The sequence below is a fragment of the Pseudomonas sp. EA_65y_Pfl1_P113 genome, from assembly GCF_963970525.1.
Classification (GTDB): domain Bacteria; phylum Pseudomonadota; class Gammaproteobacteria; order Pseudomonadales; family Pseudomonadaceae; genus Aquipseudomonas; species Aquipseudomonas tritici.
The window spans coordinates 1-57,671 of record NZ_CAXAQM010000007.1 but is presented as its reverse complement, the minus strand read 5'-3'; the positions used below and the strand labels follow the sequence as shown (position 1 = coordinate 57,671).

Sequence of the window (57,671 nt, the reverse complement as noted above, 5' to 3'; positions counted from 1 at the left end):
CCGCACTGAAGGTCGGCGACGAGTTGCCGGGCACCATGCACCCGTGCGAAGGCATGATCGGTCAACAATTCGGCATCCAGAATCAGAACCGTCCTGCGGACAAGTGGCTCGGTGAAGTGGTGCGCTGGACCTGGAAGGTCAAGCTCTACACCCACCTGGAAACCGACCTGCTGGGCGAACTGCGCGACGGCGCCGAAACCGAGGCGATCAACGTGTTCGCCCACAACCTGCACGACCTGCTACTGGCTGCCCCGGCCGGGCCACGTGCCACTTTGGGCCTCGACCCAGGCCTGCGCACTGGCTGCAAAGTGGCCGTGGTCGATTCCACCGGCAAGCTGCTGGACCACGCGACTGTGTATCCGCACGTACCGCACAACAAATGGGACCAGACCCTCGCGATCCTGGCCGCCTTGTGCGCCAAACACTCGGTCGACTTGATCGCTATCGGCAACGGCACTGCCAGCCGTGAGACCGACAAGCTGGCCGCCGAACTGATCAAGAAATACCCAGCCATGAAGATGACCAAAGTCATGGTCTCCGAGGCTGGCGCCTCGGTGTATTCGGCGTCGGAGTTGGCATCCAAGGAATTCCCGGACCTCGACGTGTCGATCCGTGGCGCGGTGTCGATTGCTCGTCGCCTGCAGGATCCACTGGCCGAACTGGTGAAAATCGACCCTAAATCCATCGGCGTGGGCCAGTATCAGCATGACGTGTCGCAGCTGAAACTGGCGCGTGGCCTGGATGCAGTGGTGGAAGATTGCGTAAACGCCGTCGGCGTAGACGTGAACACCGCTTCCGTCGCGCTGCTTGCACGTATTTCCGGCCTCAACGCCACGTTGGCGCAAAACATCGTGACTCACCGTGACGAAAACGGCGCGTTCAAAACCCGTGCAGCGCTGAAAAAAGTCGCACGCCTGGGTGAAAAAACCTTCGAACAGGCCGCCGGTTTCCTACGCGTAATGAACGGCGATAACCCGTTGGATTCTTCCGCGGTTCACCCGGAAGCCTACCCGCTGGTGCAACGCATCGCCGCCGAAACCGACCGCGACATCCGTTCGCTGATCGGTGACGCTGCATTCCTCAAGCGTCTGGATCCAAAGAAGTACACCGACGAAACATTCGGTGTGCCGACCATCACCGACATCCTGCAAGAGCTGGAAAAGCCGGGCCGCGACCCCCGCCCCGAGTTCAAGACCGCCGAGTTCCAGGACGGTGTCGAAGACCTCAAGGACCTGCAACTGGGCATGATCCTCGAAGGCGTCGTCACCAACGTGACCAACTTCGGTGCCTTTGTGGATATCGGCGTGCATCAGGACGGTTTGGTACATATCTCTGCGCTTTCGGAGAAATTCATCAAGGATCCACGCGAAGCGGTGAAAGCCGGTGACGTGGTCAAGGTCAAGGTCATGGAAATTGACATCCCGCGCAAACGTGTCGGCCTGTCGATGCGCATGAGCGACACCCCCGGTGAGAAAATCGACGGTGCCCGTGGCGCACGTCCAGGCTCCGCACCGCGCCAGTCGCAAAACAGCGCTCCGCGCAAGGACACCGCCACCGCAGCGCCGAGCAACAACGCCATGGCCTCGCTGTTCGCCAACGCTAAACAGTTGAAGAAGCGTTGATGGAAATTCCGGCCGGCTTGACCCAGAGCGCGTTCAGCGAACTGATCGGCTGCCGTCTGCAACGCCTTGAGGAAGGCGTTGCCGAGGTGGCCCTGACCCTGGAGCCGCACTTGCGCAACCGCGCGGGCAAGCTCCATGGCGGGGCGATTTTCAGCCTGGTGGACATTACGATGGGGCTGGCCTGTTCCAGCTCACATGGTTTCGACCAGCAGAGCGCGACCATCGAGTGCAAAATCAACTATATCCGTGCGGTGGAAGGCGGTGACGTGCTGTGCACCAGCCGGGTGATTCATGCCGGGCGCCGCACGCTGGTGGTCGAGGCGGATGTGTACCAAGACGAAAGACTTATCGCAAAAGCGCAGGGTACCTTCGCTGTCCTATAGCTCCCTACCCCCGATTTGAGTTAATTTCGGCGCTGCAATCACAGCGTCGGAATTTTCTTGCCGTGCTGCAGCCAAACTCATGGAGTGAAGTAGGCTTTTTCACAGCGGGTCAAATCGACTCTGAACCAGGCGATCACGCCAGTTTTAACTTCACCCTTGTAGACCGTCCTGCCCACCCCCATATTGGGGCGACTGACGCGTGAAGGAATCCAACTTGAGCGAACTTCTCAACCGCCGCCTGGCTTTGCTCGGCAAGCGCGAACACCTCTCCCTGCTAGAGCAGTGCTTGCACGGCATCGAGCGCGAATGCCTGCGCGTTACGGGTGATGGCCGCCTGGCACACACGCCGCACCCCGAAGCCCTGGGCGCCGCGTTGACCAACGAACTGATCACCACTGACTACTCGGAATCGCTGCTTGAGTTCATCACTCCCGCCCTGCCCAACCCGGCCGATACCCTGAGCAGCCTGGACAAGATCCACCGGTTTGCCTACACCAAGCTCGGCAGCGAATACCTGTGGAGCCCCTCGATGCCGTGCCCGTTGCCGGCCGAGGAAGACATTCCGATTGCCTACTACGGCACGTCCAATATCGGACAGCTCAAGTACGTGTACCGCAAGGGGCTGGCCCTGCGTTACGGCAAGACCATGCAATGCATCGCGGGCATCCACTACAACTTTTCCCTGCCGGAACAGCTATGGCCGTTGCTCAAGGAAACTGAAGGATTTGTCGGCACTGACCGCGACTATCAGTCCAACGCCTATATCGCGCTGATCCGCAATTTCCGTCGCTACAGCTGGCTGCTGATGTACCTGTTCGGGGCCTCGCCGGCGCTGGACGCGGGCTTCCTGCGCGGTCGCTCGCACCAGTTGGAAGTGCTCGACGCTGACACCCTGTACCTGCCCTACGCCACCAGCCTGCGCATGAGCGACCTGGGTTACCAGAGCAACGCCCAGGCCGGCCTCACGCCGTGCTACAACGACCTGGTCAGCTACACCGACAGCCTGCGTGAAGCGGTGGCAACGCCCTACGCGCCGTACGTAGAAGTCGGCACGCACAAGGACGGTGAATGGGTACAGCTCAACACCAACATCCTGCAAATCGAAAACGAGTACTACTCCAACATCCGCCCCAAGCGTGTGACCTACACCGGCGAGCGGCCGATCCAGGCGCTGATGGCACGTGGCATCCAATACATCGAAGTGCGCTGCCTGGACATCAACCCGTTCCTGCCGATGGGCATCGACCTGCCGGAGTCGCGTTTCCTCGACGCATTCCTGCTGTATTGCGCGCTGAACGACAGCCCGCTGTTCGCCAACAACGAATGTGGCAACGCAACCTCCAACTTCCTCAGCGTGGTCAAGGAAGGTCGCCGTCCGGGCCTGCAATTACAACGTCAGGGGCAACCGGTGGACATGAAGGAATGGGCTGCCGAGCTGCTGGAGCAGATTGCACCGTTGGCCGCGTTGCTGGATGAGAGCCACGGCATCACCGAGCACAGCCAGGCGCTGGATGCTCAGTTGGCCAAGGTCAAGGACCCGTCCCTGACGCCGTCGGCCCAGGTGCTGGCGGCGATGGCCGAGCGTAAAGAGAGTTTTGCGCAGTTCTCCCTGCACCAGAGCCAGTTGCACGCTGAGCACTTTCGCAAGGAGCCGTTGCCGGCGGACGAGCAGGCGCGCTTTGAACAGCTGGCACGTACATCGCTGGCGCAACAGGCAGAGCTGGAGCAGAACGAAGTGGGCGACTTTGATGTGTTTGTCGGGTCGTACCAGGCGAGCATTCTGGCCATCAGCAACTAAATCCTTACGCAGCCCCCTGTGGAAACGGGCTTGCTCGCGAAGGCGGTGTATCAGTCAAACATGTATCGACTGACACCCCGCCTTCGCGCGCAAGCCCGCTGCCACAATTTTACCGAGGTGTGTCCGGTTACTCAGCAGTAGATGGCTTTTCCCACAGGTTAATCCCACCTTCCTGCGCAAACCGATCTATCTCCGCCAGCTCCTGCGCACTGAAGCTCAAGTTCTTCAACGCACCGACGTTTTCAATGATCTGCTCCGGCCGGCTCGCACCGATCAGCGCGCTAGTCACCCGTGGATCACGCAACGTCCAAGCCAACGCCAATTGCGCAAGGCTCTGACCACGACGCTGGGCGATTTCATTAAGCGCCCGCACATGAGCGATGTTTTCTTCGGACAGGTGCTTGGCCTGCAACGAACCACCGCCCGGGCGATTGACCCGCGCATCGGCCGGCACGCCGTTGAGGTACTTGTCAGTCAGCAAACCCTGGGCCAACGGCGTGAACGCGATCACCCCGGCGCCGAGTTCTTCGGTGGTGTCCAGCAGGTCTTTTTCGACCCAGCGGTTAAGCAGGTTGTAGGCTGGCTGGTGGATCAGCAGCGGTACTTTCCACTCTTTGAGCAGGGCCGCCATTTCGCGGGTTTTTACCCCGGAGTAGGAGGAAATGCCGATGTACAACGCCTTGCCTTGTTGCACGGCGGTGGCGAGGGCGCTGGCGGTTTCTTCCAATGGGGTGTCGGCGTCAAAACGGTGGGAGTAGAAGATATCCACGTAGTCGACGCCCAGACGTTGCAGGCTCTGGTCGAGGCTGGCCAGCACGTATTTGCGCGAACCGCCGCCCTGGCCGTAGGGGCCAGGCCACATGTCCCAGCCGGCTTTGCTGGAAATGATCAGTTCATCGCGGTAGTGCTTAAAGTCTTCGCGCAGCAAACGGCCGAAGTTGATCTCGGCGCTGCCGTAGGGCGGGCCATAGTTGTTGGCCAGGTCGAAGTGGTTGATCCCCAGGTCGAACGCGGTGCGCAGCAGGGCGCGCTGGGTATCGATCGGAGTGCTGTCGCCAAAGTTGTGCCACAGCCCCAGGGACAGTGCAGGCAGCACCAATCCACTGCGGCCTACGCGGCGGTACGGAATAGATTCATAGCGGTTTTCGGCAGCAATGTAAGTCATCGAATCCTCTCTTGGACGTAGGCAAATAAGGCCTGGGAATAACGATATTCCCAGGTCTTTTAACCAGCTGAATCGCTTAAGTCTGCCCTTTCGTTTTACAGCAAAGTCCTGTGAGAGGGGTACGTTCCAATGGCGTAAATGCGCGGTCTGTCGTCTCAGCGCACCAAATGCAGGAACTGCAGGTGCCGCTCGTACTGGTCGAGAATGTCGTTGATGATCTGCTCCTTGGTGTAGCCGACCAGATCGTAGTCCTGGCTGCCCTCGCTCAAGTGCACTTCCGCCCGGTAGTAGCGACGGTTGTTGAGCTGCTTGGAACCCATTCCACCGCGTGCAAATGACGGCGTGAAATAGCCACGCATCTGCACCTGATAAACGAACGGATGCTCCTCGCCGTGGCCGATTTCCAGGCTGACGCTGTCGTTGGATGGATCAGGCTGGGTGACGATCCTGAGGCCTTTTTCGACGAACACCGCCGTCACCTCTTCAATCGCCGGGCGCACCGTGGTCTCAAGGAACCGATACACCTCATCCCTTGACGGGAAATGCACGGCCTGACTCAAGCGCTGGCGCCAGCCGCCTGTGCCCTTGCGTGAACCCGACACCGGCGCCAACGAATGCAATTGGGCGATCTGCTTTTGCGACTCCAGGTAGAACGCCTTGTGCAGCCCCCACATCATCAGCAGCAGAATCATCGAGAACGGTAACGAGGTCAGCACCACCGCGGATTTAAGCGAGTCGATGCTGCCGGCAAACAGCAAGGCACTGGTGACCAGCCCGGTCATCACGCCCCAGAACACCCGCAGCCATTTCGGCCCGTCTTCGTCAGCGTTGCCGCCCTTGGACGACAGTGTGGACAGCACCACAGTGCCGGAGTCGGCCGAGGTGACGAAGAACACAAAGCTGATAAACACCGTGACCGCAATAACCGTTTTGCTCCACGGGTAGGTTTCCAGCAGCAGGTAGAGGCTCATCGACGGATCATCGATGGCCGACTGACCGAGCGCGGCCATGCCGTGGTTGAGCACCTGGTCAATGGCGCTGTTGCCAAAGATCGACATCCACGCCAGGGTGAACCCCAGCGGGATCAGCAGCACGCCGAATACGAACTCACGAATGGTCCGGCCACGGGAAATCCGCGCGATAAACAGGCCCACGAACGGCGACCATGCAATCCACCAAGCCCAGTAGAACACCGTCCAACCGCCCAGCCAGTCGCTGGGTTTGTCGTAGGCATACACGTCGAAACTCTTGCTCGGCAAGGCGCCCAAATAGTCACCGATGTTCTGGATCAAGGTATTGAGCAAATGCTGGGTGGGCCCGGCGAACAACACGAACAGCAGCAGCGCACAGGCCAGCAGCATGTTGATGTCGGACATCACTCGCACGCCCTTGTCGACGCCGGCTACGGCGACCAAGATCGCGGCACCCATCATCAGGGTGATCAAACCAACCTGGATCCACTGGGTATGGGCAAGGCCAAACAAGTAATCGAGCCCGGAATTGAGGTGCAACACCCCAAAGCCCATGTCAGCACCGAGACCAAACACCGTGGCGATGATGCCAAAACCATCCACCGCGTAACCGATAGGGCCGTTGATGCGCTTGCCTATCAGCGGATACAACGCCGAACGCAACGCCAGCGGCAAGTTATGCCGGTAGGCGAAATACGCCAAGGCCATACCAACAAAGGCGAACACGCCCCAGCCGTGCAGGCCCCAGTGCAGAAACAGCACCTGCATGGCCTGGCGCGCGGCATCGGCGCTCATCGGCTCGCCCTGGGGCGGTTGCACCAAGTGCGTCAGCGGCTCGGACACGCAGAAGAAAAACAACGTGATGCTGATCCCGGCGGCGAACAGCATGCCGGCCCAGGACAGGTAACTGAATTCGGGCTCGTCGTGGTCGGCACCGAGTTTTATCTTGCCGTAGCCCGATAATGCGGTGACCACCACGAAGAGCAGATACAGGGTCATCGCCAGCATGTAGTACCAGCCGACCGTGTTGGCCGCCCAGTTTTGCGCGGCCAGCAGCCAAGCGCCGGCCTGTTGCGGGATAGCAATGACCGTGATGCCAAACAGCAGGATGAAGCTGGCGGCAAAGTAGAAGACCGGCGCATTCATGCGCACCAGGCCGCTTGCGGGGGTGGACGATGCACTCATGAACGATGCACCCCGACGATGAGCGATGTGGCTTTAAATAACGGACTCAGCAAAGGTAAGCCTCCTGTTGTGAGCGGGCAGCGAACCACCGGGTTTAACTTGAACGAGCATTCAAGTTAAACATGGATAGGCGGTCTGGGACTAATTGCAGGGCCGAGCGGCAGACAACTCCTACACTAGCTCAGGGAAAGGTATGACGGGCTGAGATGACAAAACGTTCAGCACATAGCCCGAGGAAAAAACAGAAAACTCCAAGCAATATGTGCCGCCTGTCAGCGCGCAAGCTCAACACAATCGAATGATTCCTGACGCCCCCGAAAGGTCATTCAACGATGCCTGCAACGCCGACAAGCCGATTACTGGCGATCACCGAACACACGCCGACCCATTTTGACCTCGTCAAACACCAACTGCCTGGTTGCGGTACAGGTGGTGGGCCAGACGATGGTGAATCACCGCCAGGATGCCGGGGTAGCACAGCAGCACTTCATCGACGCTGCGGGCGGCCGGGTAGACGTGGTAGGCGGCGAGCACATTAGTGTCCAACAGGCTGCGCAGGGACGGCAATTCGCCCCGCCATGTTTGCCACTCAAGCGGCCATTGCGGGTTCGCCACTGGTCACGGGCGCCGCGCAGTTGACTGACGATGGTCTGTAATTGCCAATGACTGGCGCGCTCGCTCAACGTCGTCACTCCTGAAAATGGGGAGGCGAAGTAACAAGCTTCAAGCGACAAGCTGCAAGTTGAGCGCGATCAACTTGCAGCTTGTCGCTGATGACTTGCCGCTGAAGGGGCCACCACTCTACGTCATGCGGAGCAGCACCTTAATAACCAATTATGCCGAGCAAATAACCAAACCGGTTGCCCGATGAAAAGTGCCTGCCTATAGTCGCCCCATACTCATCAACCGTGCGTAGCCATGATCAAACGACAGCTCGACCGTTTTAACCGCCTGGAATTGCTGGGCGGCGCCACTGCCCTGGAAAAACTCGAGCGGCTGTCGGCCTGGCTGGGCAGGGATGTGTACGTCAAGCGCGACGACACCACGCCGCTGGCCATGGGCGGCAACAAGCTGCGCAAACTTGAATACCTGGCCGCCGATGCCATCGCCCAAGGCGCCGATACCCTGGTGACCGCCGGCGCTATCCAGTCCAACCACGTACGCCAGACCGCTGCGCTGGCCGCCAAGCTGGGCCTGGGCTGCGTGGCCTTGCTGGAAAACCCTACCGGTACCGACGACCCCAACTACCTGGGCAACGGCAACCGCCTGCTGCTGGACCTGTTCGACACCAAAGTAGAGTTGGTGGAAAACCTCGACAACGTCGACGACCAGCTCAATGCCCTCGCCGACCGCCTGCGCAGCAGCGGCAAGAAGCCGTACCTGGTGCCTATCGGCGGCTCCAATGCCCTGGGCGCCCTGGGTTATGTACGCGCCGGGCTTGAGCTGGCCGCGCAGATCGAAGACAGCGGCATCGAATTTGCCGCCGTGGTGCTGGCCTCCGGCAGTGCGGGGACCCACAGCGGCCTCGCCCTGGCCTTGAGCGAAGTGCTGCCAGACCTGCCCGTAATTGGCGTCACCGTGTCGCGTACCGACGAAGCCCAGCGCCCGAAAGTGCAGGACCTGGCCGAACGTACCGCGCAGTTGCTGGGTGTGGATATCCCGCAAGCGTTCAAGGTGATCCTGTGGGACGAATACTTCGGGCCGCGCTATGGCGAACCGAACGCCGGCACCCTTTCTGCGGTCAAGCTATTGGCGAGTCAGGAAGGCCTGTTGCTGGACCCGGTCTACACTGGCAAGGCCATGGCCGGTTTGCTGGATGGCATCGGGCGTCAGCGCTTTGAGGACGGGCCGATCATTTTCCTGCATACCGGCGGGGCACCGGCATTGTTCGCCTATGGTGGCGCATTTAATTGAATGCACACGGATCAAAATAGGGGAGCGGGCTTGCTCGCGAAAGCGGTGTGTCAGTCACCGGATTGGTGAAAGATAGGCCGCATTCGCGAACAAGCCCGCTCCCACATTGGATCTACGGCGTATTCGAAAAACGCATATAAAATTTAATTAATATTATTTTCAAGTCTTAAAAACCCGCTTTATAGTCGCGCCGTAGGCGAAGACGCGCTACGCGCTTTAAGGCAGGATACGACTACCGCGTCACCTGCTTCGCTCAACATAAAAACACAGGGGCTCTTCATGACTATTTCTGTATTCCGTCGCACGTTGCTGGTCGGCACTTTGGGCCTGGCACTCGGGGCTGGCCTGATGGGCCAGGCAATTGCCGGCGAGCAGTTGGACAACATCAAGAAAGCCGGCGTCATCAACGTCGGTCTGGAAGGCACTTACCCACCCTTCAGCTTTGTCGGGGAAGACGGCAAGCTCGCGGGTTTTGAAGTCGAGTTTTCCGAAGCGCTGGCCAAGGAGCTGGGCGTGAAGGTCAAACTGCAGGCCACCAAGTGGGACGGTATCCTGGCCGCACTGGAATCCAAGCGACTGGACGCGGTGATCAACCAAGTCACCATTTCCGAAGAGCGCAAAAAGAAGTACGACTTTTCTGAGCCCTACACCGTTTCCGGGATTCAGGCGTTGGTACTGAAGAAGAACGAAGACAAACTCAATATCAAATCTGCTGCCGACCTGGCCGGTAAAAAGGTCGGGGTGGGCCTGGGCACCAACTACGAGGAGTGGGTGAAAGCCAACGTCAAGAACGCTGATATCCGCACCTACGAAGATGACCCAACCAAGTTCCAGGACCTGCGCATCGGCCGTATCGACGCCATCCTGATCGACCGCCTGGCGGCACTGGAATACGCCAAAAAAGCCCCGGACACCGCCGCTGCCGGTGACGCGTTTTCTCGTCAAGAAGCAGGCGTAGCCCTGCGTAAAGGCGAGCCTGAGTTGCTGGCTGCGGTCAACAAGGCCATCGAAAAACTGCGCGCAGACGGCACGTTGAAAAAACTCTCCGAGAAGTACTTCAACGCTGACGTTACCCAATAATGGAAGAAAAGTTTCAATTGATCCTGAATTCCACGCCCTTCTTGATGCAGGGCGTGTACTTCACCGTGATCTTGAGCCTGGGCGGTTTGTTTTTCGGCTTTGTGCTGGGCTTCGGCCTGGCCTTGATGCGTTTGTCGCGCTTCAAGACGCTGAGTTGGATCGCCCGCATCTACGTGTCGTTCTTTCGCGGTACGCCGTTGCTGGTGCAGCTGTTCATGATGTATTACGGCTTGCCGCAAGTGGGTATCGAACTCGACCCGATTCCCGCCGCGCTGATCGGCCTCTCATTGAACATGGCAGCGTATATCTGTGAAACCTTGCGCGCCGCCATCAGCTCTATCGAGCGTGGCCAGTGGGAAGCCGCTGCCAGTATCGGCATGACCCGTGTGCAAACCCTGCGTCGGGCGATCCTGCCGCAGGCGATGCGTACGGCATTGCCACCGCTGGGTAACAGCTTTACATCGCTGGTGAAGGACACCTCGCTGGCAGCGACCATCCAAGTGCCCGAGCTGCTGCGCCAGGCGCAGTTGGTGTCCGCGCGCACGTTCGAGATTTTCGCGATGTACCTGTCGGCCGCCCTGATCTACTGGGTGCTGGTCAGCATCCTGGCGTATTTCCAAAATCGTCTGGAAGCCCGGGTCAACCGGCATGACCTGGAGTCCTGAAGCATGATCGTGGTTGAAAAACTGACCAAACAATTCAACAGTCAGGTGGTGCTCAACGGCATCGACCTTGAGGTCAAGGAAGGCGAAGTCATCGCCATTATCGGCCCCAGCGGTTCCGGCAAGACCACCTTCCTGCGCTGCCTGAACTTCCTCGAGCAGCCCACCAGTGGCCGCATCAAGGTAGGCGACATCGAAATCGACACCAGCAGGCCGATCAACCAGCAACAAAGCCTGGTGCGGCGCCTGCGCCAGCACGTGGGGTTTGTATTCCAGAGCTTCAACCTGTTCCCGCACCGCACTGCGCTGGAAAACGTCATCGAAGGCCCCACCGTGGTCAAGAAGATGCCGCGCGAAGCCGCTGACGCCCTGGGACGCAAACTGCTGGCCAAGGTGGGCCTGGCAGGTAAGGAAGATGTCTACCCACGGCGCTTGTCCGGTGGCCAGCAACAGCGCGTGGCGATTGCCCGTGCACTGGCCATGGAGCCGGAGGTGATTCTGTTTGACGAACCCACCTCGGCGCTGGACCCGGAGCTGGTGGGCGAAGTGCTGGCGACCATTCGCAGCCTTGCCGAAGAAAACCGCACCATGGTTATCGTCACCCACGAGATGAGCTTTGCCCGTGACGTGGCCAACCGGGTGATCTTCTTCGACAAGGGCGTGATCGTGGAACAAGGCGAATCCAAGGCACTGTTTGCCAACCCCAAGGAAGAACGCACCCGGCAGTTTTTGAGCAAATTCCTGGCTCACTGACACACTTATGTGGGTGCTGGCTTGCCAGCTCCCACATAAGCGCGCTCCTACAGGAAATCGTCATTCCACGCCGTAAAACACCCCGCCACACGGGACTATAAATCCCCCTCCCAGTCAGACCCTTCTGAATATCACAAAACCCGCCGTTTAGCCTTTTGCCGCCATTGACGCCCCTTGGCCAACCCTCTTATCTAGCGCTCAGAGGATTGGATCCTATCCCAGCTGTTTTCTGAATCGTTCATTTCGGTCGCCCCGCGCACCCGCGCCAAAGGTCCGGAACGATTGCTGCTGGCTGTATCAAGGAGATTATTTATGACGCCCCCACTGCTCACTGCACCGACACTGCCCCAGGCCATCGGCAATGGCATCAATGCCCTGGCCGCCACACACCTGCAGGTCGACATTGCGCCGTATCCCGGCATGGATGAAGGCGACCTGATCGAGCTGTTCTGGAACAACTGCTTTGCCGCGTCACGTCGGGTGACCGCGTGCAAGGTCGGCGCATTCACCCACCTGCGGGTGCCGGAAAGTTTCGTGCTGGATGGACCGGCTCAGGTCCATTACCAGGTCATGCAGATCGGCCATGGCCCTGCGCGCTCCGCCGAAACGCGGGTGCGCGTAAAGACCCACTACCCTGGCGGCGAACCCTCGCCCCTGTACCACGACGAAAACCACAACCTCGCCCCCGTGGGCCTGCCCGAGACCATCCGCCGCTGCGGCGTCAACGCCAGCCAGGTACGGCGCGGTATCCCTCTGACCATCGAGCCGTACCTGAACATGACCACCGGCGATGCCATCACCCTGCGCTGGGGCGATGTGCGCCTGGACCTGCCGAAGATCCAGGCCAGGGAAATCGGCCAGGCGGTGCAGGTGTGGGTGCCTTCGACGGTGATTGTCGAAGCCGGCGACGACTGCCGGCTGGAGGTGACCTATTGCATTCTGGATCGCGTCGGCAACAACTCACGCTGGGCACCCGCCCGCACTTTACGCATTGCCGCCGAGGCGCCAACCCACCCGGTCGGGACTGCGCTGATCTATCGTCCCCGCCCTCTCGGGTCGCCCTGCGAACCAGGGTGAAAGACCTTCTATTCATATTCCCAAAAGTTAGTTTATTTAAATATTTAATACGCTTAGGGTATATGTACCGGACCACCGGACATCTCTGAATTTTCTGTTTTTATTTCATTGAATGCGAGGTCGGTATGGTCAGGATTACCCCGGTGGGCAACGCCAGGGCATTACGTGCAGCCAAGGAGCGGCGCTGATGTCTAACTTGGCTCTAACAACTCCCCAGAGTGATCTGGACGTAGCTCCCCTGCTGTTGCCGGCCGCTGTGCTGCGCAACGATGCAGAGGCGTTGAATGCTGCCCAGGAGCTGGCTCAGGCTGCGCGCCTGCAAGCCGCCAAGCGCGACAGGCAACGCCAGCTGCCGTGGGCGCAGATTGAGCAGTTCACCCGCAGTGGGCTGGGCAGTATTTCCATTCCCCGTGAATACGGCGGCCCGCAGGTGTCTTTTGTCACCCTGGCCGACGTGTTCGCGATCATCAGCGCGGCAGACCCGGCCCTCGGGCAGATCCCGCAGAACCATTTCGGCATCCTGCACCTGTTACAGGGTGCGGCCACAGAGCGCCAGAAAAAGCAGCTGTTCCAAAGCGTTCTCGACGGTTGGCGCATCGGCAATGGCGGCCCGGAACGCGGGACCAAGAACACCCTGGAGCTCAAGACGCGCATCACCGCCAAGGGTGACGGTTACGTGATCAGCGGCCAGAAGTTCTATTCCACCGGCGCGCTGTTTGCGCATTGGGTTGCGGTCAAAGCGCTGAACGATGACGGCAAGCAGGTCATGGCGTTCGTGCGCCGTGGCACTGAAGGGCTACGCATTGTCGATGACTGGTCGGGCTTCGGCCAACGCACTACCGCCAGTGGCACGGTGCTGCTGGACCAAGTGCCGGTGGACGCCGAACGGGTCGTGGAAAACTGGCGCATCGGCGAAACCCCGAATATCCAGGGCGCCGTCTCCCAACTGATTCAGGCCGCCATCGACGCCGGCATTGCGCGCAGCGCGCTTGAGGACACCATCGCCTTCGTTCGTGAACGCTCGCGTCCCTGGATCGATGCCAAGGTCGAACGCGCCAGTGATGACCTGTATGTGATCGCCGAGATCGGCAAGCTCAAGATCGAACTGCACGCCGCCGAAGCCCTGCTGCGCAAGGCCGGTCAGGTGCTGGACCAGGTCAGCGCTGCGCCGATCACCGCTCAGTCAGCCGCGCGTGCGTCGATTGCCGTGGCCGAGGCGAAAGTGCTGACCACCGAAGTGTCGTTGCTGGTCAGCGAAAAGCTCTTCGAACTGGCCGGCAGCCGCGCCACCCTTGCCGAGTTCAACCTCGACCGCCACTGGCGCAACGCGCGGGTGCACACCCTGCACGACCCGGTGCGCTGGAAGTACCACGCGGTGGGCGCTTATAGACTGAACGGCACGTTGCCGGCTCGACATTCCTGGATCTGACTGACCAGAACACTTTTTTACGAGCGTCTGGAGAAACCCATGACTTTTCCCCCTAACGTCGCGGTCATTACCAGCGACGAACACGCCCTGATTGTCGCCAGCGACCTGGCTGAAGACTTGCGCCGCGACAGCGCCCAGCGCGACCGCGAGCGTCGCCTGCCCCTGCCCGAGCTGGACGTGTTTTCCCGCTCCGGCCTGTGGGGTATCAGCGTGCCGAAGGCATACGGCGGCGCAGGCGTGTCCAACGTCACCCTGGCCAAGGTGATTGGGCTGATCGCCCAGGCTGACGCCTCGCTGGGCCAGATCCCGCAGAACCATTTCTACGCACTGGAAGTGCTGCGCGTAAACGGCAGCCCTGCGCAGCAAAAGCGTCTGTACGCCGAAGTCCTTTGCGGTCAGCGCTTCGGCAACGCCCTGGCGGAACTGGGCACCAAGACCGCCCATGACCGCGTCACGGCCATCACCCGCGACGGCGACGGCTTGCGTATCAGCGGCCGCAAGTTCTATTCCACCGGTGCGATCTACGCCCAGCGCATCCCCACGTCAGTGGTGGATGAACAGGGCGTGCAGCAACTCGCCTTTGTCCCGCGCGACAGCGACGGCCTGACGGTCATCGACGACTGGAGCGGCTTCGGCCAACGCACCACCGGCAGCGGTTCGGTGGTGTTCGACAAGGTGTGGGTTGCCGCTCATGACGTGATCGCGTTTCAAAGCGCCTTCGAACGCCCGACCACCGTCGGCCCGCTGGCGCAGATCCTCCATGCGGCCATCGACACCGGCATTGCCCGCGCAGCCTTTGAAGATGCGCTGCACTTCGTGCGCACCAAGACCCGCCCGTGGATCGATTCCGGCAGCGACAAGGCGACTGAAGACCCGCTGACCCTGAAAAGCTTCGGCCACCTGAGCATCCGCCTGCACGCCACCGAGGCGCTGTTGGAACGCGCAGGGGAATTTCTCGACCGCGCCCAGGCCGACGGCAACGCCGAGACCGTTGCTGCCGCCTCGATTGCCATCGCCGAAGTGCGTGCCTTGAGCACCGAAATTGCCCTCGCCGCCGCCAGCACGCTGTTTGAACTGGCCGGCAGCCAGGCCACCCTGGCCGAGCACGGCCTTGACCGCCACTGGCGCAACGCCCGCGTGCACACCCTGCACGACCCGGTGCGCTGGAAGTACCACGCGGTGGGCAATTACTACCTCAACAATGAAAACCCGCCACTGCGGGGGACCCTTTGATGGCGAAGAAGAAAATCCTGCTCAATGCCTTCAACATGAACTGCATCGGGCACATCAACCACGGCCTGTGGACCCATCCACGGGACACGTCCACCCAATACAAAACCATCGAGTACTGGACCGACCTGGCGCAAACCCTGGAGCGTGGGCTGTTCGACGGCCTGTTCATTGCCGATATCGTCGGCGTGTACGACGTGTACCAGCACTCGATTGACGTGCCGCTCAAGGAGTCGATCCAACTGCCGGTGAATGACCCGTTGCTGCTGGTCTCGGCCATGGCCGCCGTCACAAAAAACCTCGGCTTCGGCCTCACCGCCAATCTCACCTATGAGCCGCCGTATCTGTTTGCGCGGCGCATGTCCACGCTCGACCACCTGAGCCGTGGCCGGGTCGGTTGGAACATCGTCACCGGCTACCTCGACAGCGCCGCCAAGGCCATGGGGCTTACCGAGCAGGTCGAGCATGACCGCCGTTATGACCAAGCCGATGAATACCTGGAGGTGCTCTACAAACTCTGGGAAGGCAGTTGGGAAGACGACGCAGTGATCAACGATCCACAAGCGCGGGTTTATGCGCAGCCGGGCAAGGTGCACAAGGTCGAGCATCACGGTGAGTTCTATCAGGTGGAGGGTTATCACCTGTGCGAACCGTCGCCGCAACGTACGCCGGTGCTGTTTCAGGCGGGCAGTTCGGAGCAGGGGCTGCTGTTCGCCGGGCGTCATGCCGAATGCGTGTTCATCAGTGGGCAGAACAAGACCGCGACCAAAATCCAGGTGGACAAGGTGCGCGCCAGCGCCGTGGAAGCCGGGCGCAACCCGGATGACATCAAGGTGTTCATGGGCCTCAACGTGATCGTTGGCGCCACTGAAGCGCTGGCCTGGGCCAAGCACGCCGAATACCTGAGCTACGCCAGCGCGGAGGCCGGCGTGGCGCATTTCTCGGCGTCCACCGCGATCGACTTCGCTCAGTACGAACTGGACGAGCCTATCCAGTACGTGAAGAGCAACGCGATCCAATCGGCCACCAAGAACCTGCAGAACAACGACTGGACCCGGCGCAAATTGCTCGAGCAACACGCCCTGGGCGGGCGCTATATCACGTTGGTGGGCTCGTCTGAGCAAGTTGCTGATGAGCTGGAGTCGTGGATCAGCGAGACCGGCCTGGATGGCTTCAACCTGACGCGCATTGTTACGCCGGAAAGCTATGTGGATTTCATTGATCTGGTGGTGCCGCAGTTGCAACGCCGTGGCTCGTACAAGACTGCTTATGACACCGGAACGCTGCGTGAAAAAGTCTTCCATGGCAGCGCCCGGTTACCCGAACAGCACACCGGCTCCACCTACCGACACTGAACCAAAACTGTGGGAGCTGGCTTGCCTGCGATAGCGGTAGGTCAGCGAATACAAATGTGGCTGAAAGACCGCCATCGCAGGCAAGCCAGCTCCCACAGTTGACCGAGTTGTTAATGAATACACCTGATGACTGGAAATCGACCATGAAAAAAATACTGCTCTCCCACCCAGTCAAAGCACTGGCCCTGGCCTTCGGTTTGTTCAGCTCTGCAGTGTTCGCTGCCGATGCGCCGTTGAAAATCGGCACCACCGCCGCCTTCGCCATTCCCCTGGAAGCCGCGGTCGCAGAAGCCGACAAACAAGGCCTGAAGGTCAAGCTGGTGGAGTTCACCGACTGGATCGCGCCCAACGTCAGCCTGGCCGCCGGTGACATCGACGTGAACTACTTCCAGCACATCCCGTTCCTGGAAAACGCCAAGGCCGCCGCCGGCTTTGACCTCGCGCCGTACGCGCCGGGCATCATCAACAACGTCGGGCTGTATTCGAAAAAATACAAAAGCATCAACGACTTGCCCCAGGGCGCCAGCGTGGCGATTGCCAACGACCCGATCAACAGCGGTCGCGGCCTGCAATTGCTGGCCAAGGCTGGCCTGATCACCCTCAAGCCGGGCGTGGGCTACAAGGCCACCGAAGAAGACATTGTGACCAACCCAAAAAAGATCAAGATCCTGCAAGTCGAGGCCGTACAACTGGTGCGCGCTTATGACGATGCAGACTTGGTGCAGGGCTACCCGGCCTATATCCGCCTGTCCAAAACCTTCGATGCTGAGTCGGCGCTGCTGTTCGACGGCCTCGACCACCCGGAATACGTGATCCAGTTCGTGATCCAGCCGAAAAGCAAAGCCGACCCACGGGTGATCAAGTTCGTCGATATCTACCAGCACTCGCCCGTGGTGCGCGCTGCGTTGGATAAATCCCTCGGCAAGCTCTACCAAGTCGGCTGGGAAGATAAAAAATGACCGCCGCCGATGCGCAACTGCGCGACCTCAGCTCAGCGCCCAGGGACGCCGAACAGACAGAACTGCATGCGGACCTGAACCGCGCTCATGTGCGTTTTATCAACCTGGGCAAGACCTATGACGGCACTGTGCACGCCTTGCAAGGCATCGACCTGGCGATACAGCGTGGTGAAGTGTTCGGCATTATCGGCCGCAGCGGCGCCGGCAAGTCGTCGCTGATCCGCACTATCAACCGCCTGGAGCAACCGAGCAGCGGACGGGTGCTGATCGATCAGGTGGACATTGGCGTATTTGACGAAGACCGCCTGGTGGCGCTGCGTCGGCGTATTGGCATGATCTTCCAGCACTTCAATTTGATGTCGGCCAAGACCGTGTGGCAAAACGTCGAATTGCCACTGAAAGTCGCCGGAGTGCCCAAGCCCCAGCGTGAGCAGAAGGTGTGCGAGCTGTTGGAATTGGTCGGCTTGCAGGACAAGCACAAAGCCTACCCGGCGCAGCTTTCCGGCGGGCAAAAACAGCGCGTGGGCATCGCTCGTTCGCTGGTACACGACCCAGAGATTTTGCTCTGCGACGAAGCCACCTCGGCCCTCGACCCGGAGACCACCCAGTCGATCCTCGGCCTGCTGCGCGAGATCAATCGGCGCCTGGGCCTGACCATTGTGTTGATTACCCACGAGATGGCAGTGATCCGCGAAATCTGCGACCGCGTGGTGGTGTTGGAACACGGGCGAATCGTCGAACAAGGCCCGGTGTGGCAAGTGTTTGGCAACCCGCAACATGACGTCAGCACAACCCTGCTGGCACCGCTGCAACATGGGCTGCCGGACGAGTTGCAAAGCCGTTTGCAGGCCACACCGCAATCCACCGATGCCGCTGTGGTGCTGCGCTTGCAGTTTACCGGGAGCGATAGCGAAGCGCCGGACCTAGCCGCGTTGTTCAGCGCGCTTGGCGCGCGTGTACGCCTGCTACAAGGCGGCGTGGAACGTATCCAGGGCCACGCCCTGGGGCAACTGCTGCTGGCGGTGAGTGGCTCGGCCCACAGTGCCGAAGAGCTGCGTAAACGCGCCGGGAATTGGGCACAACAGGTGGAGGTGCTGGGCTATGTGGTTTGAACGTTTAGTACAGGGTGCCATCGACACCTTGTTGATGGTCGGCGTGTCGTCGCTGATCGCCTTGCTGGTGGGAATTCCACTGGCGGTGTTCCTGGTCACCAGCGACAAAGGCGGCATTTACCAGGCGCCTGCGCTCAACCGCATGCTGGGGGCGTTCGTCAATCTGTTCCGCTCCATACCCTTTCTAATCCTGATGGTGGCGCTGATCCCATTCACCCGGCTGATCGTCGGCACCACCTATGGCGTCTGGGCGGCGGTCGTGCCATTGACCATCGCCGCCACGCCGTTTTTTGCACGGATTGCCGAGGTGAGCTTGCGCGAAGTCGACCACGGCTTGGTCGAAGCCGCGCAAGCCATGGGCTGCCGACGCTGGCACATCATCTGGCACGTGCTGTTGCCGGAAGCGTTGCCGGGGATTGTCGGCGGGTTCACCATCACCTTGGTGACCATGATCAACTCGTCCGCCATGGCCGGGGCGATTGGCGCCGGCGGTTTGGGTGACATCGCCTACCGCTACGGTTATCAGCGCTTTGATACGCAGATCATGCTGACGGTGATCGTGCTGCTGGTGATTCTGGTGGCAGTGATCCAGTTGGGTGGGGATCGGTTGGCGCGGGTGTTGAACAAGCGGTGAGGTATAGTCGGGCCCTCTCAGTACCCGGTATTCCCCGTCATGACCCTCAAGCCCGACGACCTCGACCAGATCACCGCCACCACCCTCGGCCACTACAACACAGTGGCCGAGGACTTCCGCGAAGGCACCCGCGATCACGATGTGAGCCAGAACATCGACGCGCTGCTGCGGCATATCCAGGGCTGCGCGCCGTTTACCGTGCTGGATTTCGGCTGTGGGCCGGGGCGCGATTTGCAGACGTTTACGCGCATGGGGCATATCGCCGTGGGGCTCGATGGTTCGGAGCGGTTTGCGCAGATGGCGCGCGAAGACAGTGGTTGTGAAGTGTTGCAGCAGGACTTCCTGAAACTGGACCTACCTGCCGAGCGCTTTGACGGGATTTTTGCCAATGCCGTGCTGTTTCATATTCCCAAGCAGGAATTGCCGCGTGTGCTGGAGCAGCTGCATGGGACGTTGAAACCAGGTGGCGTCTTGTTCAGCTCCAATCCACGCGGTGAGAACCTGGAAGGCTGGAATGGGCCGCGGTATGGGTCTTATCACGACCTGGCGGCGTGGCAGGCGCTGTTGGCGGGGGCGGGGTTTGTGGAGCTGGAGCATTACTACCGGCCTGCTGGTTTACCGAGGGAGCAGCAGCCTTGGTTGGCGAGTGTGTGGAGAAAGAACTAGGTCTGTGTTGCCTGCGCTGGCCTCATCGCAGGCAAGCCACACAGTTGGAATGCATTCCCCTGTGGGAGCCGGGCTTGCCCGCGATAGCGGTTTGGCAGGGTGAGCTAATCGACCTGATACACCACAGGTTTCTCACCCACTACTCGCGCCGTCACGCTACGCCCCGGATATCCCTCTCTCGGTTCAGCAGCAAAATTCGCCACCAACCGCGTCCCATCGGCAAACGTGGTCTCCTGCACCAAACGATCCGCTGTCAGCCACCGAAACCCGGTCATTGCCTGGGTCGCCAGGCGCTGATGCAGCGGCCGGAAAAAACGATCCTGGCGCTGGATCAACGGCAATCGCTGGCTGACCGTCGAAGCGCTCAAGTGATACAGCGGCGGCACGTTGTAGAGCAGTTGGGTCAACTCATTCTCGGCCCGCACATTGCTCAGCTTCAGGCTGTCAAACAGCCAATGATGGGTGGTGATCACCGAGCCGTGGAACACCGCCTGGTACAGCGGCAGGCGCATGTCCGGCTCGAAATACACCGTGCGAAAGGGTTCTTTCAACGGCACCGATTTGAAAAACACTGTCGGTTGTTCCGGCGGGTACCAGTTGCCCACGTAGTAGGGCGATTGCTTGTCTTTGGTCATGGCCTGGTCGCCCCAACCGATCACAGGCGTCTGCATGCCATGGGCGAACAGGATGCCCTGGGCGGTGATGGCATTGCCGTCTTCAGAACCGGCGGGCAACTTGAGTGCAGTATTCAGCCAACGGGAGGCGTCGATGTTGCCTTGCGCGTTTTGCGCCTGGGTCATTGGAGCGCCGTCACGGTAGCTGTCGAAGACCATGCTGGTAGCGTAGGCATCGAGGAACCATGCGTTGAAGCCCGCCTTGGTTTGAACGGCCTTTACTCGTGCTTCCAATAAGGACCGCACGCAGCGCGGGTCGGTGTAGTGACCGGATTGCTGGAAGCCGGTCTTGAGCTTGCCGCCCTTCAACACAATTGCGCAGTCGCGATAGGCCTTGCTGCCCAGGTGGGCGGTGGTCCAATCGGGGTTTTCCGTGGCGGCCAGGGCCGTTTCATAGGAGTCATAGGGCGCCATCAGGTAGCCGGCGTCGACACCGGCGCGGATCGACTCAGGGTGCCACAGGCCGCCTTCCCAGCCTTCGCCCAGGGTCAGCAGCAAGCGTGGGAGCCCTGAGTCGCGCAGCGACTGGATCGCTGTGCTGCCCCAGGTTGCAGGGGTATCACTCAAGGCCCCGGCAAAGTCCACCGCCAACTCGCTGCGCAGCTCGCCGTAGCGCGCCGCGAGCCGTGTCATATCGGGCTCTGCAATCTGCCAACTCTGTCGGGCCTTTTTGTTGATCGCCGCGTTCAGCCCCCGAAGCAGCACTGTCTGCTCGTAACGATTCAACGCCGTGCCCTGGGCCAGGACCTTCGTGGCTTCCTTGTCCAACAAGCCCTTGAGTTCATGACCGCGCAAGCGCTTGAGCAACAAAGGCCAGTGGCGTACATCCTCCGGGGCCAGCAGATCGTTGCCCCACAGGTAGACGTGGCTGGCGCCCAGCAACTTGTCGGCCTCAGGCGTCTGCCGCAGTTTGTCCGCCAACGGCTCATACCGGCCCTGCTCCACCAGCCATTGGCGATAACGCTTGGCCCCGGCCAATGGGTCGGCAGCGCCTAGGTGCAACAGCAGGGTCATCGGCTTAGACGGCTCGAGCGAAGTGAATTCATGGGCCAATGAGAGGGCCATGCCTTCCTGCCAGCGCAGGCGGTTGTTATAGGGGTTGGTCAGCAACCAGTTGAGGGTAAACGTGCCGTGATCGACACCCCACAACGGCAGGCTCAGATCCTGGGTGGTGTTGATGACGCCCTGCTCGAGTAGAAAGGCCTTCCAAACGGCGTTGCCGGCAGGCACGTAATGCCCTTCGGCCAAGGGCCAGATCAGGCCTTGGCCAATCGCTTCGGCGGGTTGGTTCAGCAGCGCCAGCTCACCTGGTTCGCGAGCGGTGACGGTCAGGGTCAGGTCACGCTGTTCAAGGCGCGCAACCAGGCGATACGCGCCGCCGTCCCATTGCCAGCTGGCTTGCTTAGCATTGCCCTGCACATCGCTGACGGTGTGCGCTGGAGTGCCGCTGGAGGCCTGCACCGAGGTTTCACCCACCGGGGTGACGCGCAACGCCAGCGTGGCGGGGTCGATTTCGACCCGCCACAGGCTATTTTCCAGTACGGTGCCCGCAAGCGTCAGGGGCGAAAGCAGGAGGGTACAAACCAGCAGAAAACAGCGCATGACACAGACCGTCCAATCGAAACCAGGCCCGGAGAGTAATGCAATTACCGCCAGGCAAATGTCTCGAAAGTGTTTCCAGGAACCTTCCCACACCTATGCAGGAAGGCAACGAAAGTCAGCCGTTCTCCTGTTTCGGCTCGCGAATCTTGTACCAGGCCACATACAGCGCCGGCAGGAACAACAGCGTCAGCAACGTGGCGATGATAATCCCACCAATCATCGCGTACGCCATAGGCCCCCAGAACACTTCCCGCGCAATCGGGATCATGCCCAGGCTCGCCGCCGCCGCCGTGAGCAGGATCGGCCGACGCCGGTGCTCGGTGGCTTCCACTACCGCATCCCACGGCGTATAGCCGGCCACCTCGTATTCATGGATTTGCGTCACCAGGATCACCGAGTTGCGGATGATGATGCCGATCAACGCCAAAATACCCAGGATTGCCACAAAGCCCATGGGCGTGCCTGTGGGAATCAGCGCCAGCACCACGCCGATCAGCCCCAGCGGCGCAACACTCGCCACCAGAAACATCTTCTGCACACTGTGCAACTGGATCATCAGGAAGGTCGCCATAAGGAACAACATCAGCGGCACCACGCTGGCAATCGGGCCCTGGGCCTTGCCGCTTTCCTCCACGGTGCCGCCGGTGGCGACCTTGTAACCCGCCGGCAAACCGGCGCTGAACGTGTCGATTTCCGGCTTGAGCTGCTTCACCAGGTCCGTCGGCTGCATCTCATCGCGCACCGAGGCCTTGATGGTGATGGTCGGCTTGCGGTCGCGACGCCACACCAGCGGCTGCTCCAACTCATAGCGTACGGTGGCAAAGGCGAGCAGCGGAATCGAGGTGCCGTTGGGCGTGACGATCTGCAGGTTCTGCAAGGTTTCCGGCGTGCCGCGCTCGGCGTCTTCGGCGCGGCCAACCACGTTGATCAGGTAGATATCATCGTGCACCTGGGTCACCGAGGCGCCGCTGACCACGCTGTTCATCAATTGCGCCACGTCTTCCGACGACAGCCCCAGTTGCCGCGCCTTGTCCTGGGCAATGTCGATGCGCAGCACTTTGCCCGGCTCGTTCCAGTCGTAGATGATCTCGCCCAGGTGGGTGTTCTTATCCAACAACGTCGCCAGTTCGATGGCGTGTTTGCGCACTTGGTCGGTGTCTTTGCCCGACACACGATACTGAATCGGGCGCCCCACCGGCGGGCCCATTTCCAGCGGCTGCACATAGCTGCCAATGCCGACAAAGTCATCGCGCAGGCGCTTTTGCAGACGCTGGATCAACTCGCCGCGCTCCTCCAGGCCCTTACTCACGATGACCAATTGCGCGTAGTAGGGGTTCTCCAACTGCTGGTCGAGCGGCAGGTAGAACCGGATCGCGCCTTGGCCGATGTAGGTGCTCCAGCGCGAAATGTCCGGATCGTCCTTGATGATCGCTTCCAGACGGTCGACGGTTTTACGCGTCTCGTTGATCGAGGCGTTCTGCGGCAGGTTGAGGTCGACGAGGATTTCCGGGCGGTCCGACGAGGGGAAGAACTGGTTCTGCACAAACTGCATGGAGAACACCGACGCTACAAACAGCGCCACGGTGATGCCGATCGCCCACCAGCGGTTACGCATGGCCCACAGCATGCCGCCATTGAAAGCGCGGCCAATCCGCCCCGGCTCGCCATTGTGCGGCTTCACGTTGGCGCTGAGGATATGCACGCCGATCACCGGCGCAAACAGCACCGCCACCACCCACGACACCAGCATCGCCACGGCAATGACCGCGAACAGGGTGAAGGTGTACTCGCCCGCCGAGCTGGCGTTAAGGCCAATTGGCACGAAGCCGGCGACCGTCACCAAAGTACCGGTGAGCATCGGAAACGCCGTCGAGGTGTAGGCGTAGGTTGCCGCCTGCTCCTTGGTTTCGCCTTTTTCCAGACGCGTGATCATCATCTCGACGGTGATCATCGCGTCATCCACCAACAGGCCTAAGGCGATAATCAACGCGCCCAGCGAGACCCGCTGCATGGTGATGCCGCTGTACTCCATGAACACGAACACCAGCGCCAGCACTAACGGAATCGAGCACGCCACCACCAGCCCGGCGCGCATGCCCAGGCTGATAAAACTCACCACCAGCACGATGATCACCGCTTCAAACAGGGCACTGGTAAAGCCGCCGACGGCTTCCTCCACCACTTCCGCCTGGTCGGAGACCTTGTGCACGCCGACGCCCACCGGCAGGTCGGCGGTCAATTCGTCCATGCGTTCATGCAAGGCCTTGCCGAACGACTGGATATTGCCGCCCTTCTGCATGGCGATGGCCAAGCCAATCGCCGCCCTCCCGTTGAAACGGAACATCGGCCGCGCCGGGTCGACGTAGCCACGCGTGATTTCTGCGATATCTGCCAGGCGGTAGAAGCGGTCATTGAGCCGCAGGTTGACGTTGGCCAGGTCTTTCTCCGAGGAAAATTGCCCCGACGTGCGCACGGAAATCCGCTCTGGCCCGGCCTCGATCACCCCGGCCGGCGTCACCGCATTTTGCGATTGCAGGCTCTGCACGACCTGGCGCTGATCAATCCCCAGGGCCGCCAGCTTGCGCGTGGAAAAATTCAGGTAAATCACTTCGTCCTGCTGGCCGATCATCTCGACCTTGCCCAACCCCGGCACCGAACGAATCTCAGCGCGCACCTGTTCCACGTAGTCGCGCAACTGGCGCATCGAAAGGCCATCGCCGGTAAAGGCGTACACCGAGCCGAACACATCACCGAACTCATCGTTGAATGACGGCCCCTGCAAACCTTGAGGGAAGTTGCCGCGAATATCGTCGATCTTCTTGCGGACCTGGTACCAGATGCCCGGGATGTCCTTGGCGCTGGTGGTGTCCTTGAGGAACACGAACACCGTGGACTCGCCCGGCCGCGTGTAGCTTTTCACGTAGTCGAGTGAGTCCAGTTCTTCGAGTTTTTTCTCGATGCGGTCAGTGACCTGCTTAAGGGTTTCTTCCTGGGTCGCGCCCGGCCAGCGGGTCTGGATCACCATGGTCTTGATGGTGAACGAGGGGTCTTCCTCGCGGCCCAGGTTCATGTAGGAGAACACACCCATCAGCAGCGCGACGAACATCAAGTACCAGACGAAAGACTGATGCTTAAGGGCCCAGTCGGATAAGTTGAAACTCCCTTTCATCGCGGGCTGTCCTCGTCGATTTTGACCTTCTGCCCAGGCTTCAGGCTGTTCACGCCAGCGGTGACAATGCGCTCGCCGGGTTTGACGCCGCCATTGAGCAAGGCGCTGTTGGCATCACGGCTGATCACGTTGATGTCGCGCGGTTGCACGGTCTGGCTTTGGGTGTCGAGCAGCCAGATGCGGGTCTTGCCGTCGACATCCTGCAGGGCGCTCAGGGGCACTTCGATGCGCGGCTCGATGGCGGTGCTCAGCGTCACGCTGATCGCCGTGCCGAGGCGGAATGCCGGTGGTGTTTCGGCCAGCGTCAGCCGCGCGCGACGGGTGCGTGTGGCGCTTTGCGCCTGGGGCTCAACCTGGCGCACGATGGCCGTGGTGTTGACGCTCGGGTCGAGTTGCCCGGCGACCAGGAACACCACGTCCTGCGGCAGGCGCTCGGCCAGGCCGGCGGGCAGGTCGATCACTGCTTCCTTGATATCCGGACGGGCCAGGGTCACCACTTGCTGGCCAGCGCTGACCACCTGGCCGGCCTCGGCATTCCAGGCGGTGACGATGCCGGCGTGGTCAGTGCGCAGTTCGGCGTAGTTAAGTTGGTCTTTGGCTTGATTGACTGAGGCCTGCGCTTGGTCGAGGGAAGCCTGGGTGGTTTTCAGGTCGGTCTGGGCGATATCCAGTTGCGCCTGGGCACCGACGCCACGGTTGAACAACGCCTGCTGACGGCGGGCGTTGGCCTGGGCGTTGATGAATTGCGCCTGTACGCGCGCCAGATCGCCCTGGGCAGAACGCAATTGGTTTTGTTGGTCAGTGGGGTCGAGTACGGCGAGCAAGGCGCCCTTCTCCACTTCGGCCCCCACATCCACGGCGCGCCGGGCAATACGGCCAGGCACGCGGAAGCCCAGGTTAGTTTCGTAACGGGCCTGGATGGTGCCGGCGAAACGACCGAGGTTTTCCTGATCTTCCGATTTTACTTCCATGGACAGCACCGGCCGCAGGGGCTCCGGCGGCGGCTCTTCTTTCGAACAGGCAACCAGCAACAGGCTGGCGGCGAGTATCCCCGTCAGGCGCTTCATGGCTGCACCCCTTGCTGGGCGATCTCGACCAGCATGCCGGGGTGCAGCAATTGCCCACCGGCCACCACCACTTTTTCGCCGCCTTTGAGGCCGTCGCCAATGATGACTTTGCCAGTGAGGTAACGCGCCACGGTGACTTTATGCAATTGCGCCTTGCCGTCGCCGTCGATCAACCAAACGGCGGGTTCGCTGAGATCTTTGGTCAGCGCGGACCAGGGTAGTTCGATACTGGCCTTGGCCGGGCCATTGGTGGTAGCGCTCACCACCGAGCCCAGTTGCATGCCTTTGGGCAGGGCTTGCAAGGCGATTTTCACCTGCACGGTGCCGGTATTGGCCGCCACGGCGGGTGTGACTTCACGGACCTTGCCCACGGCCTTGATGCTCGGGTTATCCAACAGGCTGACGGTGATCGGCGCATCTGGCGGCGGCTCTACCAGCAGCGACTCGTACACATTGAATACGGCATCACGCTCGCCATCGCGGGCCAGGCTGAAAATCGGCACAGTGGCCTGTACCACCTGGCCGACCTCGGCCTGACGCGCCGTAATCACACCCGGCGCTTCGGCGATCAGCGCGGTATAACTGAGTTGTTCGCGGGCATTGGCCAACTGGGCTTGGGCGGCCGCCAGTGCGCTTTGGCTGCTGCGCAGCGCGGCCTGGGCGGAATCATATTCGCTGCGGCTGGTGTAACCCTTGGGCAAGAGTTTTTCCTGGCGGACAAAGGCGGCGGCGGTTTGCTTGACCCGCGCCTGCTCGGCCACGACTTGGGCCTGGGCGGAATCGACGTTGGTCTGCAAATCCTTCGGGTCGAGCTTGGCCAGCACTTGCTTGGCGGTTACGCGGTCACCCACATCCACCATGCGCTGGATGATCTTGCCGCCGACGCGGAACGACAGGTCGGTTTGCACACGGGCCTGAATGTCGCCGGTCAGCGTGACAGCCGCGGCGAAGCCCGCCGACTGTACGGTCTGCACAAACACCCGTGAATGCGGCTTGGGTTCAGCCTTATCCTCGCCACAGCCGCTCAACAGCGTCAGTAGGCAGAGACCAAAAATACAGGTGGAAACGCGAGCGCCCATGCAGGCTCCTTTTGCGTGATGCCGACTTGCCAGTGTGTATGCGACTGTGAGCTTAGATCAGGGTTCCTTATCTGCATGGAGGCTCTCATACTCCGAGGGTTCCCAAGCCGACTGAATGCCCATGCTCAAGACCCTCGCGGTGGCCAATTACCGCTCGATCAACACATTGGTGGTGCCCCTGGACCGCCTGAACCTGGTCACCGGGCCCAATGGCAGCGGCAAGTCCAACTTGTACCGCGCCCTGCGCCTGCTGGCGGAAACCGCCCAAGGCGGGGTGATCAATGCGCTGGCCCGTGAAGGCGGTTTGGACTCCACATTCTGGGCCGGGCCGGAAACCATCAGCCGGCGCATGCGCAACGGTGAGGTGCCGATTGAGTCCACCGTGCGCCAGGGCGTCAAACGCTTGCGCCTGGGCTTTGCCGGGGACGACTTCAGCTACGCGATTTCCCTGGGGCTGCCGGAAAAGACTCTGTCGTACTTCTCCCTGGACCCGGAAGTAAAGAAGGAATGCATCTGGGCCGGCCACCTCTACCGCCCGGCCAGCCTGCTGGTGCAACGGTCCGGGCCCATGGTGCGCGCACGCGACGGTCGAAACTGGGATGTCCTCGCCCAGCACACACCCAACTACCACAGTTTGTTTGACCAGGTCGGCAGCCTGCGCGGCTCGCCGGAGGTGTTGTTGCTAAGGGAAAACATCCGTGGCTGGCGCTTTTATGATCACTTTCGCAGCGATGTGGATGCACCGGTACGCCAACCGCAACTGGGTACGCGCACACCGGTTTTGCACCACGATGGGCGCGATCTGGCGGCGGCGTTGCAGACGATTCGCGAGATCGGTGACCCCGAGGCTTTGCAGCGGGCGGTAAGCGATGCGTTCCCCGGTGCGCGCTTGAATATCGAGCCGCTGCAGGGCGGGCGTTTTGCGATTGAGTTTTATCAGGAAGGGTTGCTGCGGCCACTGTCGGCGGCAGAGTTATCCGACGGCACCTTGCGATACTTGCTGCTGATCGCGGCGCTGCTGACACCTAGGCCACCGACCATGATGGTGCTGAACGAGCCGGAGACCAGCCTGCACCCGGATTTGTTACCGGCGTTGGCGCGCTTGATTATCCAGGCTTCGCAGCATTGCCAGGTGTGGGTGGTGTCGCATGCCAGCCGCTTGATTGCGGCGTTGCAGCAGGATGAGGGGTGTAATTCGATTGTGCTGGAGAAGGTGTTGGGGGAGACGCGGATAGTTGGGCAGGGGATCCTGGATGCGCCGGCTTGGCATTGGCCGGAATAGGGGGTGTCTGTACTGGCCTCATCGCGGGCAAGCCCGCTCACACATTTTGATTTGTGAATACCTTCAAATGTGGGAGCTGGCTGCCGGTGGTCACGATGGTGGTGCGGGTGGCCAGGTCATCCAGGCTTTTCACGGCGCTGTTGTTCGGCACCAGGGCCTGTACCGCGACTTTCAGGTTGGGGTTGGTGAAGTCCACCGCCTCCTTGCGCTCCGGGGTCACCGTCATGTTGGCAGGATCAGATCGACCTTGTCGCTTTGCACGCTCAGGCCAAAGAAAATCGGCAGGCCGAAAAACAGCAGGTACAACCACACCAGCACCGGGATCGCACGGAACAGCCCCAGGTAAACCCGCAGCACGCCATGCAGCACGCCTCCGACGGTGCTGAAGGCGATGCTCAAGAATGAAATCGACAGGGTTTGCGCAGCGCCCTTGCTCAGTTGCGGCAACGCCCCGCACAACAACTCAAGCCCCGAACTGGCCATGCTGGAGCCTCCTTTCCAGACGGCTGAGCAGCAGCGACAGCACGGCGAGCATCTCGTAAGTCTTGTAGTACAGGACGATGTAGCTCTTGGGGGTGTAGAGAATCTCCGGCACCGCCACGGCGGAGACCACCGGGGTTTCCTTGAGCAGGAAGATGAAATTGGCGAACAGCGCCGGCAGGGTGCTGAGGATAAAAGCGGAACCGAAGGTCATTTTCAGTCCATGACTGCAGCGAGCGCCATACGATCCTTCGTGGGTAACGCCGGGTAGCGCGAACTTTAAAGGTATAAAAGCAAAAATTTAAATACCCGGACGGCACATTGATATCGATCAAGAAGATAACTGACGGATTCGCGGGTTTGCCGGGTGACGGCTATGGTTGGGGGGTCTGAGACTCGAGGGACTGAACAATGAACGAAGGGAAACCGATTGACCCGCAGGAGTTGGTGAAATGGTTGATGGCGTTGCGCAGGGCGATCAATAGCCAGGCACTGTGACAAAAAACAGCCTCACCATGGTGAGGCTGTTTTTCAGACTTTTAACCTTGCGTCGACGGCCGCCAATCAGCCCCCCCTGCCATGGCTTTGGTGGCACTTTTTTGCTGCTCTTCCGTTTCAAAATTGACGTAGTTGTCCGGGAACTTGAAGTGCGAATCCACCAGGTTCCAATATTCCTTATTCTGTGGTTTTGCCATGTCCCATATACGTTCAGCTGAGGATGCGGCGTCGTTGCGTATCAGGTCCGGTCGCCCCTTGGCCTCTTGTATCACCCTGTCGACATGCCCGCGTAATGCGTTGGGCCCGGTGGTTTCGATCGTGCTTTTGTTCGGGCGGCTGAAATAACGGTCGCCGGCGTACTCATTACCTTTCATCGAGCGGTATTTATCCCCGATGTCATCAATCATGGTCGTCAGCATCGCGCTCTGGGGATGGCTGGCGAACAACGCGTTGGCAAAATAAGGTGTGGCGTTGCCACTCGCTTCACTCTTGCCTGCCGCCATGCCGACCAGCATCAGGTCCGGATGGGCATTCAATGCGCCATCAAGCGGGCGTACGCTTTCCAGATCGATGTCTGTGTAGGTGCCGCCATGTCGATTGACGATTTCATAACGGGCGACGTCAGAGGCTGCGGCATAACCGCCATTGCGCCCGATGATTTCATGTTGATAAACGTCCTGGTTTTTCAACCGTATATCGGCCGGATTGCTCAAATCACGTATCTGTACGTTTTTCAGGTCTGCGAATCGCTCTTGCAAAGCAGCTAGCGCAGTCGTATCACGGGGCGGGTTGCTGACATAGCGGTCCCACGACTTGGTGGTCTGGTCGAGAATGGTGGCTTCTGCTTGATTAAACTTATCATCGGTACGTGAAGCATGACGCGCAAATGCACTTAGCACTTGCGAAGCATTCTCCGGCGTCACTTTCCCACCCTCAGGCAGCAGAGAAGCCCTCAATGCTTTGTTACCTGAGGACGACAGTTCTTTATTAAGTTCTGAGATCACCTGTTCTTGCTCAACCTTATTACGCTGCTCGTTCCCTGGGCTGCTCATCACCGTTTTAAGTTGACTGAACACGCCACGAACAGGCCTTTCCGACTGATAGTTTGGATAGATACTTTCAGCTTTAGCCTGTGCAGTTTTATTCGTTGTATAAGCATCGAATTGAGTAGCGTCCACCCACAACATAATTTTATGGTTGGGGTTCATCTTGGCCCACTGGCGTAAGTAGGCGTCCTGGTTTGAGCCGGGCTTGGAGCCGACCCAGACCATGTGGATATTATTGGGCACCGGCTTGCACTGGTCTTTGGGGTATTGGGTTTCGAAGCTGGCAGCACTTTCTGGCGGGTGAACTCCAATGGCAGGAGCTGCCATAAAGGTCGGCACATGATTGGGGGAAATGGCTTTCAACATAATAATAACGGCTCCAAAAAATTATATAACTCACTGGCGCCTCCATGCGATGACTCCTACAACCTGTGCAAGGTTGCTCTCACACATTCAATCGGGCAAAACTAAAACTGTAAGATAATTTATAAACACACGCAGAATTAATTATTCAAATTAATAAATGAACCAAACAATTCGGTTAAGCCAATAAAGTAGTTGATACGCCTATATTTTCTAACCCTGTTTTCTCAAAAAGACCGCATAAAAAAACGCCGACGCTGTACAAGCCGTCGGCGTTGAAACCTTGAAGGGGGTTTTGGCTTACATCAGAACGCGGGCACGACCGCGCCGTTGTACTTCTTCTCAATGAAGGCTTTGACTTCCGGGCTGGTCAGGGCCTTGGACAGTTTCTGGATAGCGTCGCTGTCCTTGTTGTCCGGGCGCGCCACCAGGAAGTTCACGTAGGGCGACTTGGCGTCTTCGATGATCAGCGCGTCTTTCGCTGGGTTGAGGCCAGCTTCCAGGGCGTAGTTGGTGTTGATGACGTCGAGGTCAACCTGATCCAGCACGCGTGGCAGCAGGGCCGATTCCAGCTCCTTGAATTTCAGGTGCTTGGGGTTGTCCTTGATGTCTTTCGGCGTGGACAGGGCATTGGTCGGGTCTTTCAGCGTGATCAGACCGTTCTTTTGCAGCAGCAACAGGGCACGGCCGCTGTTGGAGCCTTCGTTCGGGATGGCAACGGTCGCGCCATCTTTGAGTTCAGAAATGTTCTTGATCTTTTTCGAGTAACCGCCGATCGGTTCAACGTGTACACCGACGACGGTGACGAGGTTGGTGCCCTTGCCCTTGTTGAAGTTTTCCAGGTACGGCAGGGTCTGGAAGTAGTTGGCATCCAAGCGTTTCTCGGCAACCTGCGTGTTGGGTTGCACGTAGTCGGTGAAGACTTTGATTTCCAGGTCCACGCCTTCTTTGGCCAGGGTCGGCTTGATCAGCTCGAGGATCTCAGCGTGCGGGATCGGAGTGGCAGCAACCACCAGCTTCTCGTTGGCCTGGGCCAAGCTTGCAGTCAGGGCAGCCGCCAGTGCAGTAAACAACAGAACCTTTTTCATGCAGTGTCCTTATCGAAATTCCGGGGCGTCTCTGACGACCGTTCTTATATGGTGTGCCAGCGAAGTGCTATCGAGGCATGGGATGGACAATACCTAGATTTTTTATTCCCGAACAATATCTTTTATTCACGTTGATATTCCATTTTGTTCATACAGGAATTTGCGCAGCGTTTCCTGCTCGGCAAGGCTGGCACTGTTGAAAATTCGCTGTACTTGCTCCAGCGGCGAGCCCGCCACTGGCAGGTTCAAATGCTCGGGCAAAATCTCGTCGCCGCTGCTGACCAGCAACGCAAAGTGAATAACGTTTTCCAGCTCACGGGTGTTTCCCGGCCAGCTGTGGTGTTCCAGCACACGCTGGGCGGCATCACTGATCAGCGGCGCCGGCAGGTCCAAGCGCTGACTGTAGATCCCGAGGAAGTACTCGGCCAGGGACAGGATATCGCCGACGCGCTCGCGCAACGCCGGCAAGTCCAACCGGCCTTCGCTCAAGTAATGGAACAAGCGCTCATGGAACTTGCCGGCAGCCACGGCCTGGGCCAGGTCGATGCTGGTGGCGGCGACCAGGCGCACATCGACCGGGCTAGGCTGATGGGCACCGACGCGGGTGACTTCGTGGTTTTCCAGGGCGGCCAGCAGTTTCACCTGGATCGGCAGCGGCAAGTCGCCGATCTCATCCAAATACAACGTGCCGCCATTCGCCGATCCAAACCAACCGGCCCGGCTGCTGGCCGCGCCACTGTGGGCTCCAGCGGCATAGCCGAACAATTCGGCATCGGCGTAAGTCGGGCTGATGGCGCCGCAGTTGACGCAGACAAACAAGCCGGTGCGGTCGCTGCCACGGTGGATATGCCGCGCCAGCAGCTCTTTACCGCTACCGGTCTCGCCGCGGATCAACACGGGCAAGGCGCGGGGTGCGAGGCTTTCCAGCGCTTCGCGCAGTTGCCGCGAACGGGGATCAACAAACACCAACGCCTTGGCGCGGATACTCAGCGGGCTTTTCTCGGCATCGGGAAAGGTCAGCAAAGGCTGGCCGTAGGTTTCATGCAGACTCATGGCAGGCTCCCGCCCCCAATCCACTCAGGGACGGGACGTTGAAAAATGTTCAGGCGGTACGCCGGGCGTGTTGCTCTAGGCGGCTCTGCAGGCGATAGAGGTAAGCGAAACCCTGCTCCCAGCGTTGGTGGCCGGATTTCACATTGATATGCCCGGCACCGGACAAGATCCCGGCTTCGGCCCCCCAGTTACGCGCGAGCGCCAAGGCTCGTGGAGCACTGACGGCACTGTCGTTATCGGAACTGACCACCTGGCTGGGAAACGGCAGCAGGTGGGTGGGGATCGGCGCAAAGTTGCGCAAGGCAGGCGAGCAGGCAGGACGTTCGACATCGGCCGGGGCCACCAGCAAGGCGCCGCGCACGTGCCGTAGAAACTGCATAGGGGCCGTGGCCGCCCAATGCGCTACGGTGATGCAGCCCAGGCTATGCGCGATCAGGATCACCGGCGTGCTGTCGGCGGCGATGGCTTCGGCCAGCGCGGCTACCCAGTCTTCGCGACGCGGGGTGAGCCAATCGGCCTGTTCCACCCGTGCACTGTTGGGCAGGTGGGTCTGCCAGTGACTTTGCCAATGATCTACTGGCGATCCTTGCCAGCCCGGCACGATCAGATAACGAGTCGACTCGCTGTGCATGGGTGTGCCCTCCTGCGGCGTTTAACGTTGCTGAACAGTATAGGGACGGTGGTTATATCCGTTAAGGAATAAGAAGCTATTTATTAATAACCAAAACCTCAACCCCACAAATCAAAATGTGGGAGCTTGCTCGCTAAGGCGGTGGGTCAGTGTCGTGGCCTGCCCCAGGTGGCGACCGAAAAGACCACCAGCGGCCAGATCACCACGCTTTCAATGGATTCAAGTGACGGCTGGAGAAACGCTTTGGCGTTTTCTGCGTTCGCAGGTGCCCAACGGCGCGCGGTGCGGCCGGCCAAGGGCGACCAAATCGCCAGCCGGTGCCTGGCGCCCTTGCGCCTCGTGTGCACTGGCGGCGGTCTGGACATTGCCCATTGATTCACTCCCTACGGTCTTGAACAAAAACCGACGGGCCTGCATGGAAGGCCGTCGATGGCTGAATCATCGGGGCCAGACGCTTATCTCTTAACGTTATAAATAGATCAAAAAATGAATAAGCGAAGCACCCAGAAACTGGATATCCACGTCCTGCGCGGGCTGGCGTCGAGTCGCTGCTTTTCAATGCATTTGAGGCATAAAAATATTCAGCAAAGGCATCGGTCAGGCAGGGTTGTTCATGCACAAATCAAGCAATTGGCGCTGCAAGCTCTGCCCTGCCGCACCCAGGCCAGCGCGCCCATACAGCGCAAGCCGAACGCCCTGCACCCTGGGCAAACCGCTGTCTGCGCCCAGTACGACATGCCCGGCCTCCACCACTCGACGGGGCAACAAACTGATCCCCAACCCCGCCACGACCGCAGAACACACGCTGGCCAGGCTCGCGCTGGAATAGCCAATACGCCAGCGCCAGCCGCCCACTTCCAGGTGTTGCAGCATTTCATTGCGGTACAGGCCGCCCACCGGGAATGCCACCAACGGCAGGGGATCGCGACCCAGTGACGGTGTGTGACGACTGTCCACCCAGCACAAAGGCTCTGGCCATGAGGCCAGGCAGTCGTCGCTGTCGCCCATCTGCTTGACCAACAACACATCGAACTCACCGCCGCGGTACTGACGCTGCAATTCGGGGCCGAGGCCACTGGTGACCTCCAGACGCACTCGAGGATAGGCCTGCACAAAGGCCGAGAGCAGAGGCATAAGGCGTTCGGCGGCAAAGTCTTCAGGTACACCGAGGCGGAGCACGCCGTCGCTTTGCTGGCTGATCAATACGTCAGCGGCTTCCTCATTCAGCGCGAGGATGCGCCGCGCATAAGCGAGCAGGCGTTCCCCCTCCGCCGTCGCCACCACACGGCGTTGGTCACGATCCAGCAACTGGCACGCCACCCCCTCTTCCAGGCGGCGGATCTGCTGGCTCACGGTGGATTGGGTCAGGTGCAGGCGCTCGGCGGCGCGGGTGAAATTGCCGCAATCCACCACGGCGACAAAGCTGCGCAATAACACGGGATCAAACATGGCGCTCACCATTCCATTTGCCACTGGTTGGCATGGTTATATTTAATTTCAGAATACCCGTGGTGCTGCCCATACTCACGCTTCATTTTTGACCCTTCGGACGCCTGCTGCATGACGCTCAACCCTTCATCTGCCGGCAAATTCGCCGGCTGGGGACTGTTGGTAGTCCTGGGTCTCAATCTGCGACCTATCCTCAGTTCCATCAGCCCTTTGCTCGGCGAAATACGCCTGGCCACCGGCTTGAGTTTCCAGAGCAGCGCCTTGCTCACCAGCCTACCGGTGGTGTGCATGGGCCTGGTGGCGCTGGTGGGCGTGCGCGTTGAAGCGCAGTTGGGTGAGCGGCGCGGCATTGCCCTGGGCCTGATGATGATCCTGCTGGCGTGCCTGGCCCGTTGGCTGATGGGCCAGGGTTCGGCGCTGCTGGTCACGGCCTTGCTCGGCGGTGCCGGTGTGGCGCTGATCCAGGCGTTGGTGCCGGCGATGATCAAGCGTGAATTTCATCACCGTGTGCCGGTGGCGATGGGCGTGTATTCGGCGTCGCTGATGGCCGGTGGCGGCCTGGCAGCGCTGCTTAGCCCGGTGGTGGCCAGCTACTTCCAGCACTGGCAGGCCGGGCTTGGCGTGTGGCTGTTGCCCGCATTGGCGGCGCTGCTGCTGTGGGCCTGGTTGCCGCTCGGCACAGCCAAAAACCCACAGGCAACGCCTGCATTCCAGGGCCTGCGCAACCGTCGCGCGTGGCTGCTGGCGCTGTATTTCGGCTTGGTGAACTGCGGTTACATGAGCATGGTGGCTTGGCTGCCCGCCTATTATCAGCAACTGGGCTGGGGCGTATTGCCCAGTGGTTCGCTGCTGGCATTCATGACCATCTTCCAGGTGATCGCCGCGCTGTTGATGCCGGTGCTGGCGCAACGCGGGATAGACCGTCGGCCACTGCTGTGGGTCAGCCTGCTGGCCCAGACCATCGGCTACCTCGGCCTGTTGCTCGCGCCGCTGCAATGTCCCCACCTGTGGGTTGCCTTGTGCGGTTTCGGCCTGGGCGCGTGTTTTGCCCTGAGCCTGTTGCTGACCCTCGACCACCACCGCGACCCGCGACAGGCCGGTCAACTGGCTGCCTTCGTGCAGGGCGTGGGCTTTTTGATCAATGCGATTTCGCCATGGCTGACCGGCTGGCTGCGCGAACTCACCGGCAGCTTTGTCAGCGCCTGGGCGGTGCTGACCGTAACGGCCGTGGCAATGCTGGTGGTGACCCGCGTGTTCAGCCCCGCCACCTACCGAACGGCACCCGCTCTATAGCTATGCCTTTAAGGTCTATATAAAAAACATGCTTCATTGACGGAATAATCAGCCCCATGCCCTGGACAGCCTGAACAACCGTAGCGGGGTGATCAGCCGCGCTGGGGTTCGCTTGTCGCCTGTGGCGAAGGTGCTGATCGAAACCCTGCAGGCGGTGGAAAACCAAGCCGATTGGCCCGCGCAAACGTCCCGAAATCATTGAAGCGCACACCCATTTGAGCCATGACCTCGTGCGCCACCTTCGCGGTCATCTGGCGGATGTAAAACGGCTCTTTCACCACAAAATGGTGGATGCCGTGGGTGCTGCCGAAGTTGAAGCAGAACGCCTGCAACGGCCACATCCACCAAGGGTTCAACACCTGGGTTTGCTGGATCACATTGCCCAGTTCCACATCACCGTAGTAGTGCATGTTGGAGCTGACAAAGTGCAGGCAAAAGGTACGCAGTACGTTGGGGCCAATGATCACCACGGCGGCGATGTCGATCACCTGCATCACCTGCAAGGTGCCGGCAGACCATTCGATGGGTGCGCCCACCAGGCTGGCGAGGCCGTTGGCGGCATGGAAACCCAGGAACACGTACCACGCGCCCCAATGCAGCAGCGCCAGCGGTGCGTACACCAGCAGCGAGCGCTTGAGGATCGACAGTTTGTGCTTCCAGGTCTTGGCCCGCAGCATGCGGATAAACGCCGACATGACGTTATCACCGACCATCAGCAACCGCGCAAAACCCCAAGGCTCACCGTTGGTGATGGCGCGCTCTTCCATATCGGTCTCAGTGCCGGAGACCTTGTGATGGTTGAGGTGCAAGTGGCGGCGTATCCACGGGTTGATCGTGCTCGGACGCGCCAGCCACACCAGGCCCATCATCAGGTTGTGGGGCAGGCGCTGCTTGCGAAAATACATGCTGTGGATCAGGTCGTGTTCCAGCTCATGGGTCAATGAAGCGAGGAAGGCGTTGAGCAGCAGGCACACCCACCAGGCTATATACCCGGCGACGTAGAGCGCTGCCGAGCCAAGCATGCCGACCAGCGCAAACGCCAGAATGCCCGCGCCCAATGCGTCTTGATGCAGCAACCAGGGGTGCTGCCGGCGCAAGCGCACGCCTTCGGCCAGCACCACATCACGGATATGCGCCGCGCGCTGTTGTGCATTCATCTGCTGGGGGCTTGCAGAAGTACCGTCCATGATCACATCCTCTGGTTATCGATGCGTTCATCCTGCCCCACGCGATCTGGCAGGACGCTAGCCCTGGACGCCAACCTGTTGACCGCAAGCGCCAATCGTCATGACCGAGCCCACCTCCCTCGCCAGCTGGACCCGCGCCCTGCGCAAGCAGCTCGATGCCTTGGGCCTGGACAGCGCCGCGCTTTGCCTGAAAGCCGGGCTCGACCCGCAGCAGATGGACGATCCCAATGCGCGTTATCCGCTGTCAGCCACGACGCGGTTATGGGAATTGGCGGTGCAAGCCAGCGGTGACCCGGCGATTGGCTTGCGGGTGTCGCGGTTTGTCAGCCCCACCACCTTCCATGCGCTGGGGTATGCGCTGGTAGCCAGCGGCAGCCTGCGGGAGGTGTTCGAGCGCATCGTGCGTTATCACCAGGTGGTCAGTGATGCGCTGACGCTGGCGCTTAGCAGAGACGGCGAGCGCTACCGCTTTCGCCTGCTGCAACCCCCGGGCAGCCCGGCGCCGGCATTCGAGGCCATTGATGCGTTTGCGGCGATTTATGTGCGCACCTGCCGCAATCGCCTGGGCCGTGCGTATGCACCGCTGACGGTGCACCTGCGACGGCCAGAGCCTGCCGATCCCAATCCGTGGCACACCGTGTTTCGTGCGCCCGTGTTCTTCGGCGCCGAAGAAGACTGCCTGGAGTTTGCCGCCCACGACTTCGACAGCCACTTGGACGACGCCAACCCTGAACTGGCCGAGCACAACGAAACCGTGCTCAAGCGCACTCTCGCCCAGCTGCAACCGCTGACCTGGGAACGTAAGGTGCGTGCGGCTATTGAAGCGCAATTGCCGGACGGCGAGCCAAGTGCTGAGCGCATTGCCCAGGCCCTGCACCTGAGCTTGCGCAGTTTGCAGCGGCACCTGGCGGATGAAGGGTGTCGGTTTGATGCGTTGCTCAATGAATGCCGGGAGAATTTGGCGTTGCTGCATCTACGGGATCCGCAGTGCTCATTGGCAGAGATCAGCCATTTGCTGGGGTTTGCCGATACCAGCAGCTTCAACCGGGCGTTCAAGCGCTGGACGGGGATGACGCCGGGGCAGTTCAGGGACGGCTTGCAGTAGGTGAGTGTGTTATGTTTTTGAAGGCCTCTTCGCGATGGCTCAGGCGCTAGACATGCCGGATCAATCAACGCCCGCGATCACGCCGCAACAGCTTCTTCACCCGCGCCACCAAAGCCTTGGCCTCAAACGGCTTGAGCAAGTAATCATCCTCATGCAGCTCCAACCCGCGCAGGCGGTCCTCAATCCCTTCCGGGGTCGTCAAGAACAACACCGGCGTCTCGCCCTTCTTGCGAATCGCCTGCTGCAACTTCCAGGCATTCAAACCCGGCAACATCACATCCAGGATCACCAAGTCATATTCAGCGCTTTCCACGAACCGCTGAGCCGCCATGCCATTGGCGGCGACTTCCACTGCGAAGCCGGCCTCACTCAAGCCCTGGGCCATGAGTTGGGCTAATTTCGGCTGGTCTTCCACTAACAATACCTGCATGCCTACCTCTTGGTTCATTACAAACCTGTAATCGAATTGTTCGGCTTTTGACCGAGATCACTGGCTAAGGTAGCGGCCTGCTTTCTGGAGCCGTTCCCATGTATCGCAATGCCTTGTTCTTGAGCTTCGCCATCAGCGCCACCGCCCTGGCAGCACCACCGCTGCCGCGCCACGCCGACCTGGATTTGCACACCGCACGCCAACTGGCAGACGCCGGCCTGGCGCAGTGCACGGCGGCACTTACCGTACTCGACCGGGGCGGCAATCCATTGCTCAGCCTGCGGGCCGACGGCGTAGGTCCGCACAACAGCATCGCCAGCCAACGCAAAGCGTACACGGCGCTGTCGACGAAAACCCCCACCCGCCTGTTTGCCGAGCGTGCGCGCAACAACCCCGAGGCCGCCAACCTTAACAGCTTGCCCGAATTGCTGTTGCTCGGGGGCGGCATCCCGCTGTTTGCCGACGCTGAACTGGTGGGCGCGTTGGGCATTGCCGGTGCCGGCGGTGCCGAGCAGGACGAAGCGTGCGCGGTAAAGGCAGCCACTCAACTTGGCCTGACAATCACCCCTTGAGGAAACCTCGATGAAAACCCTGACTAAGACCCTCGCCGCCCTCAGCCTGAGCGGCCTGAGCAGCCTGGCCCTGGCGGCCGGCAACCCCCTGAGCGTGCATGTCCTGAACCTGGAAAACGGCCTGCCGTCTGCCGGTGTCAGCGTCACCCTGGAGCAGCACGTAGGCGATCACTGGCAATCGCTGTCCGAAGGTGTCACCAACCAGCAGGGGCGCATCGCCGAACTGTTCCCGGCCAACCAAGCCATGAAACCGGGCGAGTATCGCGTGGTATTCAAGACCGGCGACTACTACAAGAAAGCCAATCGCGAGACGTTTTTCCCGCAAGTCCCGGTGATATTCGAGGTCAAGCAGGCCGACCAGCACTACCACATCCCGCTGCTGCTGAGCCCTTACGGCTTTTCGACGTATCGCGGTTCCTAGTCGGCCCCAGCGGCCTGCCGCAAGCGCGGCAGGTCGAGGACTTCAATCGCGCCGTAACTCAGCTTGATGATCCCTTGCTGCTCTAAGGCCTTGAGCAAACTGTTGGTGGTCTGGCGCGACAGGCTCAACATCGCGGCCAAATCCTCCTGAGGCAGCTGCAAGACGCGACGGGAGTGCTCTATCTCGCCGTACCCGCCGGCAATCATCAGCAGCCGGTGAGCGATACGCGTCGACGCCGGCATCAGGCTCATCTGTTCGATATTGATCAGCGACAGGCGCAACTTCTGGCTCATCAACAACGCCATGTCGCGCCAGTACGTCGGGTTTTGGTCAAGCATCTCGAGCATCGCCGATTGCGGCACCTGCAACAGCGTGCACGGCCCAACCGACAAGGCGTCGTGGGTACGCGGCAAACCGTCGAACAGGCAGATCTCGCCAAACCAGAAAGGTGTTTCAATCAGGCTCAACACCGCTTCCTTGCCCTGTGCATTGACCGCACTGACACGCACGGCCCCCTCCAATACCGCATACACCCCACAGGGCGGATCACCGCGCCTGAACAGGTATTGCCCCGCCGTCAGCTGACGCAGCCGAGCCGCCGCCAGCACACTATCCTGTAGCTGCACAGGCAGGTGGCTGAACCACTGACCGGTGGCCAATCGGGCATGCCAGGTTGCCGCAATCATGAGAACTCCAGAGATTGTCGCCCAGTTGACAGTCAGTCGCCGGCTGACGGGAGATGATCAAACATCCTACAGGAGGAATAACAATGAAAAGCCTCGTCGACCACCTCAGTCAATACGCTGCCTACCACCGCGACCCGCGCAATATCGCCAGCCACTTTATCGGCATTCCACTGATTGTCGTCGCGGTGGCCGTGCTGCTGTCACGCCCGGAATGGGCGATCGGTGGGGTGTGGATTTCGCCGGCAGTGATCGTCGCACTGCTGTCAGCGTGGTTTTACCTGCGCCTGGAACTGGCGCTGGGTGTGTTGATGACGCTGCTGATGGGCCTGTCGGTGTGGGCCGGGCATGTGCTGGCGGCACAGAGCACGATGGTGTGGCTCAGCGGCGGCATCGGGATGTTTGTGGTGGGCTGGGTGATTCAGTTCGTCGGGCATTACTACGAAGGCAAGAAGCCGGCGTTTGTGGATGATGTGTCGGGGCTGATCGTGGGGCCGTTGTTTGTGGTGGCGGAGTTGGCGTTTTTGCTGGGGTTGCGAGATGACCTCAAGCAACAGATAGAGCAGCGCTCGGGGCCGGTCCTGCTGCGCACGGTCTAAATGTGTGAGCGGGCTTGCTCGCGAAGGCGCAGTGTCAGTCAATACATCATCAACTGACAGACTGCATTCGCGAGCAAGCCCGCTCACACATTGGTATTGCGGTGTTGTCAGGCTTTTTGCCAGACCTTGGGTTTGAAGAAAAGCGTCTCACCCCGCGCCAGCCCGGTCAGGCTGTCGTGGTCTTTCACCACTTCTGCCTCAATCAGTTCGCTCTGGCCTTCGACCTTCAGGGTTACCCGCGTGGTGGCGCCCAATGGACGAATGTCGCGCACTTGAGCCGCATGGTGATCTTCCAGCTCATGCCGCGACAGCGACACTTCGTGAGGGCGGAACAGCACGTGCTTGTCTTCACCCAGGTGCAGACGGTTGGAATCCCCGAGGAAGTGATAGACGAAATCGCTGGCCGGGTTTTCGTAGACTTCCCCCGGTGAACCGATCTGCTCGATCACACCCTTGTTCATCACTACGATGCGGTCGGCGACTTCCATGGCCTCCTCCTGGTCGTGGGTCACAAACACGGACGTCAAGTTGATGTCTTCGTGCAGGCGCGCCAGCCAGCGGCGCAGCTCTTTACGCACTTTGGCGTCGAGGGCGCCGAAGGGTTCGTCGAGCAACAGCACTTTGGGTTCTACCGCCAGGGCGCGGGCCAGGGCGATACGCTGGCGTTGGCCGCCGGAGAGCTGTTCCGGGTAGCGATCCGATAGCCAGTCCAGCTGCACCATGTTCAGCAGTTCATGCACCTTGACCGCGATCTGGCTTTCATTCGGGCGCTGGTTCTTTGGCTTCATGCGCAGGCCGAAAGCCACGTTGTCGAACACGGTCATGTGGCGGAACAGCGCGTAGTGCTGGAACACAAAGCCGACGTTGCGATCGCGTACGTCGTGGCCGGACACGTCTTCACCATGGAACACAATGCTGCCGTCATCCGGTGTTTCGAGCCCTGCGATGATGCGCAGCAAGGTGGTCTTGCCGCAGCCGGACGGGCCGAGCAACGCCACCAGCTCGCCACTCTGGATGTCCAGATTGATGCGGCTCAGGGCCTTGAAGGCGTTGAAGTTCTTGCTGACATTACGGACTTCGATCGACATGACTTATTCCTCACCGGCGCTGTTGCGCAGGCGGTTGATACGGTTCTCGCTCCACTGCTTGAGCAGCAGGATGAAGAGCGCCAGGATCAGCAACAGGCTCGCGACGGCAAACGCGGCGACATGGTTGTATTCGTTGTAGAGGATCTCGACATGCAATGGCAGGGTGTTGGTAACGCCGCGAATGTGGCCGGACACCACCGACACCGCGCCGAACTCACCCATGGCCCGCGCAGTACACAGCACCACGCCGTAGATCAGGCCCCATTTGATGTTTGGCACGGTCACATGCCAGAACATCTGCCAGCCATTGGCGCCCAGCAGGCGCGCGGCCTCTTCTTCCTGGGTGCCCTGCTCCTGCATCAGCGGGATCAGTTCACGGGCCACGAAGGGTACGGTGACAAAGATGGTTGCCAGCACGATGCCGGGCAAGGCGAACACGATCTGGATGTCATGCTCTTGCAGCCACGGGCCAAAGAAACCCTGCGCGCCGAACATCAGCACGTAGACCAGACCCGCGATCACCGGCGACACCGAGAACGGTAAGTCGATCAGCGTGACCAGGATGCTCTTGCCACGGAACGAGTATTTGCTCACGCACCACGCCGCGCTGACGCCGAACACCAGGTTGAGCGGCACCGAGATCGCCACGGCGATCACCGTGAGCTTCAGTGCCGACAGCGCGTCTGGCTCAAGGATCGCGGTGAAAAACGCACCGAGGCCGTTCTTCAAACCCTGGGTCACCACGATCAACAGCGGCAACAACAGGAACAACACGAATACCAGCCAGCCAAGGCCGATCAAGATACGTCGCGACGTTGCGCTGCCACGGCGGGCTGCATTGGCCGAGGACGCCGCGGAAATAGACGATTGGGACATGTTCGGCGCCTCCTTATGGACGTTCGATGCGCCGCTGCAACAAGTTGATCAGCAGCAGCAATACAAAGGAAACCACCAGCATCAGCACGCCGATGGACGTGGCGCCGCGGTAGTCATATTGGTCGAGCTTGACCATGATCAGCAGCGGCAGGATCTCGGTTTTCATCGGCATGTTGCCAGCGATGAAAATCACCGAACCGTACTCACCCACGCCACGCGCGAACGCCAGGGCAAAACCGGTCAGCCAGGCCGGCAGCAATGCCGGCACGAGGATGTAGCGGAACACCTGCAACGGTTTGGCGCCCAGGCAGGCGGCGGCCTCTTCGATTTCCCGGGGGATATCGGCGAGCACCGGCTGCACCGTGCGTACTACGAACGGCAAGGTGACAAAGGTCAGCGCCAGGGTGATGCCCAACGGGGTATAGGCGATCTTGAAGCCCAGGTCGGCGGCGAACTGGCCGACGAAGCCGTTCGGCGTGTACAACGCGGTCAGCGCGATACCGGCTACAGCGGTGGGCAAGGCGAACGGCAGGTCGATCATCGCATCGATGATCTTGCGGCCCGGGAAGGTGTAGCGCACCAGCACCCAGGCCAGCAGCGTGCCGATCACGCCATTGATCAGCGCAGCGTAGAGCGCGGTGCTGAAGCTCAGCTGCAACGCCGCCAGCACGCGCGGTGCGGAGATGATGGCCCAGAACTGATCCCAGGTGAGTTGTGCAGCGTGTACAAACATCGCCCCGAGGGGAATGAGTACGATCAGGCTGAGGTACACCACGGTGTAGCCCAGCGTCAGCCCGAAGCCGGGTATGACGGGGGAGATACGACGCGACATAAGAGTCCTTGGTTAACGAGTAGTATCGAGCAGAAAGCGAGCTTATGTGGGAGCCGGGCTTGCCCGCGATGCAGGCACCTCGGTGTGTCAGTGACGCCGCAGTGACGCTATCGCAGCGGTCCTACAAGCCAGCGCCCACACAAGATCGCTTCTACATGACTTGTTTACTGCGCCGTGTAGATCTGGTCGAACACGCCACCGTCGTTAAAGAATTTCGGTTGGGCAGTTTTCCAGCCACCGAAGTCTTTGTCGATCGTCACCAGGTCCAGTTTCGGGAACTGCTGGGCGTATTTGGCGGCCACTTTTGCATCGCGTGGGCGGTAGAAGTTCTTGGCCGCAATCTCCTGGCCAGCCGGGCTGTACAGGTGTTTGAGGTATTCAGTGGCGATTTCGGTGTTGCCCTTTTTCTCGGTGTTCTTGTCAACCACGGCCACTGGCGGCTCCGCGAGAATCGACAGCGAAGGCACGACGATATCGAACGTGTCAGCGCCGCCGTTTTCTTTAAGGGCCAGGAACGCCTCGTTTTCCCAGGCCAGCAACACGTCACCCTGACCGTTGTTGACGAAGGTGATGGTCGAACCACGCGCGCCGGTGTCCAGCACAGGCACGTGTTTGAACAGCTCTTTCACGTACTCCTGGGCCTTGGCTTCGCTGCCGCCGGTTTTCAGACCGTAGGCCCAGGCGGCGAGGAAGTTCCAGCGTGCGCCGCCGGAGGTTTTCGGGTTTGGGGTGATCACGGACACCTCTTTCTTGATCAGGTCGCCCCAATCCTTGATGCCTTTAGGGTTGCCCTTGCGCACCAGGAACACGATGGTCGAGGTGTACGGGGTGCTGGCGTCCGGCAGGCGGGTCTGCCAGTTTTCCGGGAGGCTCTTGCCCAGTTTTGCGATTTCGTCGATGTCACCGGCCAGGGCCAGGGTCACTACGTCGGCGCGCAGGCCGTCGATCACGGCACGCCCTTGTTTGCCCGAACCACCGTGGGATTGCTGGATCTTGACGTTGTCGCCGGGGTGGGACTGTTTCCAGAAACGGGTGAACTCAGCGTTGTAGTCCTGGTACAGCTCACGGGTAGGGTCGTACGAGACGTTGAGCAACTCGTAGTCCTTGGCAACCGCGGAACCTGCAAACACGGCACTGGCCAGGGCGGCCAGGACATGACGGCGAATCGACGACATAGAAGCTCCTGAAATTCTGGGGTGTTGGCTTTTTCTTATAATTGCGGGTCTATCGCCGTTCTTGCTTAGCTCGGTTTGTTACCCGGATTCTGCAGACGGAATTTTTCTTTGCGTTCGATCTGTACCACTTGCGCGTTGTGCACAGTGATTTCCACCGCGCCAAACCGCAGATCGCGCAGGGCGCTCTGGATCTCACGCAAAATGGCTGCTTCGTCCTGGCCGTCGACGCTACGTAGAGATGCGCTCATGGTCTCGCTCCTGAAATGAATAGTGCCTCGCAGTGGCGGCACTGCTTGCGGCATGAGGGCGATAGTAGATAAGCGCGGATATTCTTAAAAATACTATTTGAGAATGTTTATATAACCAGAAAGAATTTTCTGGTGGGGCGTGGGGTTGCGCGTTGATTTCATTGATCAACGCCGAAATCAAGTCGCAAGCAGAGTCAAATATGGGAGCGAGCAAGTCGAATCGTCGCACCGCCGCTCCCACCTTTTGACCGTACTTCAAGCACGGATGGTGGGTGCTTTCGACCAATCAATTTCCTGCGCCGGCATCGGCCTGCCAAACCAATACCCCTGCCCCAGATCGCATTCCTGCTCCAACAAAAACCGCGCCTGCTCCACCTGCTCGATCCCTTCGGCCTGCACCTGCATGCCCATGCTTTTCGCCAGCGCAATCACCACCCGCACAATCGCTGCATCGTCCTCATCCCACGGCAACCCAGCGACAAACCCTTGGTCGATCTTGAGCTTCTGCACAGGCAGGCGCTTGAGCCGCAGAAGCGACGAGTAACCGGTACCAAAATCATCGATGGCCAGGCGCAAGCCCAGTTCGCGCAGGCGGTGTAGTTGTTCCAGGGCGACTTCGGGGTCGTCCATCACTGCGCTTTCGGTCACTTCAAGCTCAAGGAAACCGGGGTCGAGGCCCGTGTCGTGCAGCACTTGGGCGACCTGCTCGTACAGTTCGCGCCGCGCAAACAACCGGCTGGAAACGTTGACGGCGATAAAGCTCAACGGCACCCCATCGGCCAGCCATTGGCACATCTGCCGGCAAGCCTGGTCCATGACCCAAGCGTCGATATCGGCAATCAACCCGGTGCGCTCGGCAATCGGGATAAATTCCCCCGGCGGCACCAGGCCACGCTCCGGGTGCTGCCAGCGCACCAGTGCCTCGACGCCTATCAGGCGACTACCGTGCAGCTCATGCACCGGCTGGTAATAAACGCGCAACTCTTGCTGCTCGAGGGCACGACGCAGCTCATTGGCAATTTCCACGCGGTTCTGCGCAAGGGCGGTGAGTTCTTCGGTGTACAACGCGTAGCCTTCGCGGCCGGCGCTCTTGGCCTTGAACAGCGCAGAGTCGGCGTTGCGCAACAGCTGTTCGGCGCTCAGGGCATCGCTGGGAAAGAGGCTGATGCCAACGCTGGCGCTGATAAACAGCTGATGGCCGTCGAAGATGAACGGCTGCTTCATCGCATCGAGGATGCGTTGCGCCAAGGCGGCAGCCTGAACCACCTGTGGACAACTTTCCGCGAGCACCGCGAACTCATCTCCACCCAGGCGCGCCAGGGTCATGCCGGGGCCGAACAACCCCTGCAGCCGTTCGCCCACCTGCTTGAGCAACTGGTCTCCAACATTGTGGCCCAGGCTGTCGTTGATGATTTTGAAGTGATCCAGGTCCAGCAACAGCAGGCCGCAACCGCGCTTGTGGACTTGCGCCGAGGCCAGCGCCTGCTCGGCGCGGTCGGTGAACAGCAGGCGGTTGGGCAGATCAGTCAGGGGGTCGTGGTGCGCGAGGTGGGCCAGTTCGTGCTCGGAATCCTTGATGGCGCTGATATCGGAGAACACTGCGACGTAATGACTGGCGTGGCCTTGGTCATCGTGAATCACACGAATGGTTTGCCACTGTGGATAAATTTCACCGCTCTTGCGCCGGTTCCAGATTTCTCCGCTCCATTCGCCGGTGCTCTCCAGGCTCTGGAACATCTGCTGGTAGAAATTCGACGAATGGCGACCGGACTTGAACAGGCTGGGACGCTGGCCCATGACGTCTTCGCCTTGATAACCAGTGATCGCCATAAAGGCGCGATTGACGTGGACGATCAGCCCCTGGGCGTCGGTGACCAGCACGCCCTCACGGGTACAATCGAACACGGCGGCGGCTTGGCGCAGGCGCTCGCGGTTTTCCTTCAGGGGTTGTTGCAATTCGTGGGCACGGGCAAACCGGGCGTAGATCAGGTAAATCGCCAAGGCGCTGAAGGCCACCCACACATAGCCACTTACTTGCAACCAGTGGTTCAGCTCGCTGGGGTCATCGAGAAACTCGATCAATACCTGCCGAGTGAGGCCTATCCACAGAGTGGAAACCAGCAGGTAAAACAGCCCCGCACGCAGGGCACCTCGGCATGAAAACAGCATACGTTCATCAATCCTTACCCAAAAAAACAGAATCGTCCTACAAAGGCTGGGGATTATAGAATAAGAAACATCCAGTCACTCCTATCTGAAAGAGCGGCTGGTTTTCTGTGTAGGCTTAGTGATAATGCGTAAGCTGTTCTTTTCTTTATCTGAGGGCCATACAGCCTATGTGGTACAACGGTTTTCTTGACTTGTCAGCCTGGCAACTGGTTGCAGTCACCCTGTTGATGACCCACGTGACCATCGTTGGGGTCACGGTCTATCTGCACCGCTATTCAGCCCATCGCTCCCTGGAGCTCAATGCCGGCCTGAAACACTTCTTCCGCTTCTGGCTGTGGCTCACCACGGCGCAGAACACCCGCGAGTGGACTGCCATCCACCGCAAACACCACGCCAAGTGCGAAACCGTCGATGACCCGCACAGCCCGGTCATCAAGGGTTTGTCCACCGTTATGCGCAAAGGTGCCGAGCTGTACCGCGCCGAGGCCGAAAACCCTGAGACCCTGCGCATCTACGGCAAGAACTGCCCGGACGACTGGATCGAACGCAAGGTCTACACCCCTTACCCATTGTTGGGCGTGGCGATCATGGGCGTGATCGACCTGCTGTTGTTTGGCACGATCGGTATCACCATCTGGGCGATCCAGATGATGTGGATTCCGTTCTGGGCCGCCGGGGTGATCAACGGCCTGGGCCATGCCGTGGGCTATCGCAATTTCGAATGCCGTGACGCGGCGACCAACCTGGTGCCGTGGGGCATCATCGTCGGTGGTGAAGAGCTGCATAACAACCACCACACCTACCCCAACTCCGCCAAGTTGTCGGTGAAGAAGTGGGAATTCGACATGGGCTGGGCCTGGATCAAAGTGTTCAGTTTCCTGCGCCTGGCGAAGGTGCAACGCGTTGCGCCCATCGCCCACCGCGTCGAAGGCAAAGGCCACCTGGACATGGACACCGCCATGGCGATCCTCAACAACCGTTTCCAGATCATGGCCCAGTACCGCAAGTTGGTGATCGCCCCGCTCGTCAAGCAGGAGCTGGAAAAAGTCGATCACTCGGTTCGCCACCAATTCCACCGCGCCAAGCGTCTGCTGTCGCGAGAAACCAGCTTGTTGGATGACCGCCACCACCTGCGTATCCAGAGCATGCTGGAACACAGCCAGGCACTTAAAGTGATCTACGAAAAGCGCCTGGCACTGCAGCAGATCTGGCTGAAGACCAGTTCAAATGGCCACGATATGCTGGCAGCTATAAAGGAATGGGTGCATGAAGCTGAGGCCAGCGGCATCCAGTCCCTGCGGGATTTCGCCCACCAATTGAAGACCTATTCGCTGCGTCCTGCGGCGGTCTGACCGTAAGGTGGGAGGGCTTCCCCTCCCACCTTACGGCTTTTTGGCGTCATTTCTCGGACACCGGCAATCGATCCTGTTGACGGAACTTCACTGCAATTCGCCTCTCTCAATGAACACTTCGCCATCATGGTGGCCCTTGTAGTGACCGCTGTTTCAATGTGCGGCGCGCCCAGAGAGAGTTGTGCCGATGGTTCACGAAAAACCCTACTTGTCCGATCCGCCCACCGCTGAACATCCGCGTCCGGCTGCGGCGGCGACCCTCTTGGCGCTGGTGCACGCCCAGGGTGAAGTCGAACGGCTGAGTGAGCGCGAGCAGTTGCTCAGCTCAATGCTGGTGAGCGTGAACGCCGTGCTGTGGGCCATGGACTGGGAAACGCGCCGTGTACTTTATGTGAGCCCGGCCTATGAGCGGGTGTTCGGGCGCTCCGCCGGCCTGCTGCTGGCAGACCATAGGGAGTGGCGCAACAGCATTCACCCCGAAGACCTCGACTACGCCGAACACAGCCTGGCCCGCGTGCTGGGACAAGGCGCCGTGGAAGACCGCGAGTACCGCATCATCACCGCCGACGGGCAAATCCGCTGGTTGAGCGACAAGTGTTACATCAACCAGCAAATCGAACCTGGTGAGCCCTTGATCGTGGTAGGCATAGCCGAAGACATCACCGAAAAGAAACAGATGGCGCTGGAGCTGCACCGTCTCGCCACCACCGACGTGCTGACTCAAAGCAGCAACCGTCGGCACTTCTTCGAATGCGCCAATCAAGCCTTCGACAGTGCCTGCGCGCAAGGCGCGCCGCTGGCGTTCCTGCTGCTGGACATCGATGACTTCAAGGACGTTAACGACACCTACGGGCATCTGGAGGGCGACCAGGTACTGCGGCGCATCGCCGAGAGCGGTCGAGGGGTATTGCGCCGTGGCGATCTGTTCGGACGCATTGGTGGTGAAGAGTTCGCCGCCGTGCTGCCGGGCTGCGCGCCGGAGATGGCGCTGCAAGTGGCCGAACGCCTGGGCAAGGAGATTCAAGCGCTGAGTTTCAGCTACGAAGGCCAGGCGTTCAAGGTAACCATCAGCCAGGGCCTGGCCAGCCTCACCGAGGCAGACTCGACCCTGGACAGCCTGTTCGCCCGCGCCGACGCCGCCATGTACGAAGCCAAGCGCCTGGGCAAGAACCGCGTAATAGCGGGTTAAGCAATCGCATCCCCCTGTGGGAGCTGGCTTACCTGCGATAGCATCACTTCGAACTGCCTGAAGCACCACGCCACCTGCATCGCAGGCAAGCCAGCTGCCACATTGATATGTGTCGCCCGCTAGGCCTTGCGCACCCGCATCAGCTCAGACAAGCCAACTTTGAGCAGCCACGCCGTCTTGCCCTTGGCAAGCGCTTCCAACCCTTCATGCTCGGTCAATCGCGCCATCTGCGCGGCCACATTCATCCAGCACGCTCACTCGGTAATGCTGCGACCTTAGACAATGCCGCGGCCCACTGACAATGAACACGGCCTGAATGCGCTGGAGTGTGCATAAAAAAACCCGCCGAAGCGGGTTTTTTTCTGTCGATCAGGTCAGCGTCCGCTTACAGCTCGGAGAAGCACTCTTCAATGATCGCCAGGCCTTTGTCCAACTGCTCGTCCGGCGAGGTCAGCGGGACCAGTACGCGCAACACGTTGCCATAGGTGCCGCAAGACAGCAGGATCAGGCCCTTGTCACGCGCCTTGGCTACCACGGAAGCAACGGCAGCGGCGTTTGGTTTGTGGCTATCGCCACCTTCAAACAGCTCGACCGCGATCATAGCGCCCAAGGCCCGCACTTCACCGATCACCGGGTACTTGGCCTGGATGGCCTTGAGGCCCGTGACCAAGCGCTCGCCAACCGCTTTGCAGCGGTCCAGCAGGTGCTCTTCTTCAAACACTTCCATCACCGCCAGCGCCGCAGCGCACGCGATCGGGCTACCGGCGTAAGTACCGCCCAGGCCGCCTGGCGCGATGGCGTCCATGTACTCGGCCTTGCCGCACACACCCGCCAGCGGGAAGCCGCCGGCGATGGATTTGGCGAAGGTGGTCAGGTCGGCAGCAACGCCCATCTGTTCCATGGCGAAGAAGGTACCGGTACGACCGGCGCCGGTCTGCACTTCGTCGGCGATCAGCAGGATGCCGTGCTTGTCGCACAGTTCGCGCAGGCGCTTCATGAAGGATTTTGGCGCGACGTAGAAACCGCCTTCGCCCTGCACCGGCTCGATGATGATTGCAGCGATATCACGCGGCTCGGCATCGTTCTTGAAAATGCGCTCGATGCTGGCGATCGAATCGTCGTCGCTCACACCGTGCAGTTCATTCGGGAACAGCGCACGGAACACACCGCCTGGCATCAGGCCCATGCCGGCCGAATAAGGCACGACTTTACCGGTGAGGCCCAGGGTCATCATGGTGCGACCGTGGTAAGCGCCAGTAAAAGCAATCACGCCAGCACGGCCAGTGGCGGCGCGGGCGATTTTCACGGCGTTTTCGACGGCTTCGGAACCGGTGGTGACCAGCAGGGTTTTCTTGGCGAAATCACCTGGGACCTTGGCGTTGATTTTTTCGCACAGTTCCACGTAAGGCTCGTAGGCCAGCACCTGGAAACAGGTGTGCGTCAGCTTGTTCAGTTGCGCGGTCACAGCGGCGATGATTTTCGGGTGCACATGGCCGGTGTTCAGCACGGCGATGCCGCCGGCGAAGTCGATGAACTCGCGACCTTCAACGTCGGTTACGGTGGCGTTCTTCGCGGATTCAGCGAAGATCGGGTGAATCTGGCCCACACCGCGGGGTACAGCGGCTTCGCGGCGTTTCATCAGGGATGCGTTGGTCTTGCTCATAAAGTCCTCATTCGCCACTCATCGGGTGGCGTGGTCCAAGGAATACGTGGCGGGGAGGCAACTACGGCAGCATGCGATGATCGACTGCCACAGCTTTCCCGGCCACTACGAAGTACGGTGTGAAACACGCAAAGGGTCAGCGCTCTCGTGCCCTCTGCGTTTACAGCAGTGCCATGCCGGGCTCGTTAGATGCCCAGGCAGAGGTATTTGATTTCCAGGTAATCCTCGATCCCGTACTTGGAACCTTCACGGCCCAGGCCCGAAGCCTTGATGCCGCCGAACGGCGCCACTTCATTGGAGATCAACCCAGTGTTGACGCCGACCATGCCATATTCCAGAGCTTCAGCCACTCGGAAAACACGGCCCAGGTCACGGGCATAGAAGTAGGAAGCCAGGCCAAATTCGGTGTCGTTGGACATCGCGATCACTTCGGCCTCGTCTTTGAAACGGAACAGCGGCGCCAGTGGGCCGAAGGTTTCTTCCTTCGCGACCGCAGCGTTTTTCGGCACATTGGTAAGGATAGTCGGCTCGAAGAAGTTGCCTTCCATCACCTTGCCGCCAGCCAGCAATGTGGCGCCTTTGCTCAAGGCATCAGCAATGTGTTCCTGAACCTTGGCCACGGCCTTTTCGTCGATCAACGGGCCAGTGGTGGTGCCTTCTTCCAGCCCGTTGCCGATCTTCAACTTGGCCACGGCCGCTTTCAGTTTTTCGGCGAACGCGTCGTACACCGAATCCTGAATGTACAGGCGGTTGGCACAAACGCAGGTCTGGCCGTTGTTGCGGTACTTGGAGATGATCGCGCCTTCGACGGCCTTATCCAGGTCCGCATCGTCGAACACGATGAACGGCGCATTGCCACCCAATTCCAGGGAGACTTTCTTGATGTCCTTGGCGCATTCGGCCATCAACTGGCGACCGATTTCGGTCGAGCCGGTGAAGGACAATTTACGCACGATCGGGTTGCTGGTCAGCTCGCTGCCGATGTCACCCGCACTGCCCGACACCACGCTGAAAACACCCTTTGGGATACCGGCACGCTGCGCCAGCTCAGCCAGGGCGAATGCGGAAAACGGGGTTTGCGACGCCGGCTTGAGGACCATTGTGCAACCGGCGGCCAGCGCCGGGCCGGCTTTGCGGGTGATCATCGCGGCCGGGAAGTTCCAAGGAGTGATGGCGGCGGTCACGCCAATCGGCTGCTTGATAACGATCAGGCGCTTGTCGGGCTGGTGGCCAGGAATCACGTCACCGTAGACGCGCTTGGCTTCTTCGGCGAACCATTCGATAAACGAGGCGGCGTAGACGATTTCGCCCTTGGCTTCGGCCAATGGCTTGCCTTGCTCCAGGGTCATCAGGCGGGCCAGGTCTTCCTGGTTCTCGATGATCAGTTCGAACCAGCGACGCAGCTTGTTCGCGCGGTCCTTGGCGGTCAGTGCACGCCAGGCCGGTAGCGCCTTGTCGGCGGCTTCGATGGCGCGGCGGGTTTCAGCGGCGCCCATCTTTGGCACGGTACCGAGAATCTCGCCCGTGGCAGGGTTGTTGACCTTGATGGTTTGACCGTTGTCCGCATCGACCCAAGCGCCATCGATAAAGGCTTGCTGGCGGAACAACTGGGTATCTTTGAGCTGCATGTCGGCTTTCCTTAACAGCACCGCGCGCACGCGGAGCGAATTAGAGTTGTTGAAAGGCGCCTTGTGGGCTGCCGTCAGGGAAATCAGCCCCAGCGCGCGGAAGAAGTGAAAGAGCGCACGGGAGACAGAGCGTTTGAAATCTCAAACGAATCCTAGGATCAATGGGGGTACAGGGCAATAGGATGTTCGAAAAAAAGAACGAAAACGGCGCATTTGCCGGTTTTTTCTGATCAGCGTAGCTGGGCCAGATTTCATTGCATCGTTCGGTGGCGCCCAGCGCAGGGCCTCTATACCGCAGAGTCCTACACTCAAACGCCCGAAGACCAGCATGGACGCCCAAGGTCGACATGGGTATGATGTCGCCCGCACAAGCATCCGTAGCTCAGCTGGATAGAGTACTGCCCTCCGAAGGCAGGGGTCGTGGGTTCGAATCCCGCCGGGTGCACCATCTTCTTTCCCTTGTATTACAAGGGGATAGCGCTCCTGACAGAAACCTGTCCTAGTCCTGAAAGTCGTTTTTGCCACAAATTTGCCACACTCAAAAGTGGCGGGAATGGTCGAAATGGCAACAATCAGGAATCGCGGCGAGTATCAGTGGGAAGCGCAAATACGCCGTAAGGGCTACCCAGCCCAGCGCAAAACCTTCGAAACCAAAGCCGATGCTCAAGCCTGGGCACGCATGATCGAAAGCGAAATCGACCGGGGTATTTTTGTCTCTCGCGTCGAGGCTGAACGCACCGCCTTTCATCAACTTATTGATCGTTATATCTCTGAGATTGCTCCGAAGCACAAAGGCGTGTATTCGGAAATCAAACGTCTGGAAGCGCTCAAGCGTCATCCATTGGCAACACGTATCGTTGCAACCCTCACCTCTTCAGATTTTGCCCGCTACCGTGACGAGCGCTTGAAAATCCGCAAGGGTAATACGGTGAAGCGTGAGCTGGCTTTGTTTCAATGCGTGATCGAGGTCGCTCGACGTGAGTGGGGAATTCATATGGCAGAGAATCCCGTCAGGATGGTCAGCCGTCCCAGCTACAACGACGAGCGCTCGCGACGCCTTGACCCAATTGAAGAGCAATACATGCTCAGCGCACTAGAGCTTCGTGAGCGCCGAGCGGATGGCACCTACGCCGATGCATCACACAATCCATGGATACGGCCCATCGTCCAATTGGCGATTGAGACAGCGATGCGCCGTGGCGAGATTTTCGAGCTGCGCTGGAGGCATGTGAATCTGGATCGTAGAACCGCGCACCTGCCCGCAACCAAAAACGGCCTGCCCAGAACCGTCCCGCTTTCGCCGAAGGCTATTCAGTTGCTGAAGGACTTGCCGCGTTCGCTGTGCGGGCGGGTCTTCCCCACCACCGCTGATGCGCTCAAGAAGGCCTTTGTACGAGGTCTGGAGCGAGCCAGGCTGAAATACTTGGGAGATTGTGGGATGGCGCAGGTAACACCTCAGGAAGACTTCCTAGTCAATCTGCGCTTTCACGATCTGCGGCATGAGGCGACCTGTCGGCTTGCGACCAAGCTACCGAATCTGATCGAGCTTGCGAGCGTGACGGGGCATCGGGAAGTGAACATGCTGAAGCGATATTACAACATCACGGCCGAAGAGCTGGCTGCCAAGTTGGCTTGATCAGTCGAACTCAAAACCGAACTCAATAGCCATTTCTTTGAACTGGCTATTGGTTTGAGCTCGACTAACGGTAGCAGCACTCCGCTCAAGCGCTTTGGTTCTGTAAGCCGCATTGAACGCACTGATCAAATCTGCTTTCGTGAACGTAAAATTTGTAATTTGCCTCCGGGTCTTTTCCTTCAAACCGCGCACTGCAACTTGCGCAGCCTCTCTGCGGAATGATTCCATGATCAAAAACGCAAAAACGTAATCCTGGATCCAGCCTTCGGAAAGAGCCCAAATCAATATCCTTTGATACGTCGGCCAAGCCATATGCGTTTGACCGCTAACGTATCGCCGCACAGTCCTTCCGTTTTCCGTGCCTATGATGCTTATCAGTTGATCTTCTAGCGAAATTTTTGACATTCTCGACGTACGTAATACAAGCCCGACCAGGTATTGAATCCTGTCCGCAGGCACCCGAACCAAGAAATTTTTACGACCCGACTCGCTATGATTCGTGATTTCAATCGCCATAAAATCCAGGGCTTCATCAGGCGGCACGTCGGGTAAAAGTAGTTGGGGTTGAGTGCTTACGCTCATAAAGTGATATCCCTCTGCCAAAAAGCTGTCCTAGAAGTGAAACGCTTGGTTAGCGAAAACTGGAGTCACTCCAGAGCAATCGAGCGGAACCAAGATGACAGTAGATTACGAAACCATCCTGAAAATCCAGAAGCTTGGAGATGACGTTCTCATTGGTGTCGCGGAGGTAGCAGCGCTGACCGGCTTCAGCTTGCTGACAGTGCGCCAACGAAAACTGCCCGGGCTTGATCCTGTTCCTGGCCTTTCGCGGTTGAGATGGAGGCTGGGTGACTTGAGGCAGTGGATGCGTCACGGGTCGGCGGCGACATCTATACCAGGCTCCCCTCCCACTCAAATAACCGATCGGCGCACGGTCGGACGCCCGACCAAAAAGGCTCAGGTGGAGGGGCGAAAATGAGTAATTTGGAGATATCGGTTGATACCAGTGATCGACAAGGACCAGAGGACCAACTGAATGTTGGCGCCGGCGCCGAATTGACCCAGGTGCCGAGATATCACTGATCCGGGCAGACTCCTCGCGAACCACTACTTTTACTGGATTTGTGTTGACTTGAGGGTGGGTTCATCCCACGTCAGCACGTGGGTCAATTGAGCGTTGGCGTTAATAGACCTGCTGCCCGGCTTCAATGCAGCCCCCACCAATTGGCACCGGCAGAACAGCAAAAACTGGTGCCCCCCTTGCCCCGCTGCTACCTGTGGCCAACGGCGTGTGGTACTGAGCGAAGGCGGGTCGAAACGGCATATGCTGTTGGTACTGGCCTTAAAGCGTTGGGTCTCGCGGTTGGTCTGTAGCCTGACGAGCGAAGCACCCCCCCGTTCGCCGTGACTGCGAACGGTTGCTCGACCGGCTGGACCCGCGCAATCATCTGCCAATCAGCATCTAACTAATCGAGCACAGGACCCGCGACTAGCCTATTGCAATGAGGCGGCGCGGATCACTTGAGCAGTCCGCTACTCGATCAAGTGGACCGAAGTTCCAGATGCTAGCGCACGTGCGTCGGCTGCGTGTTTCAGGATCCAATCATCAGTCATCACGTTTACTTGACCAACACTTTATCGATTTCCTGAACCAGGGACCTTGGTGCGGGCGTATCGGCGTACTCCTGAGCCATCTGCATTGGGTCGACCATTGGCGTGGTTACCCCGTCGAAGGAGAAACCGCCGACCACATAACGTGCGAAGGTAGGCGACGCCGGGTCTTCGTCGACCTGCCAATACCCGTCATACCGTGTCGCCAGGTACTCGCCGATGTAATAACCGATACGGGTAATGAACCATACACGGTTGGCCTCACTGATCACTGCACTTCGAAAACCGCTGTCCAATTGGGCCAAAAATTTGGTTCTTCACGGATTGCCGGGAAAGACGCTCTTGATCTTCATGAAGAAGAACTCGCTGTCCCGGTAACCGTACGCCATTCGTTTGATGACCTTTATTCGATTGTTTATTCCTTCCAACTGACCGGTG

At 59.8% G+C, this 57,671-nt stretch carries 49 protein-coding genes, 1 tRNA gene and 5 pseudogenes (1 of these 55 running past the window's edge); 25 read left to right on the top strand and 30 right to left on the bottom strand.

Going from position 1 to position 57,671, the window contains the following annotated elements; all coding sequences use genetic code 11:
• The 3 genes from AACY52_RS09015 to gshA form a co-directional block, all read left to right on the top strand.
• Positions 1-1,622, top strand: partial view of a Tex family protein gene (locus AACY52_RS09015; protein ID WP_339419925.1) — the 3' portion only. Its footprint begins 703 nt before the window's first position; 1,622 of the gene's 2,325 nt are visible here — the last part of the coding sequence; the start codon falls outside the window, past its left edge; the stop codon is at positions 1,620-1,622.
• On the top strand, positions 1,622-2,005 hold the full coding sequence (locus AACY52_RS09010) for a PaaI family thioesterase (protein WP_339419924.1): 384 nt from the start codon (positions 1,622-1,624) through the stop codon (positions 2,003-2,005). The genes AACY52_RS09015 and AACY52_RS09010 overlap by 1 nt, the downstream gene beginning before the upstream one ends.
• A gap of 214 nt (positions 2,006-2,219) precedes the next feature.
• Positions 2,220-3,803, top strand: coding sequence for a glutamate--cysteine ligase (gshA, locus tag AACY52_RS09005; RefSeq protein ID WP_339419923.1), 1,584 nt, complete (start codon positions 2,220-2,222; stop codon positions 3,801-3,803).
• Positions 3,804-3,930: 127 nt separating this feature from the next.
• Here gshA and mgrA read toward each other — a convergent pair whose 3' ends face one another.
• From mgrA to AACY52_RS08990, 3 genes and pseudogenes are all read right to left on the bottom strand, one after another.
• Positions 3,931-4,968: an L-glyceraldehyde 3-phosphate reductase gene (gene mgrA, locus AACY52_RS09000; RefSeq protein ID WP_314566791.1), complete on the bottom strand. Its 1,038-nt coding sequence runs from the start codon at positions 4,966-4,968 to the stop codon at positions 3,931-3,933.
• Between the two features lie 155 nt (positions 4,969-5,123).
• Positions 5,124-7,085, bottom strand: coding sequence for a choline transporter BetT (betT, locus tag AACY52_RS08995; RefSeq protein WP_339427384.1), 1,962 nt, complete (start codon positions 7,083-7,085; stop codon positions 5,124-5,126).
• 459 nt (positions 7,086-7,544) lie between these two features.
• A pseudogene (locus tag AACY52_RS08990) lies at positions 7,545-7,807 on the bottom strand (hypothetical protein); the annotation flags it as partial.
• Positions 7,808-8,042: 235 nt separating this feature from the next.
• Between AACY52_RS08990 and AACY52_RS08985 the strand changes: the two are divergent.
• The 12 genes from AACY52_RS08985 (at position 8,043) to AACY52_RS08930 (ending at position 19,995) form a co-directional block, all read left to right on the top strand.
• A complete protein-coding gene (locus tag AACY52_RS08985; RefSeq protein WP_339560430.1) occupies positions 8,043-9,038 on the top strand; it encodes a D-cysteine desulfhydrase in 996 nt (331 codons plus the stop codon).
• Between the two features lie 279 nt (positions 9,039-9,317).
• Complete coding sequence (gene tcyJ / locus AACY52_RS08980; protein WP_339419918.1) at positions 9,318-10,118, top strand: cystine ABC transporter substrate-binding protein; 801 nt, start codon at positions 9,318-9,320, stop codon at positions 10,116-10,118.
• Entirely contained in the window at positions 10,118-10,783 is a 666-nt protein-coding gene (gene tcyL / locus AACY52_RS08975; protein ID WP_339419916.1) for a cystine ABC transporter permease, read from the top strand. Before tcyJ ends, tcyL begins: the two co-directional genes overlap by 1 nt.
• A 3-nt stretch (positions 10,784-10,786) precedes the next feature.
• Positions 10,787-11,533 (top strand): L-cystine ABC transporter ATP-binding protein TcyN, encoded by a 747-nt coding sequence (gene tcyN, locus AACY52_RS08970; protein WP_339419914.1) that lies wholly within the window; start codon positions 10,787-10,789, stop codon positions 11,531-11,533.
• Positions 11,534-11,845: 312 nt separating this feature from the next.
• On the top strand, positions 11,846-12,610 hold the full coding sequence (locus tag AACY52_RS08965; protein WP_339427359.1) for a hypothetical protein: 765 nt from the start codon (positions 11,846-11,848) through the stop codon (positions 12,608-12,610).
• 187 nt (positions 12,611-12,797) lie between these two features.
• Positions 12,798-14,039: an SfnB family sulfur acquisition oxidoreductase gene (locus AACY52_RS08960; RefSeq protein WP_339560429.1), complete on the top strand. Its 1,242-nt coding sequence runs from the start codon at positions 12,798-12,800 to the stop codon at positions 14,037-14,039.
• A gap of 39 nt (positions 14,040-14,078) precedes the next feature.
• A complete protein-coding gene (locus AACY52_RS08955; RefSeq protein ID WP_339419909.1) occupies positions 14,079-15,272 on the top strand; it encodes an SfnB family sulfur acquisition oxidoreductase in 1,194 nt (397 codons plus the stop codon).
• Entirely contained in the window at positions 15,272-16,624 is a 1,353-nt protein-coding gene (locus tag AACY52_RS08950) for an LLM class flavin-dependent oxidoreductase (protein WP_339438771.1), read from the top strand. Before AACY52_RS08955 ends, AACY52_RS08950 begins: the two co-directional genes overlap by 1 nt.
• 143 nt (positions 16,625-16,767) lie before the next feature.
• Positions 16,768-17,583 (top strand): MetQ/NlpA family ABC transporter substrate-binding protein, encoded by an 816-nt coding sequence (locus tag AACY52_RS08945; protein ID WP_339456707.1) that lies wholly within the window; start codon positions 16,768-16,770, stop codon positions 17,581-17,583.
• On the top strand, positions 17,580-18,695 hold the full coding sequence (locus AACY52_RS08940; protein WP_339560428.1) for an ATP-binding cassette domain-containing protein: 1,116 nt from the start codon (positions 17,580-17,582) through the stop codon (positions 18,693-18,695). The genes AACY52_RS08945 and AACY52_RS08940 overlap by 4 nt, the downstream gene beginning before the upstream one ends.
• The gene (locus AACY52_RS08935) at positions 18,685-19,329 is read left to right on the top strand and encodes a methionine ABC transporter permease (protein ID WP_339419905.1); all 645 of its coding nucleotides are present in this window, start codon (positions 18,685-18,687) and stop codon (positions 19,327-19,329) included. Before AACY52_RS08940 ends, AACY52_RS08935 begins: the two co-directional genes overlap by 11 nt.
• Before the next feature lie 39 nt (positions 19,330-19,368).
• Entirely contained in the window at positions 19,369-19,995 is a 627-nt protein-coding gene (locus AACY52_RS08930; RefSeq protein WP_339419903.1) for a class I SAM-dependent methyltransferase, read from the top strand.
• 104 nt (positions 19,996-20,099) lie between these two features.
• Here AACY52_RS08930 and AACY52_RS08925 read toward each other — a convergent pair whose 3' ends face one another.
• The 4 genes from AACY52_RS08925 to AACY52_RS08910 form a co-directional block, all read right to left on the bottom strand.
• Complete coding sequence (locus AACY52_RS08925) at positions 20,100-22,271, bottom strand: glycoside hydrolase (protein ID WP_339419902.1); 2,172 nt, start codon at positions 22,269-22,271, stop codon at positions 20,100-20,102.
• A gap of 115 nt (positions 22,272-22,386) precedes the next feature.
• Positions 22,387-25,440 (bottom strand): efflux RND transporter permease subunit, encoded by a 3,054-nt coding sequence (locus tag AACY52_RS08920; protein ID WP_339419901.1) that lies wholly within the window; start codon positions 25,438-25,440, stop codon positions 22,387-22,389.
• Positions 25,437-26,507, bottom strand: coding sequence for an efflux RND transporter periplasmic adaptor subunit (locus AACY52_RS08915; RefSeq protein ID WP_339419899.1), 1,071 nt, complete (start codon positions 26,505-26,507; stop codon positions 25,437-25,439). Before AACY52_RS08915 ends, AACY52_RS08920 begins: the two co-directional genes overlap by 4 nt.
• Positions 26,504-27,586 carry an efflux RND transporter periplasmic adaptor subunit gene (locus AACY52_RS08910; RefSeq protein WP_339419898.1) on the bottom strand — a complete coding sequence of 361 codons (1,083 nt, stop codon included), beginning with the start codon at positions 27,584-27,586 and terminating at the stop codon, positions 26,504-26,506. The genes AACY52_RS08915 and AACY52_RS08910 overlap by 4 nt, the downstream gene beginning before the upstream one ends.
• A gap of 121 nt (positions 27,587-27,707) precedes the next feature.
• On the opposite strand from AACY52_RS08910, the gene AACY52_RS08905 reads away from it, so the two are divergent.
• A complete protein-coding gene (locus AACY52_RS08905; protein WP_339419896.1) occupies positions 27,708-28,868 on the top strand; it encodes an AAA family ATPase in 1,161 nt (386 codons plus the stop codon).
• Between the two features lie 79 nt (positions 28,869-28,947).
• Here the strand turns inward: AACY52_RS08905 and AACY52_RS08900 are convergent.
• The 8 genes and pseudogenes from AACY52_RS08900 to AACY52_RS08865 form a co-directional block, all read right to left on the bottom strand.
• Positions 28,948-29,351, bottom strand: a pseudogene (locus AACY52_RS08900) (transporter substrate-binding domain-containing protein); the annotation flags it as partial.
• Positions 29,332-29,532, bottom strand: a pseudogene (locus AACY52_RS08895) (amino acid ABC transporter permease); the annotation flags it as partial. The pseudogenes AACY52_RS08895 and AACY52_RS08900, both read right to left, overlap by 20 nt.
• A 355-nt stretch (positions 29,533-29,887) precedes the next feature.
• Positions 29,888-31,258 carry a TcdA/TcdB catalytic glycosyltransferase domain-containing protein gene (locus tag AACY52_RS08890; RefSeq protein ID WP_339560427.1) on the bottom strand — a complete coding sequence of 457 codons (1,371 nt, stop codon included), beginning with the start codon at positions 31,256-31,258 and terminating at the stop codon, positions 29,888-29,890.
• 302 nt (positions 31,259-31,560) lie between these two features.
• Positions 31,561-32,343 (bottom strand): MetQ/NlpA family ABC transporter substrate-binding protein, encoded by a 783-nt coding sequence (locus AACY52_RS08885; RefSeq protein WP_339419893.1) that lies wholly within the window; start codon positions 32,341-32,343, stop codon positions 31,561-31,563.
• A gap of 126 nt (positions 32,344-32,469) precedes the next feature.
• On the bottom strand, positions 32,470-33,396 hold the full coding sequence (locus AACY52_RS08880; RefSeq protein WP_339419891.1) for a sigma 54-interacting transcriptional regulator: 927 nt from the start codon (positions 33,394-33,396) through the stop codon (positions 32,470-32,472).
• 49 nt (positions 33,397-33,445) lie between these two features.
• Entirely contained in the window at positions 33,446-34,027 is a 582-nt protein-coding gene (locus AACY52_RS08875) for an alpha/beta hydrolase (protein WP_339560426.1), read from the bottom strand.
• Between the two features lie 226 nt (positions 34,028-34,253).
• Positions 34,254-34,399: pseudogene (locus AACY52_RS08870) on the bottom strand (energy transducer TonB); the annotation flags it as partial.
• Positions 34,400-34,624: 225 nt separating this feature from the next.
• The gene (locus AACY52_RS08865; protein ID WP_339419887.1) at positions 34,625-35,476 is read right to left on the bottom strand and encodes a LysR substrate-binding domain-containing protein; all 852 of its coding nucleotides are present in this window, start codon (positions 35,474-35,476) and stop codon (positions 34,625-34,627) included.
• A 111-nt stretch (positions 35,477-35,587) separates the two neighbouring features.
• On the opposite strand from AACY52_RS08865, the gene AACY52_RS08860 reads away from it, so the two are divergent.
• Complete coding sequence (locus AACY52_RS08860) at positions 35,588-36,769, top strand: CynX/NimT family MFS transporter (RefSeq protein ID WP_339456699.1); 1,182 nt, start codon at positions 35,588-35,590, stop codon at positions 36,767-36,769.
• Between the two features lie 92 nt (positions 36,770-36,861).
• Here AACY52_RS08860 and AACY52_RS08855 read toward each other — a convergent pair whose 3' ends face one another.
• Positions 36,862-37,956 carry a fatty acid desaturase gene (locus AACY52_RS08855; protein WP_339456697.1) on the bottom strand — a complete coding sequence of 365 codons (1,095 nt, stop codon included), beginning with the start codon at positions 37,954-37,956 and terminating at the stop codon, positions 36,862-36,864.
• A gap of 100 nt (positions 37,957-38,056) precedes the next feature.
• Between AACY52_RS08855 and AACY52_RS08850 the strand changes: the two genes are divergently transcribed.
• Positions 38,057-39,061 (top strand): AraC family transcriptional regulator, encoded by a 1,005-nt coding sequence (locus AACY52_RS08850; RefSeq protein ID WP_339560425.1) that lies wholly within the window; start codon positions 38,057-38,059, stop codon positions 39,059-39,061.
• A 64-nt stretch (positions 39,062-39,125) separates the two neighbouring features.
• On the opposite strand, the gene AACY52_RS08845 is transcribed toward AACY52_RS08850, so the two are convergent.
• Positions 39,126-39,491: a response regulator gene (locus tag AACY52_RS08845; protein ID WP_339419883.1), complete on the bottom strand. Its 366-nt coding sequence runs from the start codon at positions 39,489-39,491 to the stop codon at positions 39,126-39,128.
• A gap of 98 nt (positions 39,492-39,589) precedes the next feature.
• Here AACY52_RS08845 and AACY52_RS08840 point away from each other — a divergent pair, with 98 nt between their 5' ends.
• Positions 39,590-40,063 carry a heme-binding protein gene (locus tag AACY52_RS08840; protein WP_339419882.1) on the top strand — a complete coding sequence of 158 codons (474 nt, stop codon included), beginning with the start codon at positions 39,590-39,592 and terminating at the stop codon, positions 40,061-40,063.
• A 10-nt stretch (positions 40,064-40,073) separates the two neighbouring features.
• On the top strand, positions 40,074-40,484 hold the full coding sequence (gene uraH, locus AACY52_RS08835; RefSeq protein ID WP_339419881.1) for a hydroxyisourate hydrolase: 411 nt from the start codon (positions 40,074-40,076) through the stop codon (positions 40,482-40,484).
• Here uraH and AACY52_RS08830 read toward each other — a convergent pair.
• Positions 40,481-41,170 carry a Crp/Fnr family transcriptional regulator gene (locus AACY52_RS08830; RefSeq protein WP_339419879.1) on the bottom strand — a complete coding sequence of 230 codons (690 nt, stop codon included), beginning with the start codon at positions 41,168-41,170 and terminating at the stop codon, positions 40,481-40,483. The genes uraH and AACY52_RS08830 overlap by 4 nt on opposite strands.
• Before the next feature lie 83 nt (positions 41,171-41,253).
• On the opposite strand from AACY52_RS08830, the gene AACY52_RS08825 reads away from it, so the two are divergent.
• On the top strand, positions 41,254-41,766 hold the full coding sequence (locus AACY52_RS08825) for an Mpo1-like protein (protein ID WP_339419877.1): 513 nt from the start codon (positions 41,254-41,256) through the stop codon (positions 41,764-41,766).
• A 107-nt stretch (positions 41,767-41,873) separates the two neighbouring features.
• Here AACY52_RS08825 and AACY52_RS08820 read toward each other — a convergent pair whose 3' ends face one another.
• The 6 genes from AACY52_RS08820 to dibA form a co-directional block, all read right to left on the bottom strand.
• Positions 41,874-42,854, bottom strand: coding sequence for a sulfate ABC transporter ATP-binding protein (locus AACY52_RS08820; protein ID WP_339419875.1), 981 nt, complete (start codon positions 42,852-42,854; stop codon positions 41,874-41,876).
• 3 nt (positions 42,855-42,857) lie between these two features.
• Positions 42,858-43,730, bottom strand: coding sequence for a sulfate ABC transporter permease subunit CysW (gene cysW / locus AACY52_RS08815; protein ID WP_049710637.1), 873 nt, complete (start codon positions 43,728-43,730; stop codon positions 42,858-42,860).
• Positions 43,731-43,743: 13 nt separating this feature from the next.
• Positions 43,744-44,562, bottom strand: a complete 819-nt coding sequence (gene cysT, locus AACY52_RS08810) for a sulfate ABC transporter permease subunit CysT (protein WP_339419870.1) — start codon at positions 44,560-44,562, stop codon at positions 43,744-43,746.
• A gap of 164 nt (positions 44,563-44,726) precedes the next feature.
• Positions 44,727-45,737 (bottom strand): sulfate ABC transporter substrate-binding protein, encoded by a 1,011-nt coding sequence (locus tag AACY52_RS08805; protein ID WP_339419869.1) that lies wholly within the window; start codon positions 45,735-45,737, stop codon positions 44,727-44,729.
• Between the two features lie 65 nt (positions 45,738-45,802).
• A complete protein-coding gene (gene oscA / locus AACY52_RS08800; RefSeq protein ID WP_003170956.1) occupies positions 45,803-45,985 on the bottom strand; it encodes a sulfur starvation response protein OscA in 183 nt (60 codons plus the stop codon).
• Between the two features lie 255 nt (positions 45,986-46,240).
• Positions 46,241-48,154, bottom strand: a complete 1,914-nt coding sequence (gene dibA, locus AACY52_RS08795) for a phosphodiesterase DibA (protein ID WP_339427366.1) — start codon at positions 48,152-48,154, stop codon at positions 46,241-46,243.
• Between the two features lie 167 nt (positions 48,155-48,321).
• Between dibA and desA the strand changes: the two genes are divergently transcribed.
• Positions 48,322-49,506: a delta-9 fatty acid desaturase DesA gene (gene desA / locus AACY52_RS08790; RefSeq protein ID WP_065872791.1), complete on the top strand. Its 1,185-nt coding sequence runs from the start codon at positions 48,322-48,324 to the stop codon at positions 49,504-49,506.
• 187 nt (positions 49,507-49,693) lie between these two features.
• A complete protein-coding gene (locus AACY52_RS08785) occupies positions 49,694-50,695 on the top strand; it encodes a sensor domain-containing diguanylate cyclase (protein ID WP_339419867.1) in 1,002 nt (333 codons plus the stop codon).
• Between the two features lie 119 nt (positions 50,696-50,814).
• On the opposite strand, the pseudogene AACY52_RS08780 reads toward AACY52_RS08785, so the two are convergent.
• The 3 genes and pseudogenes from AACY52_RS08780 to gabD form a co-directional block, all read right to left on the bottom strand.
• Positions 50,815-50,940 (bottom strand): annotated as a pseudogene (locus AACY52_RS08780) (histidine kinase); the annotation flags it as partial.
• A 140-nt stretch (positions 50,941-51,080) separates the two neighbouring features.
• Positions 51,081-52,358: a 4-aminobutyrate--2-oxoglutarate transaminase gene (gene gabT, locus AACY52_RS08775; protein ID WP_049710644.1), complete on the bottom strand. Its 1,278-nt coding sequence runs from the start codon at positions 52,356-52,358 to the stop codon at positions 51,081-51,083.
• Between the two features lie 185 nt (positions 52,359-52,543).
• Positions 52,544-53,986, bottom strand: a complete 1,443-nt coding sequence (gene gabD / locus AACY52_RS08770; RefSeq protein ID WP_339419866.1) for an NADP-dependent succinate-semialdehyde dehydrogenase — start codon at positions 53,984-53,986, stop codon at positions 52,544-52,546.
• 371 nt (positions 53,987-54,357) lie between these two features.
• Between gabD and AACY52_RS08765 the strand changes: the two genes are divergently transcribed.
• Both AACY52_RS08765 and AACY52_RS08760 read left to right on the top strand, forming a co-directional pair.
• Positions 54,358-54,434: transfer RNA gene (locus tag AACY52_RS08765), tRNA-Arg, on the top strand.
• 105 nt (positions 54,435-54,539) lie between these two features.
• Entirely contained in the window at positions 54,540-55,622 is a 1,083-nt protein-coding gene (locus AACY52_RS08760; RefSeq protein ID WP_339437370.1) for a site-specific integrase, read from the top strand.
• Here the strand turns inward: AACY52_RS08760 and AACY52_RS08755 are convergent, their stop codons facing one another.
• The 3 genes from AACY52_RS08755 to AACY52_RS08745 all read right to left on the bottom strand — a co-directional run.
• Positions 55,623-56,204: a hypothetical protein gene (locus tag AACY52_RS08755; RefSeq protein WP_339531030.1), complete on the bottom strand. Its 582-nt coding sequence runs from the start codon at positions 56,202-56,204 to the stop codon at positions 55,623-55,625.
• 1,037 nt (positions 56,205-57,241) lie between these two features.
• Entirely contained in the window at positions 57,242-57,538 is a 297-nt protein-coding gene (locus AACY52_RS08750; protein ID WP_339560424.1) for a hypothetical protein, read from the bottom strand.
• Positions 57,539-57,550: 12 nt separating this feature from the next.
• The coding region (locus tag AACY52_RS08745) for a transposase (RefSeq protein WP_141228961.1) at positions 57,551-57,671 on the bottom strand (121 nt) is incomplete at its 5' end.

Coding starts and splice junctions, on each gene's coding strand:
- AACY52_RS08855 (WP_339456697.1), bottom strand. CDS start 37,956: ATGGACGGTACTTCTGCAAGCCCCCAGCAGATGAATGCACAACAGCGC.
- AACY52_RS08955 (WP_339419909.1), top strand. CDS start 14,079: ATGACTTTTCCCCCTAACGTCGCGGTCATTACCAGCGACGAACACGCC.
- oscA (WP_003170956.1), bottom strand. CDS start 45,985: ATGAGCGCATCTCTACGTAGCGTCGACGGCCAGGACGAAGCAGCCATT.
- AACY52_RS08960 (WP_339560429.1), top strand. CDS start 12,798: ATGTCTAACTTGGCTCTAACAACTCCCCAGAGTGATCTGGACGTAGCT.
- AACY52_RS08825 (WP_339419877.1), top strand. CDS start 41,254: ATGAAAAGCCTCGTCGACCACCTCAGTCAATACGCTGCCTACCACCGC.
- AACY52_RS08915 (WP_339419899.1), bottom strand. CDS start 26,507: ATGAAGCGCCTGACGGGGATACTCGCCGCCAGCCTGTTGCTGGTTGCC.
- AACY52_RS08935 (WP_339419905.1), top strand. CDS start 18,685: ATGTGGTTTGAACGTTTAGTACAGGGTGCCATCGACACCTTGTTGATG.
- gabT (WP_049710644.1), bottom strand. CDS start 52,358: ATGAGCAAGACCAACGCATCCCTGATGAAACGCCGCGAAGCCGCTGTA.
- AACY52_RS08850 (WP_339560425.1), top strand. CDS start 38,057: ATGACCGAGCCCACCTCCCTCGCCAGCTGGACCCGCGCCCTGCGCAAG.
- AACY52_RS08830 (WP_339419879.1), bottom strand. CDS start 41,170: ATGATTGCGGCAACCTGGCATGCCCGATTGGCCACCGGTCAGTGGTTC.
- AACY52_RS08860 (WP_339456699.1), top strand. CDS start 35,588: ATGACGCTCAACCCTTCATCTGCCGGCAAATTCGCCGGCTGGGGACTG.
- cysT (WP_339419870.1), bottom strand. CDS start 44,562: ATGTCGCGTCGTATCTCCCCCGTCATACCCGGCTTCGGGCTGACGCTG.
- AACY52_RS08875 (WP_339560426.1), bottom strand. CDS start 34,027: ATGCACAGCGAGTCGACTCGTTATCTGATCGTGCCGGGCTGGCAAGGA.
- AACY52_RS08890 (WP_339560427.1), bottom strand. CDS start 31,258: ATGTTGAAAGCCATTTCCCCCAATCATGTGCCGACCTTTATGGCAGCT.
- AACY52_RS08820 (WP_339419875.1), bottom strand. CDS start 42,854: ATGTCGATCGAAGTCCGTAATGTCAGCAAGAACTTCAACGCCTTCAAG.
- AACY52_RS08845 (WP_339419883.1), bottom strand. CDS start 39,491: ATGCAGGTATTGTTAGTGGAAGACCAGCCGAAATTAGCCCAACTCATG.
- uraH (WP_339419881.1), top strand. CDS start 40,074: ATGAAAACCCTGACTAAGACCCTCGCCGCCCTCAGCCTGAGCGGCCTG.
- AACY52_RS08885 (WP_339419893.1), bottom strand. CDS start 32,343: ATGAAAAAGGTTCTGTTGTTTACTGCACTGGCGGCTGCCCTGACTGCA.
- AACY52_RS08880 (WP_339419891.1), bottom strand. CDS start 33,396: ATGAGTCTGCATGAAACCTACGGCCAGCCTTTGCTGACCTTTCCCGAT.
- AACY52_RS09010 (WP_339419924.1), top strand. CDS start 1,622: ATGGAAATTCCGGCCGGCTTGACCCAGAGCGCGTTCAGCGAACTGATC.
- AACY52_RS08755 (WP_339531030.1), bottom strand. CDS start 56,204: ATGAGCGTAAGCACTCAACCCCAACTACTTTTACCCGACGTGCCGCCT.
- AACY52_RS08910 (WP_339419898.1), bottom strand. CDS start 27,586: ATGGGCGCTCGCGTTTCCACCTGTATTTTTGGTCTCTGCCTACTGACG.
- mgrA (WP_314566791.1), bottom strand. CDS start 4,968: ATGACTTACATTGCTGCCGAAAACCGCTATGAATCTATTCCGTACCGC.
- AACY52_RS08985 (WP_339560430.1), top strand. CDS start 8,043: ATGATCAAACGACAGCTCGACCGTTTTAACCGCCTGGAATTGCTGGGC.
- AACY52_RS08805 (WP_339419869.1), bottom strand. CDS start 45,737: ATGTCGTCGATTCGCCGTCATGTCCTGGCCGCCCTGGCCAGTGCCGTG.
- AACY52_RS08760 (WP_339437370.1), top strand. CDS start 54,540: ATGGTCGAAATGGCAACAATCAGGAATCGCGGCGAGTATCAGTGGGAA.
- AACY52_RS08945 (WP_339456707.1), top strand. CDS start 16,768: ATGAAAAAAATACTGCTCTCCCACCCAGTCAAAGCACTGGCCCTGGCC.
- dibA (WP_339427366.1), bottom strand. CDS start 48,154: ATGCTGTTTTCATGCCGAGGTGCCCTGCGTGCGGGGCTGTTTTACCTG.
- AACY52_RS08965 (WP_339427359.1), top strand. CDS start 11,846: ATGACGCCCCCACTGCTCACTGCACCGACACTGCCCCAGGCCATCGGC.
- AACY52_RS08785 (WP_339419867.1), top strand. CDS start 49,694: ATGGTTCACGAAAAACCCTACTTGTCCGATCCGCCCACCGCTGAACAT.
- AACY52_RS08950 (WP_339438771.1), top strand. CDS start 15,272: ATGGCGAAGAAGAAAATCCTGCTCAATGCCTTCAACATGAACTGCATC.
- AACY52_RS08840 (WP_339419882.1), top strand. CDS start 39,590: ATGTATCGCAATGCCTTGTTCTTGAGCTTCGCCATCAGCGCCACCGCC.
- AACY52_RS08925 (WP_339419902.1), bottom strand. CDS start 22,271: ATGCGCTGTTTTCTGCTGGTTTGTACCCTCCTGCTTTCGCCCCTGACG.
- AACY52_RS08940 (WP_339560428.1), top strand. CDS start 17,580: ATGACCGCCGCCGATGCGCAACTGCGCGACCTCAGCTCAGCGCCCAGG.
- gabD (WP_339419866.1), bottom strand. CDS start 53,986: ATGCAGCTCAAAGATACCCAGTTGTTCCGCCAGCAAGCCTTTATCGAT.
- tcyL (WP_339419916.1), top strand. CDS start 10,118: ATGGAAGAAAAGTTTCAATTGATCCTGAATTCCACGCCCTTCTTGATG.
- tcyN (WP_339419914.1), top strand. CDS start 10,787: ATGATCGTGGTTGAAAAACTGACCAAACAATTCAACAGTCAGGTGGTG.
- desA (WP_065872791.1), top strand. CDS start 48,322: ATGTGGTACAACGGTTTTCTTGACTTGTCAGCCTGGCAACTGGTTGCA.
- AACY52_RS08930 (WP_339419903.1), top strand. CDS start 19,369: ATGACCCTCAAGCCCGACGACCTCGACCAGATCACCGCCACCACCCTC.
- AACY52_RS08920 (WP_339419901.1), bottom strand. CDS start 25,440: ATGAAAGGGAGTTTCAACTTATCCGACTGGGCCCTTAAGCATCAGTCT.
- AACY52_RS08905 (WP_339419896.1), top strand. CDS start 27,708: ATGCTCAAGACCCTCGCGGTGGCCAATTACCGCTCGATCAACACATTG.
- betT (WP_339427384.1), bottom strand. CDS start 7,085: ATGAATGCGCCGGTCTTCTACTTTGCCGCCAGCTTCATCCTGCTGTTT.
- cysW (WP_049710637.1), bottom strand. CDS start 43,730: ATGTCCCAATCGTCTATTTCCGCGGCGTCCTCGGCCAATGCAGCCCGC.
- AACY52_RS08865 (WP_339419887.1), bottom strand. CDS start 35,476: ATGTTTGATCCCGTGTTATTGCGCAGCTTTGTCGCCGTGGTGGATTGC.
- tcyJ (WP_339419918.1), top strand. CDS start 9,318: ATGACTATTTCTGTATTCCGTCGCACGTTGCTGGTCGGCACTTTGGGC.